Source organism: Mucilaginibacter sp. SG564 (genome assembly GCF_013149275.1).
In the GTDB taxonomy this organism is placed as follows: Bacteria; Bacteroidota; Bacteroidia; order Sphingobacteriales; family Sphingobacteriaceae; genus Mucilaginibacter.
In genome coordinates this window covers 96,424-154,094 of the sequence record NZ_JABGNA010000009.1, presented here as the reverse complement: position 1 = coordinate 154,094, position 57,671 = coordinate 96,424, and the positions used below count along the sequence as shown (strand labels likewise).

The window sequence follows — 57,671 nt, the reverse complement described above, 5'->3', positions numbered from 1 at the left end:
GCTTTTTCTGAGTACTTTGCCATAATTTTAGTTTTTAGATAGATAATTTAACTCGTGCAAAATATTTGCCAAATCTCATCTAGCCAAACAGCTATTCCGGTACAGAACATACATTTGATCGCTTCAGGTGTACAAAAAACTTAAAATGGCAAAATTGTCGGCAATTATTACTTAACTTCAAACATCCGGTAATCATTTATGTTACCCATCTGAAAAACACTGAAAAAGCAATTTAATTAATATGCCAGCAAAAAAACTGATCGCCCCTTTTTACGAACGACTTGCACTGATATTAATCGGTTTTTTCGCACTTGGTTATCTTGTTATTATTGGTAAAGATCTGCTTGATCCGATGATATTCGGATTTATTTTCGCGATCCTACTGTTACCTGTATCTAATTTTCTGGAAAAAAAATGCCGGCTGCCACGAAGCGCGTCGTCCTTATTATCCATATTACTGCTTATTGGTTTTGTTTACGGCATATTATACCTGGTTGGCTCACAAATATCAAAAGTAGCCAGCGACTGGCCTATGCTCAAGAAACAGGTAACACAATCATTGCAAGATTTGCAGCAGTGGGTAAATTCCGCCTTTCATATTGATACCGAAAAGCAAATGAGTTATGTGCACAGTACTGCAGATAAGATCATGGCATCAGGCGGCGACGTACTGGGTACAACTTTCGGAGCTATTTCATCGCTGATGCTTTTTTATGTGTTCATACTGATATTTACCTTTTTTATATTGCTCTACAGGCGCTTGCTACTACGTTTCATTATCTGGGTTTTCCGCGATGAAAATGAGCATATTGTAATGGATATAGTAGAAAATATTCAATCCATATTAAGACAATACATCCTGGGATTGCTTTTAGAAATGGTAATCGTAGCGGCCGTGGCCATCAGCGTTTTCCTGCTCATTGGCATTAAGTATGCTGCTTTGCTGGGTATAATTGTAGGCTTATTCAATATCATACCCTATATTGGCATTTTTACCGCGCTGCTACTTAGTGCCATTATCACCTTTGCTACAGGTAACATTAAGGACACCTTATTGGTGATGGGTAGCGTAATTGGCATACACGCTATTGATGCTAACTTCTTATTGCCTACCATTGTAGGTTCAAAAGTAAGGCTCAATGCTTTGATATCATTTATAGGGATCATTTTAGGCGAAATGATCTGGGGCCTGTCGGGCATGTTCCTGTCGATACCGGTTATAGCTATTTTCAAGATCATATTTGACCGTATCGAAAGCTTAAAGCCGTGGGGCTATCTTTTAGGTGGTGATTACGAATACAAAAAACCTGCTGCCGCCGAAATGAAAACAGAGTAACTCTATTTAACAGAAAGTTAATACCTTTTTGGAAGAAGCCGCTTTAAAATTTCGGCCTTTTGTTTTAGGTTTGTGCTGTATTAATCCCCCTAAGTAATGCAAATTGTTAATGCCCCGCCACGCCCTGTTTACAGATGTAAAAAGTGCAAAGAAGTTCTTGATATACGTCGTAAAAGGGATCCATTTATTAAAATATTTCTCTTTTGGCTTCCCATAAAAAAGTTCTTTTGTACACGCTGTCTCAAAGTCCGCTATATTTTTTAATTATCGCCCTGCTTAATGCCATGGGATCACTAATTTAGTGGCCACAATTGCGATAATCTGCAATCAAAAAACAAACTAAATATGCGCCTTAAGCAAGCATTACTGATAGTTACTTATATTCTGCTGCCTTTTATTGTGCTGGCACAACCCAAAAGCAAACCAGCTTTCAGACTGGTGCCCTTAGGTGTACTTGGCGGTATCGACGAAAGCAATCTTTCGGCCTATATGCTGGCCGCCACCGGCACTCAGCAATATATTTGTTTTGACGCTGGCACCTTACATTATGGTATCCAAAAAGCGGTGGCAAACAAAACATTCCAGGTACCTGGTGATAAGGTACTGAGACAATATATTAAAGGCTATTTTATATCACATGCTCACCTTGATCATATAGCCGGGCTCATCATCAATTCGCCCGAAGACAGCAGCAAAAACATTTATGGTCTTCAGGGTACCATTGAAACTATCAAAACTCATTATTTTACCTGGGCAAGCTGGGCCAACTTTGCAGATCAAGGCGAAACACCTGCTTTAAAAAAATATCGCTATAAGGTACTATATCCCGGCACCGAAACTCCTATCGAAAATACTCAGCTTAAAGTACAGGCCTTCCCGTTGAGTCACTCTAACTTAACCAGTACCGCCTTCCTGGTACAAAGTAATGATGATTACGTTTTGTATCTGGGTGATACCGGCGCCGATGCTATTGAAAAAAGCACCAACCTGCAAAACCTTTGGCAGGCTATCGCCCCACTCATAAAAACCAAAAAATTAAAAGCCGTCCTGATCGAGGTGTCTTTCCCTGATGAACAACCTGATAAAACACTTTTTGGTCATCTGACACCACATTGGTTCATGACCGAAATGGATAAGCTGGCCGCGCTTACAGGTCCGGCTGAGTTAAAAGGGTTAAATATCGTTGTTACACATCTTAAACCACCCGCCAACAGCATAACCCGGATCAAGGCCCAGCTTAAAACTGCCAATCAGTTACAGCTAAACCTGGTATACCCGGTACAGGGTAAAGCGCTTAATTTTTAGATAGTATTTGGCTAACGCTAAAAATTACCTAAATTTCCATCAACCAAAACTAAACCGCCTATCTATGAACACCATTCAGAAGTGCCTGCTGTTTTGCTGCATCCTATGGGTTAATGCCTCATTTGCACAGCCGCAGGGCAAAGTTATTGAGGAGCAAACCGTTAAAAGCAGTATTTTAAAACGCAGTGTAAAATATACTATCTATCTGCCGGCCGATTATGAAACAGCCAATCGCAGTTACCCTGTTGTTTATTTATTGCACGGCTATACCGATGACAATACCGGCTGGCTGCAGTTTGGCGAAATAAACCGTTATGCCGATAAAGCAATTGCCGAAGGCACTATTCCACCCATGGTTATTGTGATGCCCAATGCCGATTCAAGCTGGTATATCAACTCTTATGACGGCAAAGAAAAATATGAAGACTTTTTTATTAAAGAATTTATGCCGCAGATTGAAAAAGTTTACCACATTAAAGCCGATAAAAAATACCGGGGTGTAGCTGGTTTGTCAATGGGAGGATATGGCACACTTATTTATACCCTCAAATACCCTCAGTTATTTGCTGCCGGAGCGGCATTGAGCGCGGCCGTACTTCCGGATGATCAGATGGTGGGTATGCCTGATGAAAACTGGGACCATGTATTTGCACAGCTGTATGGGCGCGGGCTCAAAGGTAAAGATCGCTTGAATAAGGCCTGGCAGGCCAATTCAGTACTGGGCATGGTGCAGGATAAAACCACAGAGCAGCTAAGTAGCGTACGCTATTGGATTGATTGTGGTGATGATGATTTTTTAAGCAAAGGCAATAGCCTGCTGCATGTAGCTTTGATGGAGAAAAAAGTACCGCATGAGTTCAGGATTCGGGATGGCGCCCACAACTGGACCTACTGGCGTACAGGTATTACTGATGCGCTGGCATTTATAGGCGATAGTTTCAGACAGAAATAGAGCCCCCCAGCTCCCTGAAGGGGGAGCTTTTGATGTGCGGATAGGCAAATGACAACGTATATATCCAAATGAGAAACCGGCTTGATACTTGATACTCGCTGCTTGATACTAAACAGATACTAAAAATCTATGAAATTATACCTTAAGCTCTGCTTGCTTTTATTACTTTTAAGCACTGGCGCCTCATTTGCCCAGCATACAGGTAAAGTGATAGACGAGCAAAACATCAAAAGCGATATTTTAAACCATAATGTAAAATACGCTATTTATTTGCCCCCCGATTATGAAACATCAAACCGGACATACCCGGTGGTGTACCTGCTGCATGGTTATGGCGACGATCAAACCGGCTGGCTGCAGTTTGGCGAAATAAACCATTATGCCGACAAAGCTATTGCCGAAGGTAAAATTCCGCCCATGATTATTGTGATGCCCGATGCCCAGACCACCTATTATATTAACTCCTACGATGGGAAACAAAATTATGAGGATTTCTTTTTTAAGGAATTTATCCCCGATATTGAAAGAGAGTATCACATCAAAGCCGAAAAAAAATACCGCGGTGTAGCAGGTTTATCCATGGGTGGTTTTGGTACGCTGGTTTATAGCATTAAACACCCCGAAATGTTTTCGGCAGCAGCAGCCCTGAGTGCGGCGGTACGTAGTGATGAGGATCTGATAGCCATCCCGGATGCACGCTGGGCCGAAGTATATAGCAAAGTGATCGGCCCTGATCTGAAAGGTAAGGAACGCTTAAATACTACCTGGCAAAACTACTCAATACTGGGCCTGGTACAAAGTAAAACTACTGACGAACTAAAGACGGTTCGCTATTGGATAGACTGTGGCGACGACGATCCATTAAGCAAGGGCAACTCTCTACTTCACATTGCCCTGATGGAGAAGAAAGTCCCGCATGAATTCAGGATACGTGATGGCGGCCACAACTGGACCTACTGGCGCACCGGCATTACCGATGCCCTGGAATTCATAGGCGATAGCTTCAGGCAAAAGTAAGCTTGTAGATGTGCAGATTTTAAATATGCAAATGAGCTGCATTGAAATTATCTGCACATCTTTAATTTGCATATCTGCTTATCCGCACATTTGCACATCTTCATGGGCTCAGGATATCTACACAGCTCTTTTTTAGTTGGGCAAGTCGGGCGGGTAAGGTATCAATACCATGCTGATCTTTTATATTGCGGTAAAGCAGTTTGATCAGGTTTAGTGTTTCATCGTCCGGGTCGCAGGCCTGGGCTTTTTCCAGGTGAGGTAAGGCTTTTTTTACTTTGCTGATATAAGCTGCATCTACTACAACCTCATTAGCAGGCTTGCCCGAAATATCCTTAATATACAGAAAACCTAAGGCCCTGTGAGCTACATAGTAATTGGGTTCTGCTGCAACTACCCTATTATAATACATAATGGCATTGCCGCTTTGCTGATCACCTTCATAAACCTGTGCCATAAAGTTATAGAAACTGGTACGGATGCCGGGTTTCAGTTTGGCGGTATCGGGCAATATTTGCTCGCCAAGGGTCATGGCTTTTTCCATATTGGCATTCAGAAACGCTTCGTTAAAATCAACATAACGATCATATACTTCGTCAGCGGTTTGCGCATAAACCGTTCTGCCGGCTACGAGTATAAATAGAATAAAGATGGTTTTCCTGAGCATGATGATAAGATTGGCTAAATGTACTTAGCCAATCATATAAACGCAATAAGGTGCGCTTTAATTATGTTGGGAATTCTTCCATCTCTGGTATTCCGCTCTCATACAGTGTCCGCAAGGGCGATATCCCAGGCTACGCGCCTCTGCTTCCGAAGTAAAGAAAACCCGGTTCTCTGGTTTCATTCTTTTGCCCGATCCGCAGTTCATCGTACCATAAATTTTAAGCCGGGCATTGCCGCCAAACCAAATCTGTTTGGCATCGAGCAGTTGCTTGAGTTTTCTGCTACGGGTAAAAGCCTTATAGCCCAGTTCCAGATGCCTGATCATTTGGCGTCATGAAAAATAACCCCCATACTGCGACGTTTGCCTGCGATTACCTCGCCTACCCCGTGTTTCATGTTTACTTTATGATAGCCCATGCTGCCCTTGGCGGGACGGTAACTTGTTGTAAACAGCAGCATATCACCTTTACTCGGTTTGAGCACTATAGCGCGCGATTGTGCCCTGGGCTTTTGCTCCATCAGTATAAACTCACCGCCCTCATAATCCCGGCCGGGTTCATCCAATATAAAAACCAGCTGCATCGGAAAAAATACTTCGCCATACAGATCCTGGTGCATAGCATTATAGCCGCCCTGGGTATACTGCAATATCAGTGGTGTTGGTCTTAGCTGGTCATGCTCATGACAGTGCTGCAGCAACTCATCCAAAGTATCCGGGAAGCGTTGTTCTTTATTCAAATATTGCATCCAGCCATTGGCAATGGGCGCCAGTTGTGGATAAACGCTTTCCCGCAATTGCTGGATAAGCGCAGGCAAGGGATATTTAAAATACTTATACTCTCCCAATCCGTACTGATGATGCTCCATGATGATGGTTTTCCGGTACAGTTGATCATTAGTATACTCAGCGGTGAGATCATCGCATTCCTCCGCTGTTAATACATTTTTTACCAGCACATAACCTTTGCTATCCATCCCATTGGAAATGCCGGCCCAGTTCAGGCCGGCAATTCGTTCTTGAATACTCATATCTGTGCTATTATGCCTGGTTGTTAACTAAAGCGGCTTCCCAGCCAATGATAGCCGATTTGCGGGTTGGCCCCCAGTGATATCCACCCGATTCGCCGGTTGATTTGATAACGCGGTGACAAGGGATCAGGAAAGCAACCGGGTTGGCCCCTATCGCGCTGCCTACCGCCCTGCTGGCATTGGGTTGATGGATCTGCTTAGAGATATCGGAATAAGTGCTCAGATCACCCATAGGGATTTTTAGCAACGTTTCCCATACTTTAAGCTGAAAGCTGGTACCTTTCAAATGCAGCTTTATATTGGATAACTCCGACCAGTCCTTTTTAAAGATATGCAGTGCATCCTGCTGGGCCACATCCACAACTTGTGTATAGGACGCATTGGGAAATTGCTCCAGAAGCTTGTTAAAGGCGTCATCCCGGTCATCGGCAAAAGCCATATAACAAATACCTTTGGGAGTTGAGGCTACAATGATGTTACCAAAAGGACTTTCGGCAAAGCTGTAGTTGATATCCAGCTCCTTGCCGCCATTTTTGTACTCGGCGGGTGTCATGCCTTCAATATTGATAAATAGATCGTGCAGGCGGCCGGTGCCCGACAGGCCGGTTTCAAAAGCGGCATCAAACAAAGTTGCCTGTTTATCTTTCAGCAGGTTTTTGGCGTAATCCAAACTCAGGTACTGCAAAAATTTCTTAGGACTGATACCTGCCCAATCGGTAAATAAACGCTGAAAGTGGAAAGGACTTAAATGCACTTTTTCGGCTACATCATCCAGGTTGGGTTGATTTTTAAAGTTCAGCTTTATATAGTTGATCGCCTCGGCGATACGGTCGTAATTGATTTTTTCTTGTGTGTTCATCGTCTTGTTTATTAATTATTGATAAACAAATTTACCCCGATATCAACCCCTATAAAACCCGAAACTTGCGCAGTTTAGAGCGGCTACAAGCCCTTATACATCTTTACAATCGGCAGCATTTCGCCATCGGGCATGGGCTGTTCTATATGCTCTACAGGGCGATAACCCATCACCTCATAAAGCGGCACCCCTGGTAAAGTGGCTCCCAGCTGAAAACGGGTAAAGCCATTTTCAATAGCCGCGTTTTCGCATACCTGCATAATATGTTTGCCAATACCCTTCCGGGCCCAGTCGGGATGTACAAAAAAGGCCCGGATGCGGGCAGCATCTGTCACCGGATCAAGCAGCGGGTCTTCCACAGCTTTATGCTGATCGCCACCGTATAGTGTATTCCGTTTGCTCCAGCCGCCGCAACCCACTATGGTATCGCCAATCTGGGCCACATAATAAGTACCGTCAATGATGAGTTGTGTATCGATACCAAAAATATATTTAATGGCACTTTCTATCTGGTTTGGGGTATTATAAGCTGTACTCAATCCACGTACCGATGCCCCTATCAATTGCTGTAAAAAAGATATATCCTCAAAAGTAGCAAGGCGGGTAATAATAGTCATAGATGTATTCGTTTAATCAAATATCATTAATTCCTGACAATTGTTTGGAATGAGTGCAATTCAAATTTCGGCGTGGAGTCCATTCACCGATCTATGTTTTTTGATACACGTGTCATTGCGAGGTACGAAGCAATCCCGATAAGCAGAACCGCTCTGTATAGTATAGAGATTGCTTCGTACCTCGCAATGACGCGTGAGGAGAGCAGCAAGCAAAAGTGGGTTTACACGGTTTACACTTTTCATGGTTTACATTAAAAAAAACAACTGTCAATCAATTATTTAATTAAGTTATTTAGTCAAAAACTGGGTTTACATGTAAACCATGATTTATAACTTTTCAAAAGAGCGAGTGAGCTAAACATCACCAAATTCCTGACTCTGACTGGTTGCCTGTCTTTTGGTTACCAGCAAACCAAGGCTCAGTATAATACTGGTACCCAACACTACCACAAATAACAAACTGGCGCCAACCTGCGGGATGCGCAAATTGGCCGGCAGGTTATAATATAATAGTACATTGATCAATCCGCGGGGTACAATAAAAAGCTCGGGCATCAGGTCGGTTTTGGATACCAGTTTAATGTACAGGAAGCGTACTATGTAAATAGAAAGCAAAATGGCCCCGGCGCTCAGCAATACCGGCATATCGTTTAACTCGTGGATATTCATGGTATAGCCAAAAACGATAAAAAAGAAGGTACGCATCAAAAAAGCGCTCTCAGCCGAAAGCTGGTGCAATTGCTTAATATCATGCTTAAAGGCAGGGTAAATAAATGTTCGACGGAACCAGGAAAAATTGATCTGGTTGGCATTATTTAGGAACAAGCCTAAAGCCAGTACAATGATAAGTGCAGATAAATGGTATGACTGGCCGATAGAATAAACCAGGATCAATAATGATATGATCAGGAACGATTTAATATGATGTTTTAAGCGCCCGATAACATATAACAAGGCCAGACACGACAGGATAGCCACCAGGATAATACCCGTAAGCTCGCCACCCAGCTTGGCAAATGAACCTATATCTATCTTAGGATTCCGGACGATAAAATTAAACAGCACTACCGTAAGGATATCCGAAAACGAGGACTCATAAATAATAAATTCCTTTTTACTCTTGATGAGATTGGCTGCAGAAGGTATGGCGATAGACGAACTCACCACGCAATAAGGTATGGCATTCACAAAGCATTTGTAGATGCTTTCGCCGGTAAGGTAATAGATAATACCGGTGATGGCTACCGAACTCAATAACAACACACCCAATGCCGAAAAGAATGCCTTTTTGATAACCGCGTTTTTATCGCTGTTATACCGCAGCTCCAGGGCCCCTTCAAATACGATCAGTATCAAACCCAATGTACCCAGCGTGGGCAGGATGAGCGAGAAATTGAGCATTGGGATATTGAAGTATTCTACCACCTGTTTCAGCCCAATGCCCAGCAGTAGCAATAAAATAACCGATGGGATCTTTGTTTTACCGGCCAGCAGATCAAACAGGTAGGAAAATATGACCAGTCCGCTAAGTATAATAAGGGTTGTGTATGTAGTCAAATTGGGGGGTGCTTTAATGTTTGTCCGTAAATGAGCCTAACATACGAAATTCAGGTATTGTTTTGGATATGGCTTGTTTATGGATCCGCCAAATAGGTTTATTACCTATTGATGTTATTTCGGCTGATTTATTCTTGTTTCGCCTAAAAATATATTTTAACGGGTAAAGTTTGTCGTGCTTTACACGTTTTAAAACGCTATAACTTCAGGCATGGTTTACATGCAAAATATGATCCTCATTTTTTGAGAAGAATGTGAGCTTTGTCCAAAATGGCTGAGCTTTCTTATCCGTTGGGAACCAATTCCGGTTTGGATCAACCAATATAAACAGACCGCCCTCATCTCCCAAGGCCATAAAATTATCCTGTTTGGGTTGTTTGGCATAATAATCCAAACCGTATCTGGCTATAAGATCATCAGCACAAGCTTGCACATTTGAGGTCACTATACCAATTTCGCTTACGTGCAGAATGGAATCACCGCTAAACGGAGCCTCGGATTGGTTTAGAAGATCGTACCTGCATATCAATTCCAGCAGGTTCTCATTGTTATCATAAAAATAAAATGACCGAGCGTTCCAAAGTTTAATGTCCGAAAGGTAAGTATCAGCAATAACCGGGAGTATGGTTACTTTTTCCTTTATCCATGCCAAAGCTTCTTCGAGTTTATTGGTGGGGATATCGAATGCCAGATGATAATTGGGATTTACGCTTTCTTTTGAATGTATAAAAGTGACCCTGGTTTTGCCTATTAAAAATGAAAGCTCGTTTTCTGTTTTCCGGTTAGTTTTAATATCGAGTACATGATTGTAAAATTGCTCTGTTACCGGCAGGTTATTCGTCAGCAAATGAATTTCCTTAATTTTCATAGTAGTAGTAGTATAGGGTGATGTGATACCGCTAATTTAGAAATTACTTGATGCTTGAAGTATTACAAGTAAAAACATGGGAATAGAATGATAAAGTAGTTCAATTATTTTCGTTCCCTCAGGGTCTCCTGAAAGGGGCCCTGAGGTTCATCGTATGGTAATTCAAAACGCAGGGCCCGCTGCGAGAAACCCTGCGGAGACGAAAAATTTAGGTATTGTTTTGAAGAGGCAGATCTCGTTGCGCCACAGCTCTCCATTTTGAAAAATATAACCAACTGTTTCCTGCAAACATAATAACAGAACTTAATACCCACAGCCAGTAACCTAATTTGTAACTGATGATCTGACCATAACTTCCAGCTTCATTTACCATGATTTTTGAAAATGACAGGAAGAAAAGCGCGGTAGCAACCGCTAAAAAACTCATTAGTAAAGAAAACTCAGGACTTTTTTTAGCCAATATCCATGAAGCTAATAAGAACGGATTTGCAAGCCATGTAATGCCTGCACCACCAAGTAAAAGACCTATTGCACCCGAAAAAACTGCCGCGATCGAATATCCACAACTATCGGTTGTACAATAACATTGTTGAGTTAATGAAATAAGAAAAGTCACAATACTTGTAGTAAGAATTATATCCCGGGGATTGAATTGCTTTAACTTTTTCATCAGAACTAAGATATATCTTTCCTCCAACAAAAAAGAGCCGCCCTTTCAGGCAGCTCCTCAACACTACTATTTGAATTAAAGCTTTTTGTCGGTCTTGATCACTACGTGGGTGATTAGCGATTGCCGGTGCACCTCACGTTGGGCATGCTGACTGCCAGCATCCGAGTGATTGAGATGTGGCGCGATCACCAATGAAACGATCGACATCAGTTTGATGAGGATGTTCATTGACGGGCCTGAGGTATCTTTAAACGGATCGCCCACGGTATCACCGGTTACGGATGCTTTGTGTGGCTCCGATTTTTTGTAGTGGATCTCGCCATTGATCTCCACGCCTTTCTCAAATGATTTTTTGGCGTTATCCCATGCACCACCCGCATTACTCTGGAAAATACCCATCAGCACACCTGATACGGTAACACCTGCCAGTAAGCCCCCCAAAACTTCGGGGCCAAAAGCAAAGCCAATGATAATAGGCGTGATCAGGGCGATCAAACCGGGAGCAACCATCTCGCGGATAGAAGCTTTGGTTGATATAGCCACGCATTTTTCATACTCGGGTTTGGCTTTATATTCCATAATACCCGGTATTTCGCGAAACTGGCGTCTTACTTCTTCCACCATGGCCATAGCCGCCCGACCTACTGCAGAAATACATAAAGCCGAGAAGATGAAGGGGATCATCCCACCCACAAACAAACCAGCCAAAACATCGGCTTTGTAAATATCAATATGCTCGATACCGGCCACACCCACAAAGGCCGCGAACAAGGCCAGTGAGGTTAACGCGGCCGAAGCAATGGCAAATCCCTTACCTGTAGCAGCGGTAGTGTTACCTACGGCATCCAGGTTATCTGTACGGTGACGTACTTCTTCGGGCAGTCGGCTCATTTCGGCAATACCACCGGCATTATCGGCAATAGGGCCAAAAGCGTCGATAGCCAATTGCATAGCTGTAGTAGCCATCATACCCGCGGCAGCAATCGACACACCGTATAAACCTGCAAAATGGTATGAGCCGTAAATACCTGATGCCAGTACCAAAATAGGCAATACTGTTGATTCCATACCTACAGCCAAACCACCGATGATGTTGGTAGCATGCCCGGTTGATGACTGGCGGATAATGCTAAGTACCGGGCGCTTGCCCATAGCGGTATAATATTCGGTGATAATGGACATTAAGGTACCAACAATAAGGCCCACAACTATCGACAGGAAAACCCCGTCTTTAGTAAATATTAACGAACCGGCTTTGATAGAACCATTAGCCTCATCGCGCGACATATGGAACTCACCAGCAGGCAACATCCATTGTACCACAAAATACGTGGCAATAGCAGTTAAAACGATAGACGCCCAGTTACCAATATTAAGTGCTTTTTGAACGCTATCGGTCTCGTTTTTGATTTTCACAAAGGCTGCACCTACAATAGAAAATATCAAACCTAAGCCAGCTATCACCATGGGTAATAATACCGGGGCAATACCACCAAAAGCATCATGCGATACAATTTCGCGTCCCAGTACCATAGTAGCCAGCATAGTAGCCACGTATGATCCAAACAAATCGGCGCCCATACCGGCCACGTCACCCACATTATCGCCTACGTTATCGGCAATAGTGGCCGGGTTACGTACGTCATCCTCGGGGATGCCCGCTTCCACTTTACCAACCAGGTCGGCACCTACGTCGGCTGCTTTGGTATAAATACCACCACCCACGCGGGCAAATAATGCTATCGATTCGGCCCCCAGCGAGAAGCCCGCTAAAACATCAAGCGCTTTGGCCATGGCTTCGCTGTTTACATCAAGTCCATGGCTTTTAACATACATGGTATAAAAAACAATAAATAATGATCCTAAACCAATAATGGCTAAACCGGCAACCCCTAATCCCATTACCGTACCACCGGTAAAGGAAACTTTTAAGGCTTTGGCCAAACTGCTACGCGCGGCCTGTGTGGTGCGCACGTTGGCTTTGGTAGCTATACGCATACCCAGGAAACCTGCGAATGCTGATAAAAACGCGCCAATTAAAAACGATATGGCAATAACCGGGCTTGATGTAGCCACTGTGGTGCCCGACCAGGCGAGTAAAATGCCCGCTATAAGTACAAACCCGCTCAGTATTTTCCACTCCGCACGTAAAAAAGCCATTGCCCCATCAGCAATATAGCCTGCCAGTTGGGCCATGTCGCCGTCGCCAGCATCTTGTTTGGTAACCCAGGCAGCTTTAATCGCCATCGCGAGAATGCCTATAAGGCCTATTACCGGAATTAAGTAGATCAAGTAGTTGTTCAAAAAATCCATGTTCACAAATTTGGTTTAGTAATGGTTTAGTAAATGGTAGTCAGAAGCCAGGTATTGCCGAACAGGAAGCACCGATAATTTCAGAACGGATATTTTGCGGTGTATCAAAAATCTTTATATTTGATAACCGATCCTCGTTCTAAAAATCCCTGCCTCAAAAATTCGTAATCCTTAGCCTCTATTAATTGGTGGATGCAAAATAGTAATTTTATTTTCTTTACAAAGAGCCTGCTTATTATAAAGTTTTTTAAATAGTTTAGGCCTTTAAACCCCTTTGAATAACACATGACAAAAAAAACTGATCAACCAAAAATGAAACACGAACTGAGCCTGCTCGACGGCACCATGCTGGTGGCGGGCTCCATGATAGGTTCGGGTATTTTCATTGTAAGTGCTGACATTATCCGCAACGTAGGCTCATCTGGCTGGCTAATAGCCATTTGGGTACTCACCGGCTTTATGACCCTCACCGCCGCCTTGAGCTATGGCGAACTCAGCGGCATGTTCCCCAAAGCCGGCGGACAATACGTTTACCTGAAAGAAGCTTATAACAAATTCATTGCTTTTTTATATGGCTGGAGCTTTTTCGCGGTGATACAAACCGGCACCATAGCCGCTGTGGGTGTAGCTTTCTCTAAATTTACTGCTTATTTAATACCCGCTTTTAGTGAAGATAATATCCTGCTGAATTTGGGTTTCATGAAAATCAGCGCGGCCCAGGTAGTATCCATCGTACTGATCATATTTTTAACTTTTATCAATACCAGAGGCGTAAAAGGCGGAAAGCTGATCCAAAACACATTTACGTTAACCAAACTGCTAAGTCTTTTTGGATTGATCGGTTTTGGTTTTTTAGCCTTAAAAGGCGACATATGGCATGCCAACTGGAGCAATGCCTGGGATATTCACAACTTGAGTAAAGACGGTAGCATTACCGCTTTAACCATAGGCGGAGCATTGGGCGCTATCGCGGCAGCCATGGTAGGTTCTATATTCAGTAGCGATGCCTGGAACAACGTAACCTTTATTGCCGGTGAAATGAAGAACCCCAAACGCGATGTGGCGCTGAGTTTGGGGCTGGGCACCTTAATTGTAACCATTATTTATGTATCGGCCAACGTGGTGTATACAGGAGTGCTGCCTTTGCATGATATTGCCAATGCCGAAAAAGACCGTGTTGCAGTGGCAGCCTCGCATGTGATATTTGGTAATATCGGCACCTATGTTATCGCGGTGATGATCATGATATCAACCTTTGGTTGTAATAACGGATTGATCCTTTCTGGTGCAAGGGTATATTATTCCATGGCCAAAGATGGTCTTTTCTTTAAACGTACCGGCGATCTGAATAAATTTGGGGTTCCGCAATTCGGCTTATGGATACAGTGTGTGGTGGCTTCTATACTATGTTTAAGTGGGCGTTACGGCGATCTGCTGGATATGATATCCTTTGTGGTAGTGATATTTTATATGCTTACCATCATCGGTATTTTTATTTTACGCGCTAAACACCCTAATGCCGAACGCCCTTACAAAGCCTTTGGTTACCCTATTTTACCTGCTATTTATATTTTAATGGGACTGGCATTTTGTATATTGCTCATTATATATAAACCGCAATTTACCTGGCCAGGCTTAATTATTGTACTGATAGGTATCCCGATATATTTTATATCGCAGCGGAACGTTAAACATCATGATGAAACGGTTACTGGCAGTTAGTTTATTTTTAATAAGCGGGCAGCTTTATGCCCAGGATCTTCAGCAGAAATTATCGAATGCCTTTGGCAGGCTGCAAACCGATAGTCAGTGCAGCTATGCATCATTATCACTAACAGTACTGGATGCCAAAACAGGCGAACAAATATTTGCCGCCAACCCCAATATGGGGTTGGCTACGGCATCAACCCTAAAAACTATTACCAGCATAACGGCCTTCAATATTTTGGGGGCCGATTTTAAATACCAGACCCAACTGGGCTACGCCGGTGAAATTGCTACTGATGGCACGCTCAATGGCGATGTGATCATCAAAGGCGCGGGGGACCCTACCCTGGGCAGCTGGCGGTATGAACAAACCAAAGAGGCTCATGTATTAACCCTGATGACCGATGCTTTACAAAAAGCAGGTATCAAAAAAATCAATGGTCGTATTATTGGCGATGATAGTATTTTCGGTACGCAATCTATCCCCGAAGGGTGGATATGGCAGGATGTGGGCAACTACTATGGCGCGGGCACATCGGGCCTGTGCTGGCGCGAGAACCAGTTTGATATCAAATTGCGAACCGGTGTGGTAGGTAACCCGGTTGGTATATCCCGTACCGTTCCCAACATCCCATACCTTACTTTTAAAAGCGAGTTGATCAATGGCGAATCAGGCTCCGGCGATAATGCCTATGCCTTTTTGCCCGTTGGCAGTTCGGTGATGTATTTGCGAGGTAGTTATGCTATTGATAAGGAGAAAAAGAGTATATCCGCAGCCCTCCCCGATCCGGCTTATGATGCTGCGCTGCGTTTATCAGATACCTTAAAAAAATTAGGCGTTTTAGTAACTGGTAATCCAGAATCGGCGACTACTTTAGCGGCTAAGGATCTGAAATTGCCGCTCATCGCCAAAAACTTAACTACTATATCGTCACCGCCATTGAGCCGCATTGTTTACTGGCTCAACCAAAAAAGTATCAACCTGTATGCCGAGCAGCTGCTCAAAACCATTGCCTGGAAACAGGGCCGCAAACCTACATCGGCCAACGGAGTTGAAGAAGTTCAAAAATTCTGGAAAACCCGCGGTATCGACCCGAACAGCATCAATACCTACGATGGCAGCGGCCTGTCGCCAGGCGACAGGGTAACTACCTTAACGCTGGCCAAAATATTGCAATCGGCCAAAAAAGAAAGCTGGTTTGCCGATTTGTATGAGAGCCTGCCGGTTTATAACGACATGAAAATGAAAAGCGGCAGCATCAACAGCGTGCTTTGCTACGCTGGTTATCAAACCCATAATGGCCGCGAGCTGTGCTTCTCTATCATGGTGAACAACTTTAACGGATCAAGCAGGGGCATCAAAGAAAAGATGTTCCGGGTGCTGGATGTGCTGAAGTAGAGCCCCCCAGCCCCCTAAAGGGGGAGCTTTTTGATTTGCCGTTTTTATATTCTAAATTTAGGATAACCAAATTTGTAAACCTTGAGAGTATTAACCTTAACCCCACGTAAACCGATCATTTATCTGCCCGGGGTGATCAGCCTGGTGTTGCTGCCTGTGTTTTGTTTGGTGTTTTTGTTTCAACATAAGGCATTTGTACATCTGGGCTATATTGATGTTGCCATGTATGAATCTGGATGGGATGCAAAAAAAATCTCCGAAACATACCATGCCCAATTCCCTCCTGTTCGGAATTATGTAGATATCAACCTGGATGGTAATGATGCCGCCGTTAAAAGCCGTTTAGATTTTGCACGGTTAGAAATAAGGGAAATACTCCAATCAAAGGATACTCATAAAGGGGTCAGGTTTCATTTTGGAAAAACCAGCAAATACTGGTCATATGTACAGGCACATAATTTATGCCAGATAGAAGGTGTTCTGGCCTATACCCCGTATCAGGATGATATATATGCAGGTTATGTAGCTCCTCAAAAGGATAGTAAATCTTATGCAATGCCGTGTGGAGGTATTAGATATACTTATGTTGAAATTAAAACCGATCAAAAAATATGGGAGGAACAGGTGCAAATAATCAAGAAATTTTATGCGCCTGCTTTACTATTTGCAATGATGGCGTTTTTTACTGTAAAAAGATCGAGCTTCATTTTTAAACGAATATGAAAAAACTAAGCATAGCTATCATCCTAATAGCATCCACCCTCTTCGCCTGCAAGCCTAAAACCAATCCTGCCGATGAGGTTAAAAGCATCCGTTTTAAATTTACCGAGCTGGGGCGCGAAACACAATTCAGGATAACCTGCGATAAGTTTGATTATTACTTTCCGGAAAGCAAGGTTAAAAATTTCACGCAAAAAGCAGGTATCGACAGTGTGATGCAGTTATTAACCGATATGAAAAGGACAGATGATGGTTATCAGCCCGATGTTCGCGGAAAGATTTATCTTACCCACCCCAACAACACCGTCGATACCCTTTGCGTAGGTGTAAAAGTACTCACCTATAAAAGCGGCACTTACGAAACACCGCAGGCTTTGCTGGCGCTGATACAGAAATAAAAATCAAATATGTCATTGCGAGCGCAGCGTGGCAATCTCCTCGCGTTTATATCAACGAGGAGATTGCTTCGTCGTTCCTTCTCGCAATGACACGTATGGGAATTTTTAAGCGTAAGTAACGTTTAAAGTAATAGGTACGCTCAGTGCTTTTGAAATAATGCAATTGGCTTTGGCGCCTTCGGCAATTTGTTTAAAGGTTGCCTCATCAACACCGTCAATAACAGAGCCTTTTAGTTCCAGGTGAATGTTCGTAACTGCCAAACCAACCATATCCAGATCCAATATGGCATCGGTGGTCAAATCATTGGGCGTAAAACCAGCTTGGGTTAAGGCAGCGCCAACGGCCATGGTAAAACAGCCTGCGTGTGCTGCAGCAAGCAACTCTTCGGGGTTAGTACCGATACCATCGGCAAAACGGGTTTTAAATGAATATTGGGTTTTGTTTAGCACGGTGCTCTGGGTGGTAATCTCTCCCTGACCTGCTTGTAATGTGCCGTTCCAATGGGCGTTTGCTGTACGTTTCATAGTTGTTGTTTAAATGATGTTTTTTGTGTTGGTTAGTACCAAAGTTAGCAGTTCAAAACAAGTGTATGCTCTTTTTGTCTGTTCTTTTTATCTTTTTTCTAAAGACGGCCATTTGGCACGTTCATATTGTACCGGCCATTTTACTTCGTGCCCTAATTCATGCGCGGCACGTAACGGAAAATGCGGATCGCGCAGCATTTCGCGGGCCAGGAATATGAGGTCGGCCTCTCCTTCCTGTATAATTTCATCGGCCTGGTAAGCGGTAGTTATTAGTCCTACCGCCCCTGTAAGTATACTACTTTCCTTTTTAATTTTCTCGGCAAATTCTACCTGGTAACCTGGTTTTAAGGGAATCCTGGCACCCACCACGTTACCGCCGCTTGAGCAATCAATCAGGTCAACTCCTTTATCTTTCAATATTTTGGCCAAGGCTACGGAGTCATCGGCCGTCCAGCCCCCTTCCGTCCATTCTGTTGATGATAGCCGTACAAACAAAGGGTTTTCTTCGGGCCAAACCTCCTTAACGGTTTCCACCACCTCAAGCAGCAAACGGATACGGTTGTCAAATGACCCGCCATATTCATCTGTACGTTGATTACTGATAGGCGATAAAAACTGATGTATCAGGTAGCCGTGTGCACCATGCAGTTCAATTAACTTAAAACCTGAAGCTAAAGCCCTTTTGGTGGCCGCTTTAAAATCGGCCTTTATTTTTTCAATGCCTGTTTTATCCAGTGCAAGCGGCGCCTCTTCACCTTCGGCAAAGGGGATGGCGCTTGGAGCTAATGTTTGCCAGCCTTTGGGCTGGGTTGAAGGGATTTGTTTACCCCCGTTCCAGGGCTCCACATGACTGGCTTTGCGCCCGGCATGGGCCAGTTGTATGCCGGCAATAGCTCCGTTGGCATGTATAAAGTCGGTAATGCGTTTTAGTTTTTCGATATGCTCATCACGATAAATACCCAGGTCGGCAAAAGTAATACGACCTTCGGCCGAAACTGCGGCGGCCTCGGTAATGATGAGCCCGGCGCCACCAATGGCCCGGCTGCCCAGGTGAATGAGGTGCCAGTCGTTGGCAAAACCATCCTCGGCAGAGTATTCGCACATAGGCGATACCACAATACGGTTCTTTAATTCGACGTTTTTTATTCTTAGGGGAGAAAACAGATGAGCCATAGTTAATCTTTTAGGCAAATATGGTAACTAACAGCATTAAAGCGCTCACTGTTTTGTAAAATACACGATAGGTAAGCTAAAAGCTTAAAGCCGAAGGCTCAAAACTTTTTTATGATCGTGTGCGCTTTTAGCTTTCCATTTTTGAGAGTGCCTTTCGCTTTAAGCTTTCAGCCTTCGGCTTTAAGCTTTCTCAATGTATCCTTCCGCGTTCCTCCTCGTTGCCCGTGTCGCGTTTTTCGGCAGTAGTTTCCCGGCCAAAGCGATAGCTTAACGCCAATTGTACAAAGCGATTGAGCTGGAAGTTGGTGAACTTGCTCCTGATACCGTTAACGGTAGTTGTTACCGCCGAAGCACTGCTCCTGAAAGCATCGTTAAGATTTAGGGTAATGTTTAGCTTTTTTTGCATGGCCAATGCGGTAAAGCCTATGTCTAGTTTATAGTAGGCGTCTGAACGGCCAATATGATCAACCTCCGGAAACTGGTACCATAAATTCACAGCCGCGGCAAAAGTTTTACCGGCATTAAAATAAGCCGTATTATTGGTGGCCAGGTAAGCCCCGTACCCGCTGATGCTTTTGATATAAGACAAGCTGGAATGCGCGTCGGTATGGTAAAAAGTGGCCTGGTTATTATTATCCAGCCAGGAAAACAGGTGCAGCGACAAATTCTCGGAGACCCCTACCCGGTAAGTTTTTATAAAATTGAGCGGTATGGTGCGTACCAGGTTGGTATCGGCGCTGGCTATAGTTAGGTTGTTAAACCCATTGTCGGTAATGTTTAAGAACAAGCCCGAGGTGAGGATATTTTTGTAGGTATGTGATAGCTCGAGGTTGCTGTTATACTCCGGCTGCAGAAATGGATTACCCTCGCCATAACTGTAAGCCGTAAATAATGATTTGAATGGGTTCAGGTTCCAAAAGGTAGGCCGGTTTATCCTGCGGCCAAAGCTTAGTGAGTAGCTGTTTGCCGTATCTGCCTGGTACGATATCAGCACCGAAGGAAACAACTGCAGGTATTTCTTAGTGTTCACCTGTTTTAGCGTGTAAGAAGTGCCTTTGGTTTCGGTGTACTCGGCACGCAAGCCAGCCTGGTATTTCCATTTATCCTTTTCCTTATTCAGGTTGATATATAATGATTGGGTGTTCTCGATATACCGGAACTCGTTACTTAGGTTGGTATTATAGGTAAGCTCATCGTTAGCCCCCTTATCATAATAATAGGCGTTACTATAGTTATTGATAAAACTCAGTTTACCGCCAAAAGCCAATTTGGCAAAGCTGGTGGGTATCTCGGCGTCGGCTTTAAAGGTATACAGGTTGATAAGCTGCTTGTTGGTATCAAAATACCGGGTGTTACTGGCCGGGATCACCTGTCCGTTGGGCAGGTAGCTGTTACTTTCAAAGTCCGACCGGTCATTACGGTTATAATTAAAATAGTCGGCATTAAGTACTAATTTTTTGCCGGTAGTATCAAAGTTGATCACCGCGTGCGCGTTACCCGAATTGCTGATAGCTATGGGGTGATAAGTGGCATAAGTTCTTAAGGTTGAATCCAGACCGCCGCTGGTATTATAAACAGGATTGTTCACATGATCAGATCCGTCATAAACACTTTTGCCCCCCAGGTATGATAGGCCAATGGTGGTTTTGGGGCTTACCTTATAATCGACCCCGGCAATAATATTAAAATTGTGTCCCCTGTAATTGCCCGTATCTGTTTGCAGCCAGCTTTGTTTAGGGTAAAAAACATCGGTTTCAAAACCTTCCAGTTCATGATCATGATCCATACTGACATTGGTATAAGCCGACCATTTATCAGCATTATAATTCAAATTGGCGCTGCCCGCGGCCAGCCAGTAATTACTGGTACCAAAAACGTTGGCCGGGCTATGCAGCGATTGCCTGTCGCTGAGTTGTACATTGCCCGAAAATCCTTGTTTGCTGCTGCGTTTAGTGGTTATATTAATGAGCCCGGCATTACCATCGGCATCGTAATTGGCCGATGGATTTTTGATCACTTCTATTTTAGAGATCTGGTTAGCCGATATCGACTTTAAATACCGGGCCAGGTCGGTGCCGGCCAATTGCACAACCCGATCATTCACCATTACTCTTACCTTACCTTTACCCACAATGCTGATGTCATCTCCATTTACTTTTACTCCGGGAACTTTACCTATGGCAGTCAACGCGTCGGTACTTGTCGCGGTGATATTGGCAGATACGTTGTAAACCAGTTTTTCCTGGTTATTTTCAACAGCGGCTTTGTTAGCGATAACCACCACCTCGCCCAATTGCGTGTTTGAGGTTTGTAGGATAACGCTAACCACCGTATCTTTTATAATGGATAATGGCGATTCATATTTAGTATAACCCGTAAACGCCACAGTAAGCAAGTACTGCCCGGTTTGCAGATTTTGAAAAGCAAATTTACCCTCCGCATCCGTTTGTAAAGATTGATTTTTATTACTCCCAATGCTGAGCAGGCTTACACCCGCATAGCCTAAAGCGTGTTTAGAAGCGTCGGTCACGGTTCCTGTTAATTTTATTTGTGCCGAAAGGTCAGTGCATAAAAAGGCTAAAAAGAGTAAAGTACCAGTAAATTTCAAAGCAGGCAGAGTTTATAATTTGGCTAATAATAAGGAAAGATAGCTGAAATGGGAAATTTTTGCTAAGATATACCAAAAGGAAAAGAATGAATATCGCTGATACAAACAATATCCTAAATTATAGCATTTAAAAACCGGTAAACCATAAAACTTTGAAGGTTAAAATGTTTTTTTAAGAAAAACAGGCGGAAATAAGCCGAAATAAATAAAAAAAAGAGAGCGATCTGTTTAACTTTAAGAATATTTTTTGATTTTACCGGTGTTTATTTAACAGTTATTTTTGCTTAAAAGGTAATGTGTCATTAAAACACCGATTTTACCGGCTTCCGCTACAAATGAGGCACTTACATAAGTCCTTATAGAAAATCTCATCACCTATAGATTTACTCGATTTTGCACACTTTTATTTGGAAATACCTCATTATAGTGATGTTACATTCTGCGCTTTAGGATTCCAATAAATTTAAGTACGTTTGGCGAAATGTGAATTTTGAATTTTTAAAACTGATCTTATTATTTTCAAATGAAGTTATTTATTAAGAAACCTATTCAGCAATTGATGGCTGCGTCTGTCGAGACGGAAAAATCGCTGAAAAGAACCTTAGGCGTTGGGTCGCTTATAGCACTGGGTATTGGTGCTATTATCGGAGCCGGTATTTTTGTGCGCACAGCAGCGGCAGCCGGTGAACATGCAGGCCCGGCCGTTACTATTTCATTCCTTATCGCGGCGGCTGGCTGCGCCCTTGCTGGTTTATGCTACGCAGAGTTTGCCAGCATGATACCTATAGCCGGCTCGGCTTATACCTACTCTTATGCCACCATGGGCGAATTTATTGCCTGGATCATAGGATGGGACCTTGTATTGGAGTATGCACTTGGGGCGGCCACTGTAGCCATTGGCTGGTCGCAATATTTCAACGAATTCTTAATAACATTTTTTAATTTTCATATCCCCTACCAGTGGACACACTCCTTCTTTGAAGTGTCAAACACAACCTCCGGAATGTATGCTGCCGAACTGGGTACCAGAGGGATTGTAAACTTACCTGCTATATTTATCATATTTCTGCTTACCTTATTGCTTATCCGCGGCATGGCCGAATCGGCTGTGGTAAACAACATTATTGTAATTGTTAAGGTAGCTATTGTACTCCTGATTATTGGTTTGGGCTGGCATTTTATAAACCCAGCGTTCCATACCCCGTACATAATCCCGGCTGATGCTGGTACCATAAAGGTAAGTACAGGAGTTGTTGATTATGGCGATACTTTTAACCACGGATGGCTGGGTGTTTTACGCGGCGCCAGTGTAGTATTTTTCGCTTTTATTGGTTTCGACGCCGTTTCGACTGCTGCGCAGGAAGCCAAAAATCCACAAAAAGATATGCCAAAAGGTATCCTGATATCATTGGTTTTCTGTACAGCATTATACATTTTATTCTCACACGTACTTACCGGCTTGGTATCTTATAAAGACTTCCTGATACAAGGTAAAGAAGCTTCTGTAAGCTACGCTATCAGAACTGCCATGCCTGGTTATGGCTGGTTGGCTTCGTTTGTTACTGTATCAATCCTTGCTGGCTTCTCATCCGTAATCCTGGTGATGCTGATGGGCCAAACCCGTGTGTTTTATACCATGAGCACCGATGGTTTGATCCCTAAAGTATTCTCAAAACTTCACCCAAAATACCGCACACCTTATAAATCACAGTGGTTATTTTTCATATTCGTATCTATATTTGCCGGTTTTATACCGGATAAATATGTTGGCGATATGGTGAGTATAGGTACCCTGTTCGCTTTCGTACTGGTTTGCATAGGTATATTTATTCTGCGCAGAACAGATCCAAACATTGTACGCCCGTTCCAGACGCCGCTTTATATGATCGTTTGTCCGTTGGGTGCACTCATTTGCTTGTGTATGATTGCCAGTGAAGGATGGGAAAACTGGGCAAGGCTTATCATTTGGCTGCTGATCGGTTTTATAATTTACTTTGGCTACAGTATCAAACGTTCGCATGTAAGGCATGGCAAAGTTGAGGCTGCCAACGATCCTATCAACCCAAAATTTGTTGAATAATTATACAAGTTATTATAAATCAAAAAGGTTCTGATTTTTCGGGACCTTTTTGATTTGTTGATTTTTCAAAGTGATTTGTTGTATTAATTTTGGCACATGATATTTTCTTCTTACCTTGACTCCTCTACTTATATAAGTTTATAGTTAAAATAATTAAGAAAAAACAAGATCATGCACCCTTTAATTTTAAAAGAGGTACAATCCATTTCCCTAATCTTTTTCGTTATTTCTAATAATATCATAGTTACTGCAATTATGCCCGTCCTAAATTTATTAAGATCCCTCTTATCAAAACAAAATACTTTTAATTACAATTTATGAGATTTAAAAAACCTCTTGATTTATTACTGAAGGAAGCATCTGAATCAGGTGCAGGTACATTAAAACGAACGTTAAGTAGTTTTAATTTAGTAACTATGGGCATCGGCGCTATTATAGGTGCCGGATTATTTTCATTAACAGGCTTGGCAGCGGCCAATAACGCCGGGCCAGCGGTTACCATATCATTTGTGATAGGGGCCATAGGTTGCGCGTTTGCCGGTTTGTGCTACGCCGAATTTGCCAGTATGATCCCTATCGCCGGATCGGCTTATACCTACTCCTACGCTACCATGGGTGAATTCACCGCATGGATCATTGGCTGGGATCTTGTTTTAGAGTATGCATTGGGTGCTGCTACCGTGTCCATCAGTTGGTCGCAGTATTTAACCAAGTTCCTCCACTTTTTCAATTTGGAAATCCCGCCCCAGTTTACGCGATCGCCCTGGGAAACCGGGACCCTTGCCGATGGTACGGTGGTACATGGTATCATGAACCTTCCCGCGGTATTTATCATTGTATGTTTATCCCTGCTGCTCATCCGCGGTACAAAAGAATCGGCCTTTGTAAATAACCTGTTGGTTGTATTGAAGGTTGCGGTTGTATTGGTATTTATAGCTGTTGGCTGGGGCTTTATCAACCCGGCGAACCATACCCCTTATATACCACCTAATACCGGTAAATTCGGTGAATTTGGCTGGTCAGGTGTATTACGCGGGGCCGGTGTGGTATTCTTTGCCTTTATCGGTTTCGACGCGGTTTCAACAGCGGCACAAGAAGCCAAAGACCCCAAAAAAGGTATGCCAATTGGTATCATAGGCTCATTACTGGTATGTACCATATTGTACGTATTATTTTCGCATGTAATGACCGGCGTTGCCAATTACAAAGAATTTAAGGACAGCGCGGCACCTGTTGCTGTAGCGATAGCCAAAACACCTTATGCCTGGTTACAAAAATCTATCATCGTAGCTATATTGGCCGGTTATACCTCGGTAATATTGGTGATGTTGATGGGCCAATCACGTGTGTTTTACACCATGGCAAAAGATGGCCTGATCCCTAAAACATTTTCGGCGGTTCATAAAAAATTCCAGACTCCTTATAAATCAAACTTATTGTTTGCGGTGTTCGTGAGTTTATTCGCTGCCTTTGTACCTGTACACGTGGTAGGCGAAATGGTATCTATCGGAACCCTGTTCGCATTTGTTCTGGTTTGCGTTGGCGTTATGGTGATGAGAAAATCCGATCCAAACACACCACGCCCTTTCAGAACACCTTGGGTGCCTTTTGTACCCATTGCCGGTATTATCATTTGCGTTTTAATGATGGTTTCCTTACCGCTTGATACCTGGATCCGTTTGGCTGTTTGGATGATCATCGGTTTGTTAATTTATTTCTTCTACAGTAAAAAGCATTCGCTTATCAGACAAGGAATTATCAACATCCCAAAAGACCCAAATGATCCAATGAACCCAATTGAAAAAGGCTAAGATTATATCATTATTTATAAAAAGGACCTGAGTTAACTCAGGTCCTTTTTTGTATCCGCCCCCTGCAACCATTTGCTGTATAAATTTCCGCACATCATATTTTCTTTTTATCTTTCTTTATATTTTAATCGCATTTTTGCACCAGCATAAACCCTACAGCCATGCATCCATTAGTTTTCAGGGAAGTACTATCCGTTACCATGATCCTTTTCGCCATTATTGATATCCTTGGCGCTATACCGGTAATTATCCAGGTAAGGCAGCGTGTGGGGCATATCGAATCGGAAAAAGCGAGCATAGCGGTACTTATCCTGATGGTGGTGTTTTTGTTTGTGGGCGATGAATTGCTCGCCGTTATTGGTTTGGATGTAGCCTCATTTGCCATTGCAGGTTCATTGGTGATATTTATCATTGCCATGGAGATGGTGCTTGGTGTTGACTTTTTTAAAGAAGAAGTCCCCCTGTCGGCTTCTATAGTGCCCCTGGCTTTCCCGCTGATTGCCGGAGCCGGAACCATGACCACCCTGCTCTCGCTCAAATCGCAATATCAAACCCAGAACATTCTGGTGGGTATAGTACTCAATACCATTGTGGTTTATTTCGTACTCAAAAACGTAAAGTGGATCGAAAAACTCTTAGGCCCGGTTGGCCTGAGCATCCTGCGAAAATCATTCGGGATTATTTTGCTGGCCATCGCTATTAAACTATTCAGGAGCAATACGCACTTGTAGCCCCTGCCCCCTGAAGGGGGGGTATTAAAAAAGGGTGTCATGCTGAGCCCCGTCGAAGCATGGTGTAGGAGCCTTTGCGCTCTATCCTTCGACGGAGCTCAGGATGACAACCCTCGTTTTCGAACCTTATTTATCACAAAATATAAAAGGAGGCCACCTTTCAGGCCAGCCTCCTCTTTCTTTGATATAGTTATAATAATTAAGCTGCCAACAGCTCGTCCAGGTTGCCCAGTGCCATAGTAAAGCCTTCCTGAAAGCCCATTGCAACGATTTTTTCCAGATCGGCTTCATTATCAAATGTCAGTTCTGCCACTACCTGCGTAGTTGCTCCAACCGAGTGGAAAGTTACCAGCCAATGCATCGCCGGGAAATCAGGATTTACTACGCCATTTTCATCACAGAACAAGGCTGTAGAGGTAAAGCTCTGCTGTGGTACTATGGTTTTAAAATTAACCCGGCACCAGGCTGTTTCGCCATTTGGGCCTACCATCGAATATAGCCAAAAACCACCCTCACTAAAATCGTATGTTTTAGATACGGCTTTCCAGGGCTTTGGTGCCCACCATTGTTCCAGCAGACTAACATCTGTCCATGCTTTCCATACTTTTTCTAAAGGGGCGGCAAACTCCCGTACAACGCGTATCTTTTTGTTAGCCAGGTCTTTAGTGATCTCCGTTTTTGCACTCATATTGAATTTGTTTATAGGTTTTCTAATAAATTATCTAACTGATCAAAACGATCTTCCCACAACTTGCGGAAACGATCGAGCCATAAATCTATCTCTTTCATTTTTTGCGGATTAAAATGGTAATGAATTTCCCTGCCGGTTTGCTGTTGTTTCACCACTTCGCATTCCATCAGGATCTGAATATGTTTAGATACCGCTTGCCGGCTACTGTCAAAATGCTCGGCAATAGCGTTGGGTGTCATCGCCTGCAAGGCCAGTAAGCCTAAAATCGCCCGCCTGGTAGGATCTGCTATAGCTTGAAAAATGTCTCGTCTCATATTATTTGCAACCGATTGATTGCAAATATAAACGCAACCAATCAATTGCGCAAATTTATTTTCATTTTTTTCGCTCGAGCCTTCTTATACTTTCACGCCCTTTAACAGCGCCTCTATGGCTTCTTCCTTGGTGGCTACAAAACTTACCCTGCCGACTTTATTACTTTCGTAAATAAAATCGCGCAGGCTTTTGCTGCCATATCCGGAAAAATCGCCTACAATGGCTAATTTGGAGTTGTAATTAGAAAATTTTTGAAGTACCTCCCCGGCCAGTTTGGTTTTAAGCTCGAAGAAATCTTCCGTAATGTCTTTCTGGTAAACGATGATCCGGTTTGCATCCTGATACGCGCAGTTAGCCAGTATATCTAATGCATCCTGGGCATCATTAATGATGATGCTATCGGCTACAATTTCGGCTATAATTAAATCATTCGTGTTGATCAGGTTAATGTCCATAGTATAGTAATATATTTTATTTGACTATGTAGACGGAGGTTTGCTATGGTTTGTTACAATGGTGTGCTATAAAGTGACTCTTATAACAAGATTTGTCATCCTGAGGAACGAAGGATCTATTATAAACTTTGTCTATTGAATAATAGATTCTTCACTCCGTTCAGAATGACATAATTTTTATATTACGGGTACTGGAAAACTCAACCTCGCCACAAACATAGTATCAGCCCTGCGCTCGTAGCCTTTGAGTATTTGGCTTTCTTCCAGTTTCAACCCAAGCTCTTTCACCAGGAAATCAACCACATCTTCGTTCTCGCCTTTAAAGGCCGAGCAGGTGATATAAATAAGCGGTTTACCGGGCTTCAGATACTTAACTACGTTTTGGGCGATGCTTTTTTGGAGCTTCTGGAAAAATTCGATCTTATGCTGATCAAACTGGGCTATCATCTCGGGTGTACGCCCCCAGGTTCCTGATCCGCTGCATGGAGCGTCGAGGATGATGCCGTCAAAAGCATAATCATGCAATACCTGATCGACATTGGTGGTGAGATCAAGCGCCTTTTTCTGATATTTGGTTAAACCAGCCAGGTGAAAGCGCTCGTCCAGGTTGGCCAGCACCGATTCGCGGATGTCTGACACCACCAGCTTAATGTTGGGCTCATCTTCATGCAGCAGCAACGATTTACCGCCCGATGCCGCACAGGCATCCCACCAGCTATCCCAGCGTTGCGGTCTGAAAAAATCGCCGGTTTGCTGCGAGGAAAAGTCCTGCACCTCAAACCAATGTTGTTTGGGGAATATGGTTTCGAGCCGGGTACCGTTGGGCAGCGATAAGCAGCCGTTACCTTCGTCTTTAAATACGATCTCCGCTTTACTCAGCTCTGCTTTAACCAGGTGATCGTAACCATTACGCACCCGGATAAAAAGATCAGGTTGTGTGAAAAATGATCTTAAGAAAGCATTACGATCAATGCCCGGCGATAATTGCGACACCCATGGAAATACATCATCCAGGTCAAAATCAGGATATGCCGTTTTTACCAATGCCAGTTTATCGTCAATATTAAAACCAATGCAAGCGGCCCAATCCGGTTTAAAATTTTGTAAAAAGGAATTGATTTGCGTGTTGCATAAAAATTCGGCCACAAATAAACGCTCGTCGGCAGGTAAACCTCGGAGAGCAATGCCTATCCGGAAGTAATTGTACATCAACCGGTTGGCAATACGCCTGTCCGTTGATCCCATTTGTTTATTTTGCCGGTAAAAGCCGGGCAAAAACTTACTTAGAGGCGTATCGGCAGGGTATTCACCCAAAATTCGCTGAAACGTTTTAAGCTGGTTTATAGCCTTCATTCTACCTGTTTTAACTCAAAGTTACTATACATTAATATATTTACGTGTGTATTGACCCAACCTAATCCAGGTTTTTTTACAAAATGAAAGCCATTATGTATCCCTGTAAAATCGGTTTTGTCAATCTCCGTCATATTCCTATTCCCTTCAGAAAGCTGGCGTCCAAAAAACAAGCCTTCGTCAAAGCCTTTAATGGCATATTCGGTAGGCTCCACGTGGTATGCTTTACGATAACTGCGCAAAAAGGCAATGGTAGCTTCTTGCTTGTAATTTACCTTATCGCTTGATGTAATATGCGTTTTAAGCCGCTGCAATATATCGGCTTTTAAAAAGCCGAACTTTTCCCAGCTGGGATGGCCAAACAGTACCACGGGATAATTTTTGTTTAAAGTATCCAGTGACCGCAGCGTAACACCCAAAAATGCCTGATCGGTAGCCGGTATCACAAACACATTACGCTCTGTTTTTGACAACTGGGGCAGCAAACCGCTCAGTTTGCCCCGTGTAATGATCACGCTTATAATTTTAACTTTTTTATTGCTTAAACTATCGGTTGCTTTTTTAAAGTTGAACACATAATCGTTCTCCTGGCTAAATCCCGAGCGAAGAATGAAGATCTTTTTGGGCTTGACTTTGTCGTTAATATATTGCGCTGCGCCCACGGCGTGATACTCCAGCGGAGGTATAGCCGTAATCAGGTTGTTGCTTTTGATGGTAGCCGGTGAAGCGGGTGATAACGGCGACAAAACAGCCATGCGCGTACCCATAACTACGGCAAACTGTTTTAACCCATCAGGATAAACCGGGCCAACTATCAAGTCGCTGGCTCTTACCTCGGTATGATAAGCCAAACCAAGCGTGGTGGAGTTATCATCTTTGGAATCATAAAGCTGTAGCTTAAAATTAGCACCCTGGGCAGCCAGCGAGTCTAAAGCCAGTTTAAAACCCTGGTAGTATTCAACACTCATATTAGCCTGGCTCAAGCCTGCGTTGCTGTAATTGCGCGGCCGCACATGATCAAGCCCCATAGGTAATATCATGGATATGACAGCAACTTTTGCAGCAGGCTTAACGGGAGGTTTTTCTGCGGGCTTGGGCTGGGGTTTTTCGACTTTTTTTACGGGCGTTGATACAGGCTGCACTTTGGGTGAACATGCACCCAGTATCAGCGCCACGCTAAAAAACAATAACCATTTATTCCCACTCAATGGTAGCAGGTGGTTTTGAACTGATATCATATACTACCCGGTTAATTCCTTTTACATTATTGATGATCTCGTTGGAGATCTTGGCCAGCAGGTCATAAGGTAAATGGCACCAGTCGGCTGTCATTCCATCCAGTGATTCCACAGCACGCAGGCATATCACGTTCTCGTAAGTACGCTCATCGCCCATTACCCCTACCGATTGTACCGGCAAAAATATAGCGCCGGCCTGCCAAACCTTATCGTAAACACCATATGACCGCAAATTGTTGATGTAAATCGCGTCGGCTTCCTGCAATATAGCTACTTTTTCTGGTGTAACATCACCTAAAATCCTGATTGCCAGACCCGGACCCGGAAATGGGTGCCTGCCTAAAATATTCGGATCGATGTTCAGGGCCTTGCCTACACGCCTAACTTCATCCTTAAATAAGGTATTCAGCGGCTCAACCACCTTCAGTTTCATAAAATCGGGCAAACCACCAACATTATGGTGCGATTTGATGGTGGCCGACGGACCTTTTACCGAAACCGACTCAATAACATCAGGATAGATAGTGCCTTGTCCTAACCATTTTACATCCTGAACTTCGTGAGCGGCATCGTCAAATACCTCGATAAATACGCGACCAATGGCTTTACGCTTTTTCTCAGGATCTTTTTCGCCTGCCAACGCATCATAAAAACGTTGTTTGGCATCAATACCTTTTATGTTTAGGCCCATGTGCTTGTAAGAGTCGAGTACCTGTTCGTACTCGCCTTTGCGCAGCAGGCCGTTATCTACAAATATGCAATGCAGGTTTTTGCCGATGGCGTGGTGCAGTAATACTGCCGCTACCGATGAATCAACACCGCCTGATAAACCTAATACTACCTTATCATCGCCCAGTTTTTCGCGCAGGGCGGCAATGGTGGTTTCGATGAACGAATCGGGTGTCCAATCCTGTTTGCAACCGCAAATGTCAACCAAAAAATTCTCCAGCAATTGCTTGCCATCGATACTGTGCGTTACTTCCGGGTGAAACTGGATACCGTAAGTTTGGGTACCGGTTACCTGGTAAGCCGCAACTTTTACGCTATCGGTACTTGCAATAACCTCAAAATTATCGCCGATGCGGGCAATGGTATCGCCATGCGACATCCATACCTGTGAGTTCTCAGGGATATTTTTAAACAGCGGATTTTCCTTGTTGATATAATCCAGATTGGCACGACCGTATTCGCGGGTGCTTGAAGCCAAAACTTCGCCGCCATGGAAATGGGCCACGTACTGTGCACCATAACAAACCCCCAGGATTGGGCGGGTGGTATGGAACTGCGCGAAATCAAAATGAGGCGCATCTTCCTGCCTTACAGAATAAGGACTGCCGGAAAGGATGATTCCTTTTACAGTGCTGTCAATTTCGGGATAATGATTGAAGGGGTGGATCTCACAGTAAATATTGAGCTCCCTGACGCGGCGCGCGATGAGTTGGGTGAATTGCGAGCCAAAGTCAAGAATGAGGATTTTTTCTTGCATGGGCAAAGATAAAAATTTGATGTGAGATGTGAGATATGAGATTTGAGATTTTGGGAATCAATGATTTCGTTGATTCCGCTGATTTTTTCTGAACCATGATTTATAGGATTATGGGATTATCAGGATTTCTTCATTATTCGATTAAACTAACTTGTCATCCTGAGGAACGAAGGATCTATTCGTAAACAGGCATATCGTTTAATAGATGCTTCACTCTGTTCAGCATGACAAACATATTGTAAAAAACTCCTCTTTCCCCCGTCAGCAGACAAGCTTCGGGTGAAAGCGGGCAGAACAATGGTGGCCGGCGCGGTTGTAAAGGGCATAGCAAGTTTTTGCTGAAGCGGAGGGAAATGCGGGAACGAAGTAGCGCAAAATAATTGCAGCCCTGGTTCTGCTCGGTTTGCAGGGTAAAGGCTACGTGGGCAAAGAAGCATTTCTGATGACAAGCCTTTTGGTTACTTTGTGGCCACAAAGTAACTAGGCCCTCCCGCGGCCAAGAGCGGGTGTACGCCATGCAAAGCCGCCCCGTATAGCATGCGATTGCCACGCTACGCCGCAATGACATGTGTAAAAATGGCTTCAATGAGGAGTTTTTATTAATTGATTTATGGAGTAGTAGCAGCAACCGGCAATACCTTCCCGTTGAAGAATTTATGCCCGGTAAGCGCAAAATCGGCTATATATTTACCCATTTCAAAAGCCATTACCGGCGATTGATAACCGGGAAAAGCTTTCTCCAACATTTCTGTTTGTGCCGAACCTAAGGCCAGGCAATTTACTTTGATGTCCTGTTCTATAAGTTCCTGTGCCAGACATTCCGTTAGGGTATGTAAGGCAGATTTGCTGGCCGAATAGGCCAACAAACCCGGGAACTTGGCGCTACCCTGAAAACCACCCATACTACCGATGTTCAGGATATGTGAACCGGAGGGCATCAGCGGCAACAGCGCCTGTATCATGCGTACATGCCCGATGAAATTACTTTGCAGCATTTCTACAAAGTCGGTTTCGAGCAATTGCGTGAATGGTTTGTTGATGAGCATACCGGCATTATTGATGAGCACATCAACCCGGTTATCAAAATTAGAGGCTATAAATTGCTGCAGGCCCTCATAATCGTCATGTACAATATCAAAATTTAGGGCGAATAACTGGCAATCGGGGTTAAGACCGTGGGCAATTTCGAGCAGGCGCTCCAGTTTGTCCTGCGAGCGGGCCAATGCAATTACCTTATTGTTACCCGAAAGTATCAGTTCAATTACCGCTTCAAATCCCACGCCGCTGCTGGCGCCTGTTATAATGATATTCATATGCCCGTTCTGTTATTTACCGTCATTGCGAGCGTAGGCCCCCTCTAAATCCCCCACAAAGGGGGAGACTTAAAAAAATCTTTAAAGCCCTCTCCTTTGGTGAGGGTTGGGTGAGGCTCCACGCTCAATGACGGGTTCTTTTTATTGCGTTTAACCGGGCCTAAAATACCACTTTTTGTTCAACAGGATGATCAATCAGATAAAAACCATCGCTGATGAGTTTTTTTAGCTCGGGCTGGTCTTTGGCCTTCTGCTCAAGGAATTGCCTGATCTCGGTTCTAAGTATGGGTTCCACATCCTCATGCTCCAGCAATTCCAGTATTTCTAGTGCGCAAAGCCAGTCGTCGTGGTGATTTTTCTGTAATTTGAACCATACATTACCCAAAAAGCCAAAGTCGCCGCCTTTTTGCCGGCGATTACGCACTTGCTGGTAAAGTTTGTGAAGCTCGCGGGTACGCAGATCATATTCCACATGGTGGGTTGCGGTTTGCGATTTGTAAACGATCTCTTCAAAAGCGGCTTTATCGGCAGCTCCACAAAATACAGATACAATCTTTTCGCCTACGGCCATATCATATACACCCCATGATGGATCGAACAATATATGCCCTTTTTTATCAGTAACGGTACAATCGGTAAAGGTAATCAGCTGCGTTTTACCCAAAAAGGCCAATATGCTTTTTATAGTTCCTTTAACTGTAATACCGCTTTCAAAATCAAGCTCTACGGTTTTACCTTTGGCGATGCCGATATTTTCCAGTTCTGCTTCGGTTAGCTCCTCTAACGGCGTTGCGATATTCTTCAGCTTTCCTACCGGTGAGCTGAAACCATCTGCATGATAGTTTTTACCATGCCCCGGCAGTTGTTTATCATTTACAGATAAAGCTGTTGGGCCTGTAGTTTTGATAAAGTAAGAATGATCATTCTTATCAATCTTAAAATCGGTAATGGTACCCGATACCTGCAAACCCGAGCTGTAAACCGCGGTACAGGTATTTTTGCTTTCCACAGCTTTGGTTAAACCGTATGCTCCTCCCCTTCTGAACGACATGGTATTGGCAAACTCCTCCAGCACATCAATCAGGTTTTGGAAAGTTGGCGTTACAAAGAGCTGCGGCTGTGGTTTGGTGATGTCATAACTATAGTTCACCGCATCGATGGTGTACCATAATTTTTCCACCTCTGGGTTCATGCAGCTGGAACTTTCACCAATAGACGACAGCAGGCCCGCGCCATAGATCTTTGGCGTTTCCAGCGTACCGATCAGACCGTACTCTACCGTCCACCAGTGCAGGCGGCTCAGCAGGGCCATTTCAGAGGGCTCGCCCATGTTTTCCTGGCGATAAGCTACCAACTCTTCGGCTTTGCTGATCTCCGCATCATCCGCGTCGGGCATTTCTTTCAATATTGATAGCGCCCTGATAGCCTCGTACAATTCAAAATCCTGCGCCGAAAACATGGCCTTAGCTCCTATCGAACCAAAATAGCTCAGGTATTCGTGATAATCCTTATCAGCAATAATAGGCGCATGCCCGGCCGATTCATGGATAATATCCGGAGCAGGGGTGTATTCAATATGGCGCAACTGGCGGATATCTGCCGCTATAACCAGCACCCGGTAGGCCTGGTATTCCATAAAGGCAGCGGGCGGGATAAAACCATCCACGGTAACAGCGCCCCAGCCTATTTTGGCCAGTGCATCGTTCATCTCCTGCAAATCGGGAATGCGTTCAATAGTAAGACCGGCTTTGGTTAAGCCAGGTATATACGGATAGTAGGCAACGTCTTTAAGATAGCTGTAATTCTGGCGCATGACATAGCGCCAAACGGCATGATCAATAGGTGTATAATGTTCGTAGTGCTGGTCGACTATAAATTGTTTTAAATGACCGGGCAAGGCCGCAACCTGCGGATTGTTAAAATCATTAAAATGGCTCATTTACGTTGTAGTGGTTTATAAGAAGAAACGCAAATTTAGAAAATTAGGTGTACTCACACACTTTATTTTCGCTACTCGCCGCCCGGATCCGTGGCAGTTTCGGTCACCTCTTCGTCATACTTTTTCAGACCTTTGTCTAACCGGCTTGGGCGGATCACGTAGTACAACCCAAACAGGGCCACCAAAAGCGATATGAGATAAAATGACGATGGCAGGAAAACCGAGAGTCCTTTATCCATCGGGAAATAATCAGATAGTTTGGTAAATATGGCTTCCCGTGCACCCGCGCCACCAGCTGTAATAGGAATGATTGATGCCAGCGCCGAAATCAGGAACGATAATAGGTACGGCGAGAATTTACCATCAAAATCCTGTCCGAACATCACACAGATAATAGCCAGCAGCTGAAATCCTTGTAATACCAGGGCTTTTAGATGCGCCTCGAAAAAGTACTTGGTGTACTCCCTGAAAAACATGTAGGCCACAAAATAATAAACCGCCGAGCCACCCAGAAAGATACTTACCGGCAGCGCCTTATGGATATCGATCTGTGGGATCATGAATATCAGGGCTACGGTGATGAGGCCGATGGCCCAAAGTCCGCTGAGCCTATCGAACATAATGGCCCAGAACAGTTTTTTGCCGGGAACTTTATGCGCTTTATTCAAAATGAAGATCTTGTAACCATCGCCACCGATGCCGCCGGGCAGCAACACATTATAAAACAGACCCAGGAAATACAAACGCAGGTTATACTTAGGGTTCAGCTGCAAACCTATCGACCGAAAAAAGCTGAGCAAGCGCCATGACGATACCACCATCGAGAAGAAATAACAAACAACGGCGGCGCCCATCCACCAGTAATTGGCGTGCAGCAGGCGGTATTTAACCAATTGAATAGGTACCTTGCTAAATACCCAAATGAGCAGGGCTGTGGTAACAGCTATTTTTAATACAGTTTTAGTAACATTCCACAGTTGCTGCTTAAATGTTTTTGGCGCCGGTATTTCGTCTTCTGTCATTGGCTGCAAAGCTAATTATTTTTTGGTATCAAGTAGCGAAGTTAGTATCAAGTAGCTAGTATCAAGTATCAAGACTTTTCTTTATTCAGAATATCAAGTATCAAGACTTGAACCGTTTTTGTTTTTGAATGTTTTACAAAATATTTTTTAATCGCGCCAGCGTAAGTGTCTTGATACTTGATACTAGCTACTTGATACTAACTCCGGTACTCACCACTCACTACTCCCTATTTTACATTTAAGTCACAATACTTGATACTTGATACTCGATACTTTAAACAGCAATTGTTATTTTTGCGCAAATTTTAGGAGTATGAGTAAAGTAAAAGTTGGCCTGGTACAGATGAGCTGCACTGCTGATAAACAGCAGAACCTGCAAAAGGCTATTGTTAAGGTAAGGGAAGCCGCTGCAAAAGGCGCGCAAATAGTTTGTTTACAGGAACTTTTCACCTCGCTTTATTTTTGCGATGTGGAGGATTACGACAACTTTAAGCTGGCCGAAAGCATCCCTGGCCCATCAACAGACGAGCTGCAAAAAGTAGCCGCCGAGTTGAATGTGGTGATCATTGCCTCGCTGTTTGAGAAACGCGCGCAGGGTGTTTATCACAATACCACCGCCGTGCTGGATGCCGATGGCAGCTACTTAGGCAAATACCGTAAAATGCATATTCCTGACGATCCGGGTTTTTACGAAAAATTTTACTTTACCCCCGGCGATCTGGGTTACAAAGTATTTAAAACTAAATACGGCAAAGTAGGCGTACTCATCTGCTGGGATCAATGGTATCCCGAAGCTGCCCGCATTACCGCTTTAATGGGTGCCGATATTTTATTTTACCCAACCGCTATTGGCTGGGCCACCACCCAGGATGAGGCCACCAATGTGGAGCAATACAACGCCTGGCAAACCATACAGCGCTCGCACGCAGTAGCGAATGGCGTACACGTGGTAAGCGTGAACCGTGTTGGCGAAGAAGCCGGCGTAAAATTCTGGGGCGGATCGTTCTTTGCCAATCCATTCGGCGCAATCATCCACCAAACTTCGCATGACCAGGAAGAAGTGGTGGTACAGGAACTTGATCTCGATAAATCTGATTATTACCGCAGCCACTGGCCATTCCTGCGTGATCGGAGGATAGATTCATATCAACCGATCACAAAACGTTTACTTGATGAGGATTAATTAGTCCATGGTCGCTAGTCCATAGACCATGGTAAGAAAAAGAGAAGAATGGCATTTAAATTTGAGAATCTTCAGGTTTGGCAAAAGGCATTAGAGTTAACTGATGAGATCGATAGCTTAACTAAAAGTAGTTTCCCAAAAGAAGAATTGTTCATTCTGACTTCACAAATCAAGAGAGCTGCAGATTCTGTGGTGCTTAATATAGCAGAAGGTTGCACAGGACAAACAAATCCTGTTTTCAAAACCTTCTTAGGTTATTCATTAAGATCAGCCATTGAAGTTGTAGCATGTCTTTTTATTGCTAAGAGAAGAAAAATTAGTAAAGAAGAGGACTTTCATAGATTATACGACGAATACCAATCGTTATGTAAAATGATTACCGCTTAAAAAAACACATTGTAAAATTCCTACTACGGACCATCGACCATCGACTATGGACTATAAAACTATTTCAACCATACAAACACCCGCATCGCAAGGGTTTCATTTTCCCGCTGAGTGGGCCAAACATACTGCCACCTGGTTAAGCTGGCCGCATAAGGAAGCTTCGTGGCCGGGTAAGCTTGATACCATTTATCCCTCGTACATCGAGTTTATCAAGATCCTGACGCGTAACGAATTGGTGCGCATCAATGTGGTTGACGAGGTGATGAAAGCCGCCGTAGTTTTTCAATTGCAGCATGCCGGTGTCGATATGAACCGGGTGGAGCTTTTTGCTTTTGGCACTAACGACGCCTGGTGCCGCGACCACGGACCAGCATTTGTCATCAATCCCGAAACTAAACAAAAAGCCATTGTTGATTGGGGTTATAACGCCTGGGGTGGCAAATATCCGCCCTTTGATCTGGACGATGTAATTCCGACCAAGATCGGTAATCACTTTGGGTTACCAGTATTTAACCCTGGTATTGTGATGGAAGGAGGATCGGTTGATTTTAATGGCAAAGGCACTATCCTTACCACTACGGCCTGCCTGCTCAACAAAAACCGTAACCCGCTGCTGAGTCAGGATCAGATAGAAACTTACCTGCGCAACTACTACGGCGCCGAGCAGATTTTGTGGCTGGGCGATGGCATTGTTGGCGACGATACCGATGGTCATATTGATGATATTACCCGATTTGTGAACGAGGACACCGTAGTTACCGTGGTAGAAGAAGACAAAAACGACGAGAACTATCACCTGCTGCAGGAAAACCTCGAGAGCCTGAAAACAATGCGCCTGCTTAACGGCAAACAGCTTAACATTGTGGAGCTACCTATGCCCGAAGCCGTGATTTACGAGGATACCCGTTTACCGGCATCATACGCTAATTTTTATATTGCCAACTCAGCGGTTATTGTACCAACTTACCGCTCGGTAAATGACGATAAGGCTTGCGATATATTGCAGCAATGTTTCCCTGATCATGAAGTGATAGGCATCGATTCAACCGATATTATCTGGGGGCTGGGTAGTTTCCATTGCCTTAGCCAGCAGGAACCGGAGGTTTAAGGCCAGCGGTTTCTACTTACCCGTCTGTGCTTCGCTGGACACCCACTCCTCTCTTCGCCTGCGGCGGAAAGAGGGGGCTTTATAAAACAGTTTGTCATGCTGAACGAAGTGAAGCATCTATTCTGCGCTCGGCATGTTCAATAACAGATCCTTCGTTCCTCAGGATGACAAAAGAATTTTCACCAGACTAATCCCCTCTTTCCGCCGCAGGCGAAGAGAGGGTGGCCAAGCGCAGCGATGGCCGGGTGAGCCGATACCACCCATTTTGTCATCCAAATAACACGCTGCCTTTTCTTGGTTCTTGATTCTTATATCTTGCCTCCCCCTTCTCAATTCACCCCTTCTTCATTCACCGGATAAACCCATACTTTTACCGATATTACCCTCCCATCTCACCTATATTACGTTGCCCAGCTTTATATACCGCCGTACCTTTAGGGTATAATATTAATACTTAAAGCGATGAACAACGATATAGAAACTACCATTACCCCCAATAATAGCAAAACTGCTGCAGGGGTAATTTTACTGATCATTGGCGGTATACTATTGATCAGAGAATTTGACTTTGTACTTTTCCCCGACTGGCTGTTTAGCTGGCCCATGTGGATAGTAGCCTGGGGTTTATATATGGGTGCCAAATACAATTTCCGTAAAACATCATGGATCCTGATTACCCTGGTGGGTGTGGCCTTTTTGCTTAACGAAAACATACCCGATTCCGACCGCATTATCTGGCCGGTAGGCATTATGGCATTTGGCGCCTGGGTAGCCTTTAAACCCCGCAAGCATAAAGAGGAATTTCATTTCGAAAAGCCCAAAGACACTTTGCATTTCGATAAAACAACCGAACCAGAAGTTTAAATTTTCATAGTTAATAGTTTTGTTTCAATTCAGGAGGGAGTACCGGTTTGCGGACTCCCTTTTGTTGTGGGGTTTAGTATCAGGTAGCTAGTATCAAGTATCATGACACTTGCACTTGCTCGCAAACACAGATATTGGAATACCGAAAAAGTGTGGGGCCTGTGCGATTCCCCTCTTGAGAGGGGTGGAGGGGTGTGTTTTTCGGCTTTAAGAACACACCCCTCCTACTACACAATCCCACGCGCCCCCTCTCAAGAGGGGAGCTTGCCCAACAACACATAATTTTCCCAACATCCATGATCGCTAACGAGCCCAAATTCCCCCTTAAAAGTCTTGATACTTGATACTAGCTACCTGATACTAATCGCCCGCCAACTTTTTCACCGACAAAACATCCACCTCTACCGATTTCTTTAAATATATCGCCAGTTTTTGTTTGGCACATGTATTATGTTACCTTAGTTTTGGATACGATTTAATTTGCACACAAATGAACAACGATATAGAACATACAACCAACCCCAATAAAGGAAAAGCGATGGCTGGGGTTATACTACTTGCCGTAGGAGGGGTGCTGCTCCTAAGGCAATTTGCCGATTTTTTAATTCCCGATTGGATATTCAGCTGGCCTATGTGGATTATAGCATGCGGCCTTTATTTTGGAGCTAAACATAACTTCAGGAAAGCCTCTTGGAGTATCATGATCATTTTAGGCATCATCTTTTTGTTAAATGACAACATTGGCAATGCCGACCGCATAGTTTGGCCCATAGCCATCATCGGTTTTGGTATTTGGCTTATTTTAAGGCGCGGCAGGCATAATGAATGGGAACGAAACACCAAGGATGGCAAATGGAGTAAACAAGATGGTAAATGGAGTAAACAAGCTGCCAATTTTGATTTTGGTAAAAATGACCCCGAAGCAGCCGATTACGCCATAAAAGATGGTGATGATGTACCACCCAAGGATCCTAACAACCCACCTTTTGGCTACCATAATGGCGACGACTACCTGGATGCGGTTTCTATTTTTGGTGGGGTTAACAAAACCATCCTATCCAAAAACTTTAAAGGCGGCGAAATAGTGAACATTTTTGGCGGTGCCGAACTTGACTTTACCCAAGCCGACATCAGCGGCCGTGTTTATATAGATATTACCCAGGTATTTGGCGGCACCAAGATCATTGTGCCATCCAACTGGCAGGTGGTATCAGACCTGGCAGCCGTTTTTGCCGGGGTCGACGATAAACGCATCCGCAGCACCGCATCGCCCAATAACGATAAAATACTGGTACTTAAAGGAACCTCCATTTTTGCCGGGGTTGATATACGCAGCTATTGATGATTTAGTATCAAGTAGTTAGTATCAAGTATCACGACAAAATCTGAGTTTTGATACCAAAAATCTTGATACTTGATACTAACTACTTGATACTTCTAAAAAAACAAACATAATGAACTGGTACGTAGCAAAATTAGTTTTCAGGGTGATCAGCGGCAATGGCGATCACCAGGCACAGTTTGATGAGCAGTTACGCCTCATCAATGCCGATAACCAACTGAGCGCCTTTGAAAAAGCAAACAAAATTGGTCATGCCAATCAGGATAGTTTTAAAAACATCGAAAAACAAACCGTTAAATGGCAGTTTATTGATGTGGCCGAATTAAACCAGATAGGCGAACTTACCGATGGCGCCGAACTGTACTATAATATACATGAAACACCCGATGCCGACCTGTACATTGCCTGGGCACACCACAAATCGGCCTTATTAGGTGTGAGAAACTAAGCAAAAGAATCAAGAAAGTAAGAGTCAGGAATCAAGAAAAACACATTGAAAATATGGTTAAAAGAATCGAAGCAGGAATACAAAGCACACATTTTATATGGGTTTTGTCCACGTTTTCCGGTCTTGATTCTTGTCTCTTGATTCTTGATTCTCCATTTAAAAAAATATAAGTTTTGGCAATACCGTCTATCTCAGCTTCAAAATTATACGGCGCATTTATCGTTTGCGGGCTGGTTTGGGGTGGCCTGCAAACTTATATTATACATAGCTTTGGCTTTTATTGGTTCACGGCCTCGGCCGACGGGTTCCTGAGCGCCATATTGCTTTCGGGGGCCTGCTGGCTCATCAACAACAACCTGCGTTACTATCAGCCTGGTAAGGGCAGTTACATTAACCTGTTTATCTGGTGTGTGGCATTGGCCGGTATCTGTACCGTGGGCTGCCGATACCTGCTGCCGCTCATCAATACCGATAAGGTGTTTGTGAATTTTGTACAGCAATCCTTAACCATTCGCTTTTTTACCAACTTCCTGGCTATCGGCTGGATGGCCATGATCAGCTTGCTTTGGTATTCGCAGCTGGACCAGAAAGAAACCATGAAACGCAAAACCGAGGCCGAACAACTGGCCCGTGATGCCGAATTGTATAATCTGCGGCAGCAATTGCAGCCTCACTTTTTGTTCAATAGCTTAAACTCCATCAACGCGCTTATCGGTTTTAAACCCGATGAGGCCCGCAAGATGATACACCAACTATCTGATTTTTTACGGGGAACGCTTAAAAAGGACGATCAGCAACAGGTTCCCCTGAGCGAAGAACTGGCACACCTGAACCTGTACCTTGAGATTGAAAAGGTACGTTTTGGGCACCGACTGCAAACCGAAATAAGCTGCGATGATAAATGCGGCACCGCCGTGATGCCCTCCATGCTGCTGCAACCCCTGGTAGAGAATGCCATAAAATTTGGCTTATATGATACCGTTGGCGAAGTAACCGTAAGCATCCGCAGCGAAATGGAGGATAATTATTTGGTACTGATGGTGCAAAACCCGTACGATCCACAAACCTCGCGCCCGCAAAAAGGCACCGGTTTTGGTTTACGCGGGGTACAACGCCGGCTTTATTTGCTTTTTGCCCGTAACGATTTGATGGAAACTCATGGAAATGATAATATATTTACAACCATTATAAAAATACCACAGTTATGAGGCGAGCCTTAATTATTGATGATGAACCTTTAGCACGAATGGTTGTAAAGGAATATCTGCAAAACTTTAGTGAAATTGAACTGATACAGGAATGCGGCGATGGCTTTGAAGGATTAAAAGCCATACAGCAGCATCAGCCCGATCTGATCTTCCTGGATGTGCAGATGCCTAAAATAAATGGCTTTGAAATGCTGGAATTGGTAGAGCAACAGCCCGCTGTAATATTTACTACCGCTTTTGACGAGTACGCCATTAAAGCTTTTGAGGCCCACGCCGTAGATTACCTGTTGAAACCCTTTAATAAAGACCGTTTTAACAAGGCCGTCGAAAAATTCCTGGCAACGGCTCCGGAAAAGCAAGTACCCAAGCAAACCGAAGAACTGCTTGAAACCGCCGCTTCGCAATCGCCAGGACAAAACGAGCGCATTGTGGTAAAAACAGGCACCAAAGTAAAAATTATCCCGGTTGCCGATGTAGAATATCTGCAAGCCGATGACGACTATGTAAGCGTATTTACCAAAGAAGGATCGTACCTGAAAAACAAAACGATGAACTTTTTTGAAAAAACGCTGGATGCCCGCCAGTTTGTGCGCGTACACCGCTCCTACATCATTGCTATACAACAGATCACCCGTATAGATCCATATGAAAAAGACGCTCACCTGGCCATCCTCAAGTCGGGCGCCAAAATACCCGTAAGCAAAACCGGCTACGTAAAGCTGAAACAAGTGCTGGGCATATAAAACAGTATTGAAAAGAATATTGTAGAGACGCATTACATGCGTCTCTTTTTTTGTATCTCGTCTCCCACAATGTCATTTCGAACGAGGACGAGGAGAAATCTTGTACAGTTGGCTTATCCCGTGTATAAGATCTCTCCTCGTACCTCGTTCGAGATGACAACTTGATTTTAACGCATTTTATATTCCCCCCAATTTTTCGTATATTTATATCAATCAACAGCCCGGCTTCCTTTTATCAGGAAGCCGGGCTGTTTTGTTAAAACCCAAACAAGACCCCAAAACCGACCGTTTGGTATGTTTTATTTGACCATCAATAAATTAATACTTTTTAAAGTTTTAAAAACGCATCAAAACCCCTTAAAATTTGTTAAAAAGTGCTAAAATCGACATTTTTTGAATGTTTTCGGATCAGTTTTATGCCGTTTTTGGCAAGAAAAGTGTTAAAATTTAAGGTTTAAAAAGTTTTAGGAGCTGGGAAATGTTAAAATCCGGAATTTTAATCGATCAGCAGCACCATCAGGGCCTCTTCTACCCTGTCCTCGTCCAGGAGTTGTTTGGCTTTCAGATGTAGCTGAAGTTCGCGGGTTTGGCTGTCGCCTATGGTGGCGTCTAATAGTTCTTTGATAGCGGGGTCTTGTTTGTATAGTTCAATGGCATCATCGGCGGGCAGGGTCTCCAGGTTACCCAGTTGCCCCAGGTTGTTGCCGGTAAGTACCCGAGAGTTGCGTATGGCATGCGGTAGGCTATCCACACCTATACCTATTTTAGCATTGGGCTTGGCTACCTTAAACAGGTTATCCTCGGTAACGCGGCAATACCAGTCGCCGCCCAAGCGAGCTACCAGGTCCATTTTAGCCTGGTCGATTTTACCTTCGGCATCCAAAACATGGTCTTTGATATGGATGATCTTGATCTCGGCCAGGATCAGGTTGCCGGCACCCGGAGTATCGCCAAGCGAGATCACCTGGTTCACTACACATTCCAGTTGCACTGGGGCCTCAGCTACGCGGGGTGGTTTAACCAGTTCAGATGCTACAGGGGTTAGCCCCGATTTGATGAATTCGTTTACCCCTTTTGGGTACATAACGCTGGAGAGGGAAACCTGCTGTACCATCTCGTAATCAACAATATTGATCACACATTCCTGAACCTCTAAAATGTTTTGCAGCGTATGTTTGGTAATATTATCCCGCACACTACGCGATGGTGAAAATATACAAACCGGCGGATTGGTACTGAATACGTTAAAAAAACTAAAGGGACTCAGGTTAATATTACCATCCTTATCCACCGTACTGGCTAAACAGATCGGGCGCGGCGCTACGGCATGGTTCAAATAATTTTGCAATTGAAAAATGGAAAGCTCGCTTACTTTGAGTGATAGCATCGGAATTTAACTTATTTCTTTAATGCCAATATCGAAAAATCACTGTTAGCTTTTTTAATGATATTGCCCAGCATCCCCAATCCGGTGATTTCCATTTCAACAAGGTCGCCAGGTTGCAGCCATTGCGGTTTATAATTGGCATCATTGAGCAGGCCGGTTCCGTTCAATTCCAGAAAACAACCTGTACCCACGGTACCTGAGCCTATCACATCGCCGGGCAGCACATCGCAGCCGTAGGCGCAGCGCTCAATGATCTCGGCAAAAGTCCAGTCCATATCGGCCATATTACCTGCCGATACCTGTTTACCGTTTACAGCACAGGTCATTTGCAGGTTGTAACTATTACCGATATGACCAGGTCTGGGCGCTGTTTTATAAGGCTCTAATTCATCGGGCGTTACCAGCCAGGGACCAATCACAGTCGAAAAATCTTTGCCTTTTGCCGGGCCAAGGTTGAGCAGCATTTCTTCCATTTGCAGGGTACGGGCACTCATATCGTTCATGATCATGTAGCCGGCAATAAAGCTATCGGCATCGGCGGCTTTAATATTTCGGCCTTTTTTGTTGAGCACTACGGCTACTTCCAGCTCAAAATCGAGCTTGTTGAAATGGTCGGGCATACATTCAATTTCACCTGGGCCTTGTATGGCATTGTGGTTGGTAAAATAAAATATAGGGTATTGGTCAAATTCGGGTATCATATCCACCTTGCGGTTGCGGCGCGCGGCGGCCACATGCTGCCTGAAAGCATAACCATCGCGGCATGACGTTGGATGAGGCACGGGAGCTATCAGCTCAAAAAACAACTCCTCCTTAGCCTCCATTTTTCCCGAACTAATGGCCTCATGAACGCGCCGGGCATGATCCATCAGTTCATCGCCGCCCCATAAAAACTCGTTCATATTATCGGGGATCAGCTTATCGCAAGAGTTCAGGTTATAAATGTGCTTGTTTATAAAAATACCTAAATGCTCGCGGTCTTCGGTTTTATAGGATACTAATTTCATAAATGGCAGAATTGGTTGAGCCAAAACTAAACATTTTACCGCATGCGTGGTTAAAATATTATGCTTGCATATTAAAAATATTACTTCTAATTTCGTATTAACCATGTTAAGCGTACAAAAACATTTTCTGTTTTCACTGGGCCTCACCAGCATGAGCGATGCCTCATCGTTCAGGGATGCTATGCTTGCCAAAATAGTGCTGGCTCAATACTAATTAGATTTTGGGATCAAGAGACTTTGGGAGTAAGGACAAGTAAGGCTTGTGCCTAATTTCGTACAATCCAATAGTCCCCAAATCCTTATTCCTCCAAAAACTATCCTGATATTTTAAACGTTTTATTGTTAACCAATTAAAACATCATGCCTTTATATCATACATTAGGAGCTATCCCGCATAAGCGGCATACGCAGTTCCGCAAACCCGATGGTTCGTTATATGCCGAAGAACTGGTATCAACAGAAGGTTTTTCGAGCCTTTACTCGCTGGTATATCACGCCTACCCGCCTACTATTGTAAAAACCCTGGGCGAACCATACAGCGTTGAGCCCAAAATAGCGCGCGAAAAGCATCTGAAACACACCAGTCTGATTGGTTTTAATGTAAAGCCTGAGGATGATTATCTGCAAAGCCGTAAACCAGTGCTGGTCAACAGCGATCTGCATATTTCACTGGCTGCACCGCGTAAATCAATGACGGATTATTTCTATAAAAATAGCCAGGCCGATGAAGTAGTTTTTATACATGAAGGCTCTGGCACCCTCAAAACAGGCTTCGGTAATATCAAATTTGTTTATGGCGACTACCTTGTTATCCCCCGTGGTACCATTTATCAGCTGGAATTTGATACGCCCGATAACCGGCTGTTCATTGTAGAAAGCTTTAGTCCGATAAGGCCACCTAAACGTTACCGCAACCAATACGGACAGTTGATGGAGCATTCGCCGTATTGCGAGCGCGATATCAAACGCCCGGCTGATCTGAAAACGCATGATGAAAAAGGCGACTTTAAAATTCTGATCAAAAAACAGGGCTTAATCTATCCATACATCTATGGCACCCACCCATTTGATTTTATTGGCTGGGATGGTTTTCATTATCCATGGGCCCTGTCCATACATGATTTTGAACCGATAACCGGTCGCCTGCACCAACCACCACCGGTACATCAGACATTTGAGGGCAACAATTTTGTGATATGCTCTTTTGTGCCCCGCAAGTTTGATTATCACCCACTTTCTATCCCTGCTCCTTACAACCACAGCAATGTAGATAGCGATGAGGTTTTATACTATGTGGATGGCGATTTTATGAGCCGTAAAAGCGTGGTAAAAGGACAGATCACCCTGCACCCTGGAGGTATCCCACACGGACCGCACCCGGGTTCGGTCGAAAAATCGATCGGTAAGGAATCAACAGATGAATTGGCGGTAATGATAGATCCCTTCCGTCCGCTGATGCTGACCGAAGACGCTATAAAAATAGAAGACGAAAATTATTACAAGAGCTGGCAAATGTGAGCCAAAGGCAAAAAGTTGAAAGCCTAAAGCAATCACTAATTCACTAACTCAATAATTCAATAATTAAAAACCATGCAAACACAAACTTTAGATAAAACACCAGGCACTACAGATTTTTTACCGCTTAACGGTACCGATCATGTGGAGTTTTATGTGGGTAATGCCAAACAGGCGGCCCATTATTATAAAACAGCCTTCGGCTTTCAAAACCTGGCCTACTCCGGACCCGAAACTGGGGTGCGCGACAGGGCATCATACGTATTACAACAAGGCAAGATCAGGATAGTGCTCACCACCCCTCTGCACTCCAATCACCCTATTGCCGAGCATATTAAAAAACATGGAGATGGTGTAAAAGTACTGGCCCTTTGGGTTGACGACGCTTATGACGCCTTTGAACAAACCACCAAACGCGGCGCCGTGCCCTATCAGCAGCCGCAAACCTTTAAAGATGAACATGGCGAAGTGCGCACCAGCGGTATCATGCTGTATGGCGAAACTGTGCATATGTTCATTGAGCGTAAAAACTATAATGGCTTGTTTTTGCCAGGTTATCAAAAATTGGAGAACAACTATAATCCATCCACTGCGGGCCTTTTATATATCGACCATTGCGTAGGTAACGTGGGCTGGCATAAAATGAACGACTGGGTGAATTTTTATGAAGATGTGATGGGTTTTCGGAACATTTTAACCTTCGACGATAAAATGATTAGCACCGAATATTCTGCCCTCATGAGCAAGGTGATGAGTAATGGCAACGGCTACGTCAAATTCCCGATCAACGAACCTGCAGAGGGTAAAAAGAAATCGCAGATTGAGGAATACCTCGAATTTTATGAAGATGAAGGCGTACAGCACCTTGCCCTGGCAACCGATAATATTGTAGCCACTGTAACCGACCTGCAAAGCCGCGGTGTAGAATTCCTGACCGTGCCTACTACCTACTATGATGAATTAACAGATCGTGTTGGTCATATCGATGAAGACCTGGAACCATTGAAAAAACTGGGTATCCTTGTCGATCGTGATGATGAAGGCTACCTGCTGCAAATATTCACTAAACCTATCGAAGACAGGCCCACCCTGTTCTTTGAGATCATACAGCGTAAAGGAGCCAAATCATTCGGTGCGGGCAATTTCAAAGCTTTGTTTGAGGCCATTGAACGCGAGCAGGAAATAAGAGGAAATCTTTAATAAAGGGAATACCCTATCTAAATATATTCTATTAACTATTAGCGAAGTTTTAATTTTAGGCCGGGCAAATTGCCCGGCTTTTTTTCTTAACCCTATTGGAATCGTCCTCAATGAGGGCATTAAAAAGATGACAAAAATAAAAGCCTCGATCCCAGTGTGGAATCGAGGCTTTTATTTTTAAGTGGTACCAACTGGGATCGAACCAGTGACACAAGGATTTTCAGTCCTTTGCTCTACCATCTGAGCTATGGTACCATTCCTCCGTTTGGGGATTGCAAATGTAGCTTTTTTTTTATGTTTGAAAAGTTTTTTTTGAAAAAAGTTTAAAAATATTTGCCAGAAAGCCTGTGTTGATTTTTAAAACTAAACAATTAAACAGTTAATCAGTTACTTAGCTTTAAAGATATTTTTCAATCCTAAAACATTTTTCTCTTTCAACAATTCAATTAACTTTGAATAAAATACTATGCACGCATAATGATTGCACAAGCTATATTTATTATCATCTTAGGAGCCGCCATTTACCTGTTTGCTAAAAACGCAGCCAAAATAAGGCGCAATATATTGCTGGGAAAGGATACTGACCGATCTGACAGGCCTGCCGAACGCTGGAAAGTAATGGCAAAAATAGCTCTTGGGCAAACCAAAATGGTAAAACGCCCGGTGGCTGCCGTGATGCATTTTTTTATCTATATCGGTTTTGTGATCATTAACCTGGAAGTATTGGAGATCATGATAGATGGGGTATTCGGTTCGCATAGAATATTTTCACACCCATTAGGCAGTTTGTATGGGTTTTTAATCGGGAGCTTTGAGGTGTTAGCAGTATTGGTATTTACTGCGTGTGTTGTTTTCCTTTGCAGGCGTAATATTGTTCATTTAAAGCGCTTCACAGGCACCGAAATGACCAGATGGCCCCGGTCTGACGCCAATTATATCCTCATTACAGAAATCTTGTTAATGAGCGCCTTTTTAACGATGAACGCGGCCGATTACAAATTACAGATATTACATTTTAGTCATTATGTTACAGCTGGCAGTTTTCCGGTAAGTTCGCTAATAGCTCCGTTATTGCCTGACAATGCCAGCGCCCTGATTATTGTAGAGCGTGTATGTTGGTGGTTTCATATTATAGGGATATTGGCATTTTTGAATTATTTACCCTATTCCAAGCATTTCCATATCCTGCTTGCTTTCCCCAATACTTATTACTCTAACCTGAACAACAAAGGCAAGTTTACCAATATGGCATCGGTTACCAACGAGGTAAAGGCTATGCTTGACCCATCTTTTGTTCCGGAGAATACAGGTGAGCCGGCACGTTTCGGTGCTAAAGATGTTACCGATCTGAGCTGGAAAAACCTGATGGAGGCTTATACTTGCACAGAATGTGGCAGGTGTACTTCGGTATGCCCGGCTAATATCACGGGCAAGCTTTTATCACCCCGAAAAATTATGATGGATACCCGCGACAGAATTACCGAAGTAGGTAATAACCTGGATAAGCATGGGAAAGACCACGATGACGGTAAAGCTTTATTAGATAACTACATTACCCGTGAAGAGCTTTGGGCTTGTACTACCTGTAATGCCTGTGCCGAAGCCTGCCCGGTGAATATTAATCCGTTAGAGATTATTACCGAAATGCGCCGTTATATTGTAATGGAGGAATCACAGGCGCCTGCCAGCCTTAACAATATGTTTGGCAACGTTGAAAATAATGGCGCCCCCTGGAAATACAGCCAGGCCGACCGCTTTAATTGGGCCGAAAATAATTAAGCCAGCGGTTTTATAATACCTGATCATATGTTACAAGATATTGCAACCATCGAATCAAAATATAAGCTGTTTATCGGAAAAACCGCGGCATCAAAATCGGTGTGGGCGCTAAAGAGCAAAAATGGCTGGGCCAACTCTCATTCTAATGACAGCGAAGATGTAGATGTAATTCCATTCTGGTCAGACAGAGCTTATGCCAAGGCATGTGCCCGGGATGATTGGAAGGGCTATTTACCGGTCGAAATTCCTTTAGCAGAATTTTTAGAAAGCTGGTGCATCGAGATGGCTGATAACGAAGTTTTAGCCGGCATTAACTGGGATACTAACATGTTTGGAAAAGAAAGTACTGCTTTAGATTTGGCAGTTGATGTTTTGGAACAATTGAATGCCATTAACTCGGCAATTAGCTTTAAAAATTATAGTAGTATAAACGAATTTATAACAGAGATCAGTGAGTCACTTGATTAACTGAGGAAAATCATAAATAATGGATCAAAAAATACCTACCATGGCCGATATGGCCGCACAAGGACAAGAGCCCGAAATATTGTTTTGGGTTGGCTGTGCCGGTAGTTTTGACGAAAGAGCGCAGAAGATAACCCGTGATATTTGTAAAATACTCCAACACGTAGGTATTAAGTACGCTGTTTTAGGAACAGAAGAAAGCTGCACCGGCGATCCGGCCAAGCGTGCCGGTAATGAATTTTTGTTCCAGATGCTGGCCATGACCAATATACAGGTACTTGATGGCTACAACATCAAAAAAATAGTAACCGGCTGCCCGCACTGTTTCAATACCATCAAAAATGAGTATCCAGGCTTAGGGGGCAATTACGAGGTGATCCACCATTCACAACTGATACAGCAATTGATCGATGAAGGAAAACTGCGGGCAGAAGGCGGTGAGAGTTTCAAAGGCAAACGCATCAGCTTTCATGATCCCTGCTATTTGGGTCGGGGTAATAATGTTTATGAGGCACCGCGCGCGGCCCTTGAAATTTTGGATACCGAACTGGTAGAGTTGAAACGCTGCAAATCAAATGGCTTATGCTGCGGTGCCGGTGGTGGTCAAATGTTCAAGGAACCCGAGCCCGGCAAAAAAGAGATCAATATGGAACGCATGACCGACATCCTGGAAGCGAAATCTCAGGTTGTGGCTGCAGCTTGCCCGTTTTGTATGACAATGCTCTCCGATGGTGTAAAACATCATGATAAGGAGCAAGAGATACAAGTATTGGATATTGCCGAGATAACTGCCCGGGCAAATGGCTTATAAAGCCTTTGCCTTAAAGTAGCTTAATGCGTTTTTTAAACTATCCAACCGGGCGGCATTCATGTTCCTGACGGGCAACTCCAGTACCGTCGACATAGAGTCTATATCGCCCTTTGGATCCTCATAGGTTTGTACAATAATGTCATCGGCATTGGTACTTAATTCCAGCGTACCGGCTTTATCATCACCCTGGTATTGTACCTGGTTTAAACGGTGTAAATTAAAGGAAAAATATTCCTGCCGGCCATGTTGATAAGTTTTTCTGAGGCGCAAAAAATAATCGTTAGTTAGGGTCAGTTCCCACTTTTTTAATTTAATGTCAGGAGCGGGATTGTATGACTCCGTGAGGCATTTATTACTCCAGCTGAGCCATTCCTGGTCGTCTGTTTGTGGCCTGAAGCTATAATTTAGCCATCCGGCCAATAAAATGAGGGTAAATACTAAAATCTTTTTTGTTTGCGGCTGAAGTGATTTTTTCATGACAACAAAATGTAACCCGAAGTTAATAAATTGATATTTTTGTAAATGGAATTTTCTCAACACTCAAGAGTTTGGATATATCAATCTGATAGGAAATTAACTGATCCGGAAGTGGAACAGATACAGGAGGAATTGGATGACTTTACCATCGGTTGGACGGCCCACAATAACCAATTAAAAGCAGGTGCCGAGATCAGGTATAACCGCTTTTTGATTTTAATAGTTGATGAAAGCCAGGCAGGTGCCAGTGGATGTTCGATAGATAAATCGGTTCATTTTATGAAGCACCTGGAACAGCAGTATCACATCAACCTGTTCGACAGGTTTAATCTGGCATATCGCGAAGGTAGTGAAGTGCTTTCATTACCCCGTCATGCTTTTGAGGATCTTTTGAAACAAGGAAAGATAAATACCGAAACCATTGTTTACAATAACATGGTGCAAAATGTAAGTGAACTGGAAAGTAAATGGGAAGTGCCATTTAAAAATAGCTGGCATATACAATTGTTCAGGGACCTGATAAGTTAAAAGGCGCTTGTAAAAGTGAGTGTGTTTCTATAAATTTATTTATGGAACAGTATGATAACCGGGTAGATCTTTACATCGCAAAATCGGCCGATTTTGCAAAACCGATTTTGGAATACATCCGGGAGCTGGTTCATGAAGCATCCCCGCTGATTACCGAAACCATAAAGTGGGGAATGCCATTTTTTGATTGTAAAGGGCCGGTATGTCAAATGGCTGCCTTTAAACAGCATTGCGCCTTTGGTTTCTGGCGATGGTCGCTGATGAGTGGCGACGCAAACCATACGAGTGATGCCGCCGCAGGCAGTTTTGGACGTGTTACCACTATTGAAGATCTTCCGTCAAAGGAAATATTAGTTTCCTATGTATTGCAGGGCATCGAGCTAAATGAAAAAGGCATCAAAAAGGCTAATCCCAAAAAGAGCCCTGCCGAGAAAGCAGAATTGGTAATCCCTGATTATTTTATGGAGTTTTTGGCGGCCTATCCTAAGGCTGTGCAAGTGTTTCATGATTTTAGTTACTCCAACAAAAAGGAATACGTAGAATGGATCACGGAAGCCAAAACAGAAGCTACGCGCCAAAAAAGAATGGAAACCGCTGCCGAGTGGATGAGCGAAGGTAAATCAAGAAATTGGAAATATAAATAGGCTAAAAAGTGGGTTTACATGGTTTACACTTTTTACGGTTTACATTGATATATCTTGTTGATATATAATAAGTTACATTTAATTTATTGTAAAAAAGCGGGTTTACATGTAAACCCACTCAGGGGCTTATGAATGGATCTTGAGGATGCTTGTATCTTAGAGGGCTGAACCTAAACTTACCAATTATTATTCCCCCCTTAGGGGAGTAGGGACTTAAAAATCCAGCGGGCCCAATCTGCGCATATTTTTCATGATGAGGTATTGCCGGTGCCTCAAATAACGGGTAGGATTGGTGGCCGACCACCTGAGGGGACTCGGGAATATCACCGCTATAGCAGCTGCTTCATGTTTGGTTAAATCGGCGGCTGATTTATGAAAATAAGCCTGCGAGGCTGCTTCGATGCCATAGATGCCATCACCCATTTCAATCTCATTGAGATAAACTTCCATGATGCGTTTTTTGCTCCAGAAAGTTTCGATCAACACCGTGAAGTAAGCTTCAAATCCTTTACGTAGTAATGAACGGCCATCCCATAGAAAAACATTCTTGGCCACCTGTTGCGATATGGTGCTGCCACCAATGAGTTTTTTGCTGTGCGCGTTTTTTTCAATAGCCTTTTCAATGGCACGGAAATCAAAACCATGATGCTCCAGGAAAGTTTGATCTTCGGCGGCTACGGCTGCGCGTTTCATATTGTCGGATATATCGTCAAAATCCTTCCATTGTTTATCAATTTTCCAATCCTTACCAGCAGCCTTACGCTGAAAACCGCGCTCAATCATAAGCCAGGTAAAAGGTGGGTTTACAAAGCGGTATAAAAGCACACCCAATAAGCTTAATCCTATAAATAACAAAAAGGCAAGCTTAATAATTCTAAACAGAAGCCTGGCAATTCCATTGTTCCTGAGTTTTGAAAACCACGACTTTGATTTCGCGCTTTTTTTCGACGATGAGGCTGAGGTGCGTTTCACTATTGATAATAAATTCTATAAAACAGAGAGGGTGCTTTGCCTTGGCAAAACACCCTCTAAAATTCTACAATTAAGTTCAAAACCCGAAATAAAAACTCCGAATTCCGAAATATAAATTACTCTGCTACTACAGAGAAAGGTACTTGTACTTTTACTTCTTTGTGCAGGTTAATGTTAGCAACATAATCACCAACAAATTTTGGTTCCTGATCAAAGGTAATGCGACGACGGTCAACCTCAAAACCTTCTTTTTTCAATGCATCAGCAACTTGAATAGTGTTGATAGCACCGAAAATTTTACCGGTTTCACCAGCTTTAGCACCGATGGTCAGTTTTACACCTTCTAATTTGGCAGCTACAGCATCGGCATCCTTGCGGATTTTTTCTTGTTTAAACTGAGCTTGTTTCAAGTTTTCAGCTAAAACTTTACGGGCGCTTTCGGTAGCTAATATGGCATATCCTTTTGGTAAAAGATAGTTACGGCCATAACCTGGTTTTACATTTACGATATCGTCTTTGTCACCCAGGTTTTTTACATCTTGTTTTAAAATAACTTCCATTTCTTTAAATCTCCTATTATTTTAATGAGTCTGTAACATAAGGTAACAAACCGATATGACGGGCACGTTTAACAGCCTGAGCTACTTTACGCTGGAATTTTAATGAAGTACCAGTTAAACGGCGTGGTAATACTTTACCCTGATCGTTAATGAACTTTAATAAAAAGTTTGCGTCTTTGTAGTCGATATACTTAATGCCATTCTTTTTGAAACGGCAGTATTTTTTACGGTTATCCTCCACTTTTGGAGCGGTAACGTATTTAATTTGTTCGTTAGCCATTAGTTTGCGTCCTCCACTTTAGCTGCTGGTTTTTTGTTGAAAGCACCGCTGCGTTTTTTGTCATTGTAAGCAATGGCATGTTTGTCCAAAGCAATGGTCAGGAAACGCAAAACACGCTCATCGCGCCTTAACTCAACCTCCAATTTATTAATTAATTCACCTGGAGCCTTAAATTCAGTTAAGTGATAGTACCCTGTAGTTTTTTTCTGGATAGGGTACGCTAATTTTCTCAAACCCCAATTATCCTCCTGGACAATTTCGGCTCCGCCATCAGTTAAGATCTTGCTAAATTTGGCATTAGCCTCTTTAGCAACCTCTTCTGATAACAACGGGGTTAGAACGATCACGATTTCGTACTGTTGCATTATTATACTTTGATTTTTAATTAATTACCCGCTATAACGGGGCTGCAAATGTAGAAAGATTATCTGTATTTATCAAATGTTTTTAGATATCGTAGTTAAATTGTTTAAGCATAAAATAAAGATCAAAATATATATTTGATGAAAAATTCAACATGAAAAAATACCTAAGCCTTATTATCACGGTTTTTATACTTGGTTGTGGCACTGCTAACGCCCAAACAGAACCAGGGCCGGCACAGCAAAAACTGCTTGATTCGATCTGTACTTGTATGTCTAAAATTGATATCTCAAAGATAAAAACGGCCAAAGAAGCAAACGATGTTTTTATGCAATGCTTTACGGCCCATGTGGATCTTTTGGCCGATGTGGCTAAGGAACAAAACGCGGAATTTACCGATGATGAGGCTATGAACCGGATAGGTACAGAAATAGGCAAAAATTTAATCAAACGCAATTGCTCGTCATTTGTAAAATTGGCGGTGATTATGGGACAAAAGGATGGGAATGAAGCCACGCCGGAGCAAACAACTACCGGAGTATTAAAACGAATAGATAACAAAGGGTTTAATTATATAGTTTTAACTGACAATACCGGCAATGAAAAATCTTTTATCTGGCTTCGTCAGTTTCCGGGGTCAGAAAACTTCATGAATGGAGTTGCTAAATACGCCGGAAAAAAAGCAAACATCAAGTGGCAGGAGATAGAGGTATATCTGCCACAGGCTAAAGGTTATTATAAAGTAAAAGAAATTTTAAGTATTGATATTTTATAAATAATGATCATTAAACTTAACTTATGAAGTTTATCTTTATAGCCGTAGTTAACATGTAAATCATTTTTTATGGAATTTATAGACCTTGAATATCAAGATGCAGCAATACCGGCCTATAACAACAACATGGTGATGGTAGTGCCCGGTGAAGACGACGAGTTTGAAAGCGATTGGAACGATGAGGATGATGATTTGGATAATCAATTAGACGATCTGCATGAAATTCAGGTAGATGATGATCTGGGTGAACCCGATCCGGAGGATGATTACCCTCAGCCCGATGACGATGATGAATAAGCCGGAATAGTTTAATTACATAATCATTCCATCGGCACTTTAACTTCAGGCATTTTCTTGCTAACTTCGTAGCTGTGGATAATTTTATTGTTTCGGCCCGTAAATACCGCCCGGCTACTTTTGAAACTGTTGTTGGTCAGCAACATATAACCAACACGCTTAAAAACGCTATTAGAAATAATCAGCTGGCGCAGGCATTTTTATTCTGCGGGCCGCGTGGTGTGGGTAAAACTACCTGCGCGCGTATCCTGGCTAAAACTATCAACTGTACCAATTTACTCCCTAACGGCGAAGCTTGCGGCGAGTGTGCTTCATGCAAGGCATTTGAGAATGGCAACTCCTTTAACGTTCATGAGCTGGATGCCGCTTCAAACAACTCGGTTGATGATATCAGGAGCCTTATTGACCAGGTACGGATACCACCACAGGCCGCACGTTACAAAGTCTATATCATTGATGAGGTGCATATGTTGTCGCAGGCGGCTTTTAACGCCTTTCTGAAAACGCTCGAAGAACCGCCTCATTACGCCATATTCATACTGGCCACTACCGAGAAACATAAAATACTGCCTACTATACTTTCGCGCTGCCAGATATTTGATTTTAACCGTATCCGGGTGGAGGATATGGCTGCGCACCTGGCCTCTATTGCCGGTAAAGAAAATATCAGCTATGAACCCGATGGCTTACATATTATAGCGCAAAAAGCGGATGGCGGTTTACGTGACGCCTTGTCTATGTTTGATCAGATCGTTAGTTTTTCTGGTGGCAAGGTGACTTATCGTTCGGTAATTGACAACCTGAACATACTTGATTACGATTACTATTTCAACATCACCGATAGCCTGTTACAGGAAGATACAGGCAAAGCGCTGTTGTTTTTTGACGAGATATTATCACGGGGCTTTGATGGAGCTCACTTTATAGCCGGTCTGTGCGAGCATTTCCGGAATTTGCTGGTGACTAAAGATCAATCAACTTTAAAGTTACTTGAGGTAAGCGAGGGTATCAAAAACAAATACCTGCAGCAATCGCAAAGTAGTCCGGTATCGTTCCTGCTTTCGGCTATGAATATTGCCAACCAATGCGATATCAATTATAAGCTGAGTAAAAATCAAAGGCTCCAGGTTGAGCTCGCATTGCTTAAGATGTGCCACTTATCTTCGGCATTTAATATG

Annotated in this window: 58 protein-coding genes and 1 tRNA gene (2 of these 59 only partly in view); 29 read left to right on the top strand and 30 right to left on the bottom strand. The window is 43.4% G+C overall.

Features of this window, described 5'->3' with window-relative positions; translation table 11 throughout:
- A protein-coding gene (locus tag FHW89_RS21210; RefSeq protein ID WP_167516215.1) for a DUF6496 domain-containing protein crosses the window boundary here: on the bottom strand, window positions 1–23 show its start. 154 nt of this gene lie to the left of the window's left edge; 23 of the gene's 177 nt are visible here — the first part of the coding sequence; the start codon lies at window positions 21–23; its stop codon lies off the left edge, out of view.
- 218 nt (window positions 24–241) lie between these two features.
- Between FHW89_RS21210 and FHW89_RS21205 the strand changes: the two genes are divergently transcribed.
- The 4 genes from FHW89_RS21205 (at window position 242) to FHW89_RS21190 (ending at window position 4,610) form a co-directional block, all read left to right on the top strand.
- Entirely contained in the window at window positions 242–1,336 is a 1,095-nt protein-coding gene (locus FHW89_RS21205) for an AI-2E family transporter (RefSeq protein ID WP_172337051.1), read from the top strand.
- 345 nt (window positions 1,337–1,681) lie between these two features.
- Window positions 1,682–2,641, top strand: coding sequence for an MBL fold metallo-hydrolase (locus FHW89_RS21200; RefSeq protein ID WP_172337050.1), 960 nt, complete (start codon window positions 1,682–1,684; stop codon window positions 2,639–2,641).
- Between the two features lie 64 nt (window positions 2,642–2,705).
- Window positions 2,706–3,593 (top strand): esterase family protein, encoded by an 888-nt coding sequence (locus FHW89_RS21195; protein ID WP_172337049.1) that lies wholly within the window; start codon window positions 2,706–2,708, stop codon window positions 3,591–3,593.
- 129 nt (window positions 3,594–3,722) lie between these two features.
- Entirely contained in the window at window positions 3,723–4,610 is an 888-nt protein-coding gene (locus FHW89_RS21190; protein ID WP_172337048.1) for an esterase family protein, read from the top strand.
- Between the two features lie 100 nt (window positions 4,611–4,710).
- Here FHW89_RS21190 and FHW89_RS21185 read toward each other — a convergent pair whose 3' ends face one another.
- The 9 genes from FHW89_RS21185 to FHW89_RS21145 form a co-directional block, all read right to left on the bottom strand.
- Entirely contained in the window at window positions 4,711–5,274 is a 564-nt protein-coding gene (locus tag FHW89_RS21185) for a hypothetical protein (protein ID WP_172337047.1), read from the bottom strand.
- Window positions 5,275–5,331: 57 nt separating this feature from the next.
- Window positions 5,332–5,598 carry an Ada metal-binding domain-containing protein gene (locus tag FHW89_RS21180; protein ID WP_172337046.1) on the bottom strand — a complete coding sequence of 89 codons (267 nt, stop codon included), beginning with the start codon at window positions 5,596–5,598 and terminating at the stop codon, window positions 5,332–5,334.
- Complete coding sequence (locus FHW89_RS21175) at window positions 5,595–6,302, bottom strand: 2OG-Fe(II) oxygenase (RefSeq protein ID WP_172337045.1); 708 nt, start codon at window positions 6,300–6,302, stop codon at window positions 5,595–5,597. Before FHW89_RS21175 ends, FHW89_RS21180 begins: the two co-directional genes overlap by 4 nt.
- Window positions 6,303–6,312: 10 nt before the next feature.
- Window positions 6,313–7,161, bottom strand: a complete 849-nt coding sequence (locus FHW89_RS21170; RefSeq protein WP_172337044.1) for a methylated-DNA--[protein]-cysteine S-methyltransferase — start codon at window positions 7,159–7,161, stop codon at window positions 6,313–6,315.
- An 83-nt stretch (window positions 7,162–7,244) separates the two neighbouring features.
- Complete coding sequence (locus FHW89_RS21165; RefSeq protein ID WP_172337043.1) at window positions 7,245–7,778, bottom strand: GNAT family N-acetyltransferase; 534 nt, start codon at window positions 7,776–7,778, stop codon at window positions 7,245–7,247.
- A 354-nt stretch (window positions 7,779–8,132) separates the two neighbouring features.
- Window positions 8,133–9,335, bottom strand: a complete 1,203-nt coding sequence (locus FHW89_RS21160; RefSeq protein WP_172337042.1) for a cation:proton antiporter — start codon at window positions 9,333–9,335, stop codon at window positions 8,133–8,135.
- Between the two features lie 205 nt (window positions 9,336–9,540).
- Complete coding sequence (locus tag FHW89_RS21155; RefSeq protein ID WP_172337041.1) at window positions 9,541–10,203, bottom strand: VOC family protein; 663 nt, start codon at window positions 10,201–10,203, stop codon at window positions 9,541–9,543.
- Between the two features lie 208 nt (window positions 10,204–10,411).
- Entirely contained in the window at window positions 10,412–10,873 is a 462-nt protein-coding gene (locus FHW89_RS21150) for a hypothetical protein (RefSeq protein WP_172337040.1), read from the bottom strand.
- Between the two features lie 75 nt (window positions 10,874–10,948).
- Window positions 10,949–13,186: a sodium-translocating pyrophosphatase gene (locus FHW89_RS21145; RefSeq protein WP_172337039.1), complete on the bottom strand. Its 2,238-nt coding sequence runs from the start codon at window positions 13,184–13,186 to the stop codon at window positions 10,949–10,951.
- Window positions 13,187–13,498: 312 nt separating this feature from the next.
- On the opposite strand from FHW89_RS21145, the gene FHW89_RS21140 reads away from it, so the two are divergent.
- From FHW89_RS21140 to FHW89_RS21125, 4 genes are all read left to right on the top strand, one after another.
- Window positions 13,499–14,908: an APC family permease gene (locus FHW89_RS21140; RefSeq protein WP_216650648.1), complete on the top strand. Its 1,410-nt coding sequence runs from the start codon at window positions 13,499–13,501 to the stop codon at window positions 14,906–14,908.
- Window positions 14,883–16,292, top strand: coding sequence for a D-alanyl-D-alanine carboxypeptidase/D-alanyl-D-alanine-endopeptidase (dacB, locus tag FHW89_RS21135; protein ID WP_253952284.1), 1,410 nt, complete (start codon window positions 14,883–14,885; stop codon window positions 16,290–16,292). The genes FHW89_RS21140 and dacB overlap by 26 nt, the downstream gene beginning before the upstream one ends.
- Before the next feature lie 81 nt (window positions 16,293–16,373).
- Entirely contained in the window at window positions 16,374–17,015 is a 642-nt protein-coding gene (locus tag FHW89_RS21130; RefSeq protein ID WP_172337037.1) for a hypothetical protein, read from the top strand.
- Window positions 17,012–17,410, top strand: a complete 399-nt coding sequence (locus FHW89_RS21125) for a hypothetical protein (RefSeq protein WP_172337036.1) — start codon at window positions 17,012–17,014, stop codon at window positions 17,408–17,410. Before FHW89_RS21130 ends, FHW89_RS21125 begins: the two co-directional genes overlap by 4 nt.
- A gap of 105 nt (window positions 17,411–17,515) precedes the next feature.
- Here FHW89_RS21125 and FHW89_RS21120 read toward each other — a convergent pair whose 3' ends face one another.
- From FHW89_RS21120 to FHW89_RS21110, 3 genes are all read right to left on the bottom strand, one after another.
- Complete coding sequence (locus FHW89_RS21120; RefSeq protein WP_172337035.1) at window positions 17,516–17,935, bottom strand: OsmC family protein; 420 nt, start codon at window positions 17,933–17,935, stop codon at window positions 17,516–17,518.
- An 87-nt stretch (window positions 17,936–18,022) separates the two neighbouring features.
- The gene (namA, locus tag FHW89_RS21115; protein ID WP_172337034.1) at window positions 18,023–19,108 is read right to left on the bottom strand and encodes an NADPH dehydrogenase NamA; all 1,086 of its coding nucleotides are present in this window, start codon (window positions 19,106–19,108) and stop codon (window positions 18,023–18,025) included.
- Between the two features lie 190 nt (window positions 19,109–19,298).
- A complete protein-coding gene (locus FHW89_RS21110; protein WP_172337033.1) occupies window positions 19,299–21,716 on the bottom strand; it encodes an outer membrane beta-barrel protein in 2,418 nt (805 codons plus the stop codon).
- 523 nt (window positions 21,717–22,239) lie between these two features.
- On the opposite strand from FHW89_RS21110, the gene FHW89_RS21105 reads away from it, so the two are divergent.
- From FHW89_RS21105 to FHW89_RS21095, 3 genes are all read left to right on the top strand, one after another.
- Window positions 22,240–23,796 carry an amino acid permease gene (locus tag FHW89_RS21105; protein WP_172337032.1) on the top strand — a complete coding sequence of 519 codons (1,557 nt, stop codon included), beginning with the start codon at window positions 22,240–22,242 and terminating at the stop codon, window positions 23,794–23,796.
- A 317-nt stretch (window positions 23,797–24,113) separates the two neighbouring features.
- A complete protein-coding gene (locus FHW89_RS21100; protein WP_172337031.1) occupies window positions 24,114–25,607 on the top strand; it encodes an amino acid permease in 1,494 nt (497 codons plus the stop codon).
- A 161-nt stretch (window positions 25,608–25,768) separates the two neighbouring features.
- On the top strand, window positions 25,769–26,338 hold the full coding sequence (locus tag FHW89_RS21095; protein WP_076377851.1) for a MarC family protein: 570 nt from the start codon (window positions 25,769–25,771) through the stop codon (window positions 26,336–26,338).
- Window positions 26,339–26,537: 199 nt separating this feature from the next.
- On the opposite strand, the gene FHW89_RS21090 is transcribed toward FHW89_RS21095, so the two are convergent.
- From FHW89_RS21090 to FHW89_RS21050, 9 genes are all read right to left on the bottom strand, one after another.
- Window positions 26,538–27,026 carry an SRPBCC domain-containing protein gene (locus tag FHW89_RS21090; RefSeq protein WP_172337030.1) on the bottom strand — a complete coding sequence of 163 codons (489 nt, stop codon included), beginning with the start codon at window positions 27,024–27,026 and terminating at the stop codon, window positions 26,538–26,540.
- Between the two features lie 11 nt (window positions 27,027–27,037).
- A complete protein-coding gene (locus FHW89_RS21085; protein ID WP_172337029.1) occupies window positions 27,038–27,343 on the bottom strand; it encodes a helix-turn-helix transcriptional regulator in 306 nt (101 codons plus the stop codon).
- Between the two features lie 84 nt (window positions 27,344–27,427).
- Entirely contained in the window at window positions 27,428–27,799 is a 372-nt protein-coding gene (locus tag FHW89_RS21080) for a DUF4180 domain-containing protein (protein WP_172337028.1), read from the bottom strand.
- 177 nt (window positions 27,800–27,976) lie between these two features.
- Window positions 27,977–29,152, bottom strand: a complete 1,176-nt coding sequence (locus FHW89_RS21075; protein WP_172337027.1) for an RsmB/NOP family class I SAM-dependent RNA methyltransferase — start codon at window positions 29,150–29,152, stop codon at window positions 27,977–27,979.
- A complete protein-coding gene (locus FHW89_RS21070; RefSeq protein WP_172337026.1) occupies window positions 29,149–30,390 on the bottom strand; it encodes an ABC transporter substrate-binding protein in 1,242 nt (413 codons plus the stop codon). The genes FHW89_RS21075 and FHW89_RS21070 overlap by 4 nt, the downstream gene beginning before the upstream one ends.
- Window positions 30,347–31,876 carry a glutamine-hydrolyzing GMP synthase gene (gene guaA, locus FHW89_RS21065; protein WP_172337025.1) on the bottom strand — a complete coding sequence of 510 codons (1,530 nt, stop codon included), beginning with the start codon at window positions 31,874–31,876 and terminating at the stop codon, window positions 30,347–30,349. Before guaA ends, FHW89_RS21070 begins: the two co-directional genes overlap by 44 nt.
- Window positions 31,877–32,484: 608 nt before the next feature.
- Complete coding sequence (locus tag FHW89_RS21060) at window positions 32,485–33,189, bottom strand: SDR family oxidoreductase (protein WP_172337024.1); 705 nt, start codon at window positions 33,187–33,189, stop codon at window positions 32,485–32,487.
- A gap of 160 nt (window positions 33,190–33,349) precedes the next feature.
- A complete protein-coding gene (locus FHW89_RS21055) occupies window positions 33,350–35,128 on the bottom strand; it encodes an aromatic amino acid hydroxylase (protein WP_172337023.1) in 1,779 nt (592 codons plus the stop codon).
- Between the two features lie 71 nt (window positions 35,129–35,199).
- The gene (locus tag FHW89_RS21050) at window positions 35,200–36,150 is read right to left on the bottom strand and encodes a lysylphosphatidylglycerol synthase transmembrane domain-containing protein (protein WP_172337022.1); all 951 of its coding nucleotides are present in this window, start codon (window positions 36,148–36,150) and stop codon (window positions 35,200–35,202) included.
- Between the two features lie 313 nt (window positions 36,151–36,463).
- Here FHW89_RS21050 and FHW89_RS21045 point away from each other — a divergent pair, with 313 nt between their 5' ends.
- From FHW89_RS21045 to FHW89_RS21010, 8 genes are all read left to right on the top strand, one after another.
- Complete coding sequence (locus FHW89_RS21045; RefSeq protein WP_172337021.1) at window positions 36,464–37,333, top strand: carbon-nitrogen hydrolase; 870 nt, start codon at window positions 36,464–36,466, stop codon at window positions 37,331–37,333.
- Between the two features lie 48 nt (window positions 37,334–37,381).
- On the top strand, window positions 37,382–37,720 hold the full coding sequence (locus tag FHW89_RS21040) for a four helix bundle protein (RefSeq protein WP_172337020.1): 339 nt from the start codon (window positions 37,382–37,384) through the stop codon (window positions 37,718–37,720).
- A gap of 46 nt (window positions 37,721–37,766) precedes the next feature.
- Window positions 37,767–38,828: an agmatine/peptidylarginine deiminase gene (locus FHW89_RS21035; RefSeq protein WP_172337019.1), complete on the top strand. Its 1,062-nt coding sequence runs from the start codon at window positions 37,767–37,769 to the stop codon at window positions 38,826–38,828.
- Window positions 38,829–39,290: 462 nt separating this feature from the next.
- Complete coding sequence (locus FHW89_RS21030; RefSeq protein WP_172337018.1) at window positions 39,291–39,692, top strand: LiaI-LiaF-like domain-containing protein; 402 nt, start codon at window positions 39,291–39,293, stop codon at window positions 39,690–39,692.
- A gap of 490 nt (window positions 39,693–40,182) precedes the next feature.
- Entirely contained in the window at window positions 40,183–41,034 is an 852-nt protein-coding gene (locus FHW89_RS21025) for a LiaI-LiaF-like domain-containing protein (protein ID WP_172337017.1), read from the top strand.
- A 112-nt stretch (window positions 41,035–41,146) separates the two neighbouring features.
- Window positions 41,147–41,482, top strand: coding sequence for a DUF4288 domain-containing protein (locus FHW89_RS21020; RefSeq protein ID WP_172337016.1), 336 nt, complete (start codon window positions 41,147–41,149; stop codon window positions 41,480–41,482).
- A gap of 173 nt (window positions 41,483–41,655) precedes the next feature.
- A complete protein-coding gene (locus FHW89_RS21015) occupies window positions 41,656–42,690 on the top strand; it encodes a sensor histidine kinase (protein ID WP_253952283.1) in 1,035 nt (344 codons plus the stop codon).
- On the top strand, window positions 42,687–43,433 hold the full coding sequence (locus tag FHW89_RS21010) for a LytTR family DNA-binding domain-containing protein (RefSeq protein ID WP_172337015.1): 747 nt from the start codon (window positions 42,687–42,689) through the stop codon (window positions 43,431–43,433). Before FHW89_RS21015 ends, FHW89_RS21010 begins: the two co-directional genes overlap by 4 nt.
- A 496-nt stretch (window positions 43,434–43,929) precedes the next feature.
- Here the strand turns inward: FHW89_RS21010 and FHW89_RS21005 are convergent, their stop codons facing one another.
- Together FHW89_RS21005 and FHW89_RS21000 are read right to left on the bottom strand one after the other, a co-directional pair.
- The gene (locus FHW89_RS21005; protein WP_172337014.1) at window positions 43,930–44,820 is read right to left on the bottom strand and encodes a flavin reductase family protein; all 891 of its coding nucleotides are present in this window, start codon (window positions 44,818–44,820) and stop codon (window positions 43,930–43,932) included.
- 11 nt (window positions 44,821–44,831) lie between these two features.
- Window positions 44,832–45,827: a fumarylacetoacetate hydrolase family protein gene (locus FHW89_RS21000; RefSeq protein ID WP_172337013.1), complete on the bottom strand. Its 996-nt coding sequence runs from the start codon at window positions 45,825–45,827 to the stop codon at window positions 44,832–44,834.
- 360 nt (window positions 45,828–46,187) lie between these two features.
- Between FHW89_RS21000 and FHW89_RS20995 the strand changes: the two genes are divergently transcribed.
- Together FHW89_RS20995 and hppD are read left to right on the top strand one after the other, a co-directional pair.
- The gene (locus tag FHW89_RS20995) at window positions 46,188–47,345 is read left to right on the top strand and encodes a homogentisate 1,2-dioxygenase (protein ID WP_172337012.1); all 1,158 of its coding nucleotides are present in this window, start codon (window positions 46,188–46,190) and stop codon (window positions 47,343–47,345) included.
- A 72-nt stretch (window positions 47,346–47,417) separates the two neighbouring features.
- Window positions 47,418–48,542 (top strand): 4-hydroxyphenylpyruvate dioxygenase, encoded by a 1,125-nt coding sequence (gene hppD, locus FHW89_RS20990; RefSeq protein ID WP_172337011.1) that lies wholly within the window; start codon window positions 47,418–47,420, stop codon window positions 48,540–48,542.
- Window positions 48,543–48,724: 182 nt separating this feature from the next.
- Here hppD and FHW89_RS20985 read toward each other — a convergent pair.
- Window positions 48,725–48,797 (bottom strand) — tRNA-Phe (locus FHW89_RS20985).
- A gap of 222 nt (window positions 48,798–49,019) precedes the next feature.
- Here FHW89_RS20985 and FHW89_RS20980 point away from each other — a divergent pair.
- The 3 genes from FHW89_RS20980 to FHW89_RS20970 are packed head-to-tail and all read left to right on the top strand — an operon-like array spanning window position 49,020 to window position 51,597.
- Complete coding sequence (locus FHW89_RS20980; RefSeq protein WP_172337010.1) at window positions 49,020–50,321, top strand: (Fe-S)-binding protein; 1,302 nt, start codon at window positions 49,020–49,022, stop codon at window positions 50,319–50,321.
- Between the two features lie 27 nt (window positions 50,322–50,348).
- Window positions 50,349–50,789, top strand: a complete 441-nt coding sequence (locus tag FHW89_RS20975; RefSeq protein WP_172337009.1) for a DUF2750 domain-containing protein — start codon at window positions 50,349–50,351, stop codon at window positions 50,787–50,789.
- A gap of 19 nt (window positions 50,790–50,808) precedes the next feature.
- Entirely contained in the window at window positions 50,809–51,597 is a 789-nt protein-coding gene (locus tag FHW89_RS20970) for a (Fe-S)-binding protein (protein WP_172337008.1), read from the top strand.
- Here the strand turns inward: FHW89_RS20970 and FHW89_RS20965 are convergent.
- On the bottom strand, window positions 51,592–52,074 hold the full coding sequence (locus FHW89_RS20965) for a hypothetical protein (RefSeq protein ID WP_172337007.1): 483 nt from the start codon (window positions 52,072–52,074) through the stop codon (window positions 51,592–51,594). The genes FHW89_RS20970 and FHW89_RS20965 overlap by 6 nt on opposite strands.
- A 45-nt stretch (window positions 52,075–52,119) precedes the next feature.
- Here FHW89_RS20965 and FHW89_RS20960 point away from each other — a divergent pair, with 45 nt between their 5' ends.
- Together FHW89_RS20960 and FHW89_RS20955 are read left to right on the top strand one after the other, a co-directional pair.
- The gene (locus tag FHW89_RS20960) at window positions 52,120–52,602 is read left to right on the top strand and encodes an ABC transporter ATPase (RefSeq protein WP_172337006.1); all 483 of its coding nucleotides are present in this window, start codon (window positions 52,120–52,122) and stop codon (window positions 52,600–52,602) included.
- 41 nt (window positions 52,603–52,643) lie between these two features.
- Complete coding sequence (locus FHW89_RS20955; RefSeq protein WP_172337005.1) at window positions 52,644–53,246, top strand: YdeI family protein; 603 nt, start codon at window positions 52,644–52,646, stop codon at window positions 53,244–53,246.
- Window positions 53,247–53,459: 213 nt separating this feature from the next.
- Here FHW89_RS20955 and mtgA read toward each other — a convergent pair whose 3' ends face one another.
- From mtgA to rpsF, 4 genes are all read right to left on the bottom strand, one after another.
- Window positions 53,460–54,140, bottom strand: a complete 681-nt coding sequence (gene mtgA, locus FHW89_RS20950; protein WP_172337135.1) for a monofunctional biosynthetic peptidoglycan transglycosylase — start codon at window positions 54,138–54,140, stop codon at window positions 53,460–53,462.
- A gap of 194 nt (window positions 54,141–54,334) precedes the next feature.
- Window positions 54,335–54,778: a 50S ribosomal protein L9 gene (gene rplI / locus FHW89_RS20945; protein WP_172337004.1), complete on the bottom strand. Its 444-nt coding sequence runs from the start codon at window positions 54,776–54,778 to the stop codon at window positions 54,335–54,337.
- A 16-nt stretch (window positions 54,779–54,794) separates the two neighbouring features.
- Window positions 54,795–55,058 carry a 30S ribosomal protein S18 gene (gene rpsR / locus FHW89_RS20940; protein ID WP_022833472.1) on the bottom strand — a complete coding sequence of 88 codons (264 nt, stop codon included), beginning with the start codon at window positions 55,056–55,058 and terminating at the stop codon, window positions 54,795–54,797.
- Window positions 55,058–55,423 (bottom strand): 30S ribosomal protein S6, encoded by a 366-nt coding sequence (gene rpsF / locus FHW89_RS20935; RefSeq protein WP_172337003.1) that lies wholly within the window; start codon window positions 55,421–55,423, stop codon window positions 55,058–55,060. The genes rpsR and rpsF overlap by 1 nt, the downstream gene beginning before the upstream one ends.
- Before the next feature lie 152 nt (window positions 55,424–55,575).
- On the opposite strand from rpsF, the gene FHW89_RS20930 reads away from it, so the two are divergent.
- The 3 genes from FHW89_RS20930 to FHW89_RS20920 form a co-directional block, all read left to right on the top strand.
- On the top strand, window positions 55,576–56,196 hold the full coding sequence (locus FHW89_RS20930; RefSeq protein WP_172337002.1) for a hypothetical protein: 621 nt from the start codon (window positions 55,576–55,578) through the stop codon (window positions 56,194–56,196).
- A gap of 69 nt (window positions 56,197–56,265) precedes the next feature.
- Window positions 56,266–56,493 carry a hypothetical protein gene (locus FHW89_RS20925; RefSeq protein WP_172337001.1) on the top strand — a complete coding sequence of 76 codons (228 nt, stop codon included), beginning with the start codon at window positions 56,266–56,268 and terminating at the stop codon, window positions 56,491–56,493.
- Between the two features lie 74 nt (window positions 56,494–56,567).
- On the top strand, window positions 56,568–57,671 hold the 5' portion of the coding sequence (locus FHW89_RS20920) for a DNA polymerase III subunit gamma/tau (protein WP_172337000.1). 708 nt of this gene lie beyond the right edge of the window; the window shows 1,104 of its 1,812 coding nt (coding positions 1–1,104); the start codon lies at window positions 56,568–56,570; the stop codon falls past the right edge of the window.

Excerpts from the sequence above, each read along its gene's own strand:
- FHW89_RS21185 (WP_172337047.1), bottom strand. The coding sequence starts at position 5,274 with ATGCTCAGGAAAACCATCTTTATTCTATTTATACTCGTAGCCGGCAGA.
- FHW89_RS21050 (WP_172337022.1), bottom strand. The coding sequence starts at position 36,150 with ATGACAGAAGACGAAATACCGGCGCCAAAAACATTTAAGCAGCAACTG.
- FHW89_RS21020 (WP_172337016.1), top strand. The coding sequence starts at position 41,147 with ATGAACTGGTACGTAGCAAAATTAGTTTTCAGGGTGATCAGCGGCAAT.
- FHW89_RS21075 (WP_172337027.1), bottom strand. The coding sequence starts at position 29,152 with ATGAAGGCTATAAACCAGCTTAAAACGTTTCAGCGAATTTTGGGTGAA.
- rpsF (WP_172337003.1), bottom strand. The coding sequence starts at position 55,423 with ATGCAACAGTACGAAATCGTGATCGTTCTAACCCCGTTGTTATCAGAA.
- FHW89_RS21175 (WP_172337045.1), bottom strand. The coding sequence starts at position 6,302 with ATGAGTATTCAAGAACGAATTGCCGGCCTGAACTGGGCCGGCATTTCC.
- FHW89_RS21090 (WP_172337030.1), bottom strand. The coding sequence starts at position 27,026 with ATGAGTGCAAAAACGGAGATCACTAAAGACCTGGCTAACAAAAAGATA.
- FHW89_RS21145 (WP_172337039.1), bottom strand. The coding sequence starts at position 13,186 with ATGGATTTTTTGAACAACTACTTGATCTACTTAATTCCGGTAATAGGC.
- FHW89_RS21045 (WP_172337021.1), top strand. The coding sequence starts at position 36,464 with ATGAGTAAAGTAAAAGTTGGCCTGGTACAGATGAGCTGCACTGCTGAT.
- FHW89_RS20975 (WP_172337009.1), top strand. The coding sequence starts at position 50,349 with ATGTTACAAGATATTGCAACCATCGAATCAAAATATAAGCTGTTTATC.
- FHW89_RS21070 (WP_172337026.1), bottom strand. The coding sequence starts at position 30,390 with ATGATATCAGTTCAAAACCACCTGCTACCATTGAGTGGGAATAAATGG.
- FHW89_RS21125 (WP_172337036.1), top strand. The coding sequence starts at position 17,012 with ATGAAAAAACTAAGCATAGCTATCATCCTAATAGCATCCACCCTCTTC.
- FHW89_RS21150 (WP_172337040.1), bottom strand. The coding sequence starts at position 10,873 with ATGAAAAAGTTAAAGCAATTCAATCCCCGGGATATAATTCTTACTACA.
- FHW89_RS21025 (WP_172337017.1), top strand. The coding sequence starts at position 40,183 with ATGAACAACGATATAGAACATACAACCAACCCCAATAAAGGAAAAGCG.
- FHW89_RS21035 (WP_172337019.1), top strand. The coding sequence starts at position 37,767 with ATGGACTATAAAACTATTTCAACCATACAAACACCCGCATCGCAAGGG.
- FHW89_RS21170 (WP_172337044.1), bottom strand. The coding sequence starts at position 7,161 with ATGAACACACAAGAAAAAATCAATTACGACCGTATCGCCGAGGCGATC.
- FHW89_RS20965 (WP_172337007.1), bottom strand. The coding sequence starts at position 52,074 with ATGAAAAAATCACTTCAGCCGCAAACAAAAAAGATTTTAGTATTTACC.
- FHW89_RS20980 (WP_172337010.1), top strand. The coding sequence starts at position 49,020 with ATGATTGCACAAGCTATATTTATTATCATCTTAGGAGCCGCCATTTAC.
- FHW89_RS21095 (WP_076377851.1), top strand. The coding sequence starts at position 25,769 with ATGCATCCATTAGTTTTCAGGGAAGTACTATCCGTTACCATGATCCTT.
- FHW89_RS20995 (WP_172337012.1), top strand. The coding sequence starts at position 46,188 with ATGCCTTTATATCATACATTAGGAGCTATCCCGCATAAGCGGCATACG.
- FHW89_RS20970 (WP_172337008.1), top strand. The coding sequence starts at position 50,809 with ATGGATCAAAAAATACCTACCATGGCCGATATGGCCGCACAAGGACAA.
- FHW89_RS21030 (WP_172337018.1), top strand. The coding sequence starts at position 39,291 with ATGAACAACGATATAGAAACTACCATTACCCCCAATAATAGCAAAACT.
- FHW89_RS21195 (WP_172337049.1), top strand. The coding sequence starts at position 2,706 with ATGAACACCATTCAGAAGTGCCTGCTGTTTTGCTGCATCCTATGGGTT.
- FHW89_RS21105 (WP_172337032.1), top strand. The coding sequence starts at position 22,240 with ATGAAGTTATTTATTAAGAAACCTATTCAGCAATTGATGGCTGCGTCT.
- FHW89_RS21060 (WP_172337024.1), bottom strand. The coding sequence starts at position 33,189 with ATGAATATCATTATAACAGGCGCCAGCAGCGGCGTGGGATTTGAAGCG.
- FHW89_RS21200 (WP_172337050.1), top strand. The coding sequence starts at position 1,682 with ATGCGCCTTAAGCAAGCATTACTGATAGTTACTTATATTCTGCTGCCT.
- FHW89_RS21155 (WP_172337041.1), bottom strand. The coding sequence starts at position 10,203 with ATGAAAATTAAGGAAATTCATTTGCTGACGAATAACCTGCCGGTAACA.
- FHW89_RS20960 (WP_172337006.1), top strand. The coding sequence starts at position 52,120 with ATGGAATTTTCTCAACACTCAAGAGTTTGGATATATCAATCTGATAGG.
- FHW89_RS21180 (WP_172337046.1), bottom strand. The coding sequence starts at position 5,598 with ATGATCAGGCATCTGGAACTGGGCTATAAGGCTTTTACCCGTAGCAGA.
- guaA (WP_172337025.1), bottom strand. The coding sequence starts at position 31,876 with ATGCAAGAAAAAATCCTCATTCTTGACTTTGGCTCGCAATTCACCCAA.
- rplI (WP_172337004.1), bottom strand. The coding sequence starts at position 54,778 with ATGGAAGTTATTTTAAAACAAGATGTAAAAAACCTGGGTGACAAAGAC.
- FHW89_RS21100 (WP_172337031.1), top strand. The coding sequence starts at position 24,114 with ATGAGATTTAAAAAACCTCTTGATTTATTACTGAAGGAAGCATCTGAA.
- rpsR (WP_022833472.1), bottom strand. The coding sequence starts at position 55,058 with ATGGCTAACGAACAAATTAAATACGTTACCGCTCCAAAAGTGGAGGAT.
- FHW89_RS20955 (WP_172337005.1), top strand. The coding sequence starts at position 52,644 with ATGGAACAGTATGATAACCGGGTAGATCTTTACATCGCAAAATCGGCC.
- namA (WP_172337034.1), bottom strand. The coding sequence starts at position 19,108 with ATGGCTCATCTGTTTTCTCCCCTAAGAATAAAAAACGTCGAATTAAAG.
- FHW89_RS20930 (WP_172337002.1), top strand. The coding sequence starts at position 55,576 with ATGAAAAAATACCTAAGCCTTATTATCACGGTTTTTATACTTGGTTGT.
- hppD (WP_172337011.1), top strand. The coding sequence starts at position 47,418 with ATGCAAACACAAACTTTAGATAAAACACCAGGCACTACAGATTTTTTA.
- FHW89_RS21190 (WP_172337048.1), top strand. The coding sequence starts at position 3,723 with ATGAAATTATACCTTAAGCTCTGCTTGCTTTTATTACTTTTAAGCACT.
- FHW89_RS21040 (WP_172337020.1), top strand. The coding sequence starts at position 37,382 with ATGGCATTTAAATTTGAGAATCTTCAGGTTTGGCAAAAGGCATTAGAG.
- FHW89_RS21085 (WP_172337029.1), bottom strand. The coding sequence starts at position 27,343 with ATGAGACGAGACATTTTTCAAGCTATAGCAGATCCTACCAGGCGGGCG.
- FHW89_RS21055 (WP_172337023.1), bottom strand. The coding sequence starts at position 35,128 with ATGAGCCATTTTAATGATTTTAACAATCCGCAGGTTGCGGCCTTGCCC.
- FHW89_RS21000 (WP_172337013.1), bottom strand. The coding sequence starts at position 45,827 with ATGAAATTAGTATCCTATAAAACCGAAGACCGCGAGCATTTAGGTATT.
- FHW89_RS21010 (WP_172337015.1), top strand. The coding sequence starts at position 42,687 with ATGAGGCGAGCCTTAATTATTGATGATGAACCTTTAGCACGAATGGTT.
- FHW89_RS20925 (WP_172337001.1), top strand. The coding sequence starts at position 56,266 with ATGGAATTTATAGACCTTGAATATCAAGATGCAGCAATACCGGCCTAT.
- FHW89_RS21005 (WP_172337014.1), bottom strand. The coding sequence starts at position 44,820 with ATGCTATCACTCAAAGTAAGCGAGCTTTCCATTTTTCAATTGCAAAAT.
- FHW89_RS21205 (WP_172337051.1), top strand. The coding sequence starts at position 242 with ATGCCAGCAAAAAAACTGATCGCCCCTTTTTACGAACGACTTGCACTG.
- FHW89_RS21080 (WP_172337028.1), bottom strand. The coding sequence starts at position 27,799 with ATGGACATTAACCTGATCAACACGAATGATTTAATTATAGCCGAAATT.
- FHW89_RS21120 (WP_172337035.1), bottom strand. The coding sequence starts at position 17,935 with ATGAAACGTACAGCAAACGCCCATTGGAACGGCACATTACAAGCAGGT.
- FHW89_RS21140 (WP_216650648.1), top strand. The coding sequence starts at position 13,499 with ATGAAACACGAACTGAGCCTGCTCGACGGCACCATGCTGGTGGCGGGC.
- FHW89_RS21165 (WP_172337043.1), bottom strand. The coding sequence starts at position 7,778 with ATGACTATTATTACCCGCCTTGCTACTTTTGAGGATATATCTTTTTTA.
- dacB (WP_253952284.1), top strand. The coding sequence starts at position 14,883 with ATGATGAAACGGTTACTGGCAGTTAGTTTATTTTTAATAAGCGGGCAG.